The organism is Micromonospora sp. NBC_01655, assembly GCF_026339755.1.
Classification (GTDB): domain Bacteria; phylum Actinomycetota; class Actinomycetes; order Mycobacteriales; family Micromonosporaceae; genus Micromonospora.
This window is the reverse complement of the sequence record NZ_JAPEQF010000001.1, coordinates 2,015,001-2,072,671: the sequence shown is the minus strand read 5'-3', so window position 1 is coordinate 2,072,671 and position 57,671 is coordinate 2,015,001. Positions and strand designations below refer to the sequence as shown.

Sequence of the window (57,671 nt, the reverse complement as noted above, 5' to 3'; positions counted from 1 at the left end):
GACCACCTGGCCGAGGAAGGTGCGCTGCACCGACTGCACCTCGCCCCGGCCGGCGCACGCCTCGCAGGTGGCCAGGTGGGTGCCGGCGGCGGTGCCCGCGCCGGAGCAGGTGGTGCAGAGCACGGCGGTGTCGACGGTGATCGGCGCCTCGACGCCGAACGCCGTCTCGTGCAGGTCCAGCTCCAGCCGCAGGATCGCGTCGGCCCCCGGCCGGGTACGCGGGCGCGGCCCGCGCGCGCCGCCGGCCGCGCCGCCGAAGAAGGCGTCCATGATGTCCTGGAAGCCGACGAACGGGCCGGCCCCACCGGGCCCGCCCGGGCCGGCGCCCCCGCCACCCGGGGCCAGCGGGTCGCCGCCCAGATCGACGATCTGCCGTTTCCGGTCGTCCGAGAGGACCTCGTACGCGGCGTTGATGTCCTTGAACTTCTCCTGTGCCTCCGGGTCCGGATTCACGTCCGGGTGGAACTGCCGCGCCAGCTTGCGGTAGGCGCGCTTGATCTCGTCGTCGGAGGCTTCCCGGCTCACGCCGAGGATGCCGTAGTAGTCCCTGGCCACTGCGTTCCGTGTCCTCATGTTCGTCTCGCGTTGCGCCGGTCGGCGGCCGGAGCCGGCCGTCGGCCCTGACTGGTCAGTTCTGGGCCAGCAGCTCGCCCACGTAGCGTGCCACGGCCCGCACCGTGGCGATGGTGCCGGGGTAGTCCATCCGGGTGGGGCCGAGCACGCCCAGGCCGCCGAGCGCGGTCGCCCCCGGCCCGTACCCGGTGCTCACCACCGAGGCGGCGCGCAGGTTGTCGATCTCGTTCTCGTCGCCGATCAGTACCCGGGTGGTGGTCGACTCGACCTCGCCGATGAGCTTGAGCATCACCACCTCCTCCTCCAGCGCCTCCAGGATCGGCCGCAGCGAACCCTGGAAGTCCAGCAGGCCGCCCCGGGTGAGGTTGGCGGTGCCGGCCAGCGCGATGCGCTCCTCGTGCCGCTCGACCAGCGTCTCCAGCAGCACCGTGGACAGCGTGGTCATGGCTGGGCGCAGGTGCGCCGCCGACTCCTCGACCAGCGCCTGCACCAGCGGCGGGGTCTCCGACAGCCGGCTGCCGACCAGCTTCTCGTTGACCAGCCGGCGCAGGTCGGTGACGTCGGCGGCGGGGACCGGCGCGGGCAGCTCGACCAGCCGCTGCTCGACCCGGCCCGTGTCGGCGATCATCACCAGCATCAGCCGGGTGGTGGAGATCGGCACCAGCTCCAGGTGCCGCACCGAGGACCGGGCCAGCGACGGGTACTGCACCACGGCGACCTGCCGGGTGAGCTGGGCCAGCAGCCGGACGGTGCGGTGCACCACGTCGTCCAGGTCGACCGCGCCGACCAGGAAGCGCTCGATGGCCCGGCGCTCGGCGGGGCTGAGCGGCTTGACCCGGGAGAGCCGGTCGACGAAGAGCCGGTAGCCCCGGTCGGTGGGCACCCGCCCGGCGCTGGTGTGCGGCTGCCGGATGTACCCCTCCTCCTCCAGCACCGCCATGTCGTTGCGGACGGTCGCCGACGAGACGCCGAGCTGGTGGCGCTCGACCAGGGACTTGCTGCCGACCGGCTCCTGGGTGGCGACGTAGTCCTCGACGATCGCGCGGAGCACGGCGAGCTTGCGGTCGTCGAGACCCACTCCCCTTACCTCCTGTCGCACGTCGGGGCCCGGCGTCGCGGTGGCGGCACCCGGGGCCGGCCTGCCGGTCGTCGAAGCCTGGCACTCGACTGTAACGAGTGCCAGTCTACGTCGGCTGCCCCGCCGTCGGTAAGATCACCGACGGACCGTCGGCCCGGCGGCGGCAGCCGGGCGACGGGGCGGTGCGCCGGCTCCGCCAGCCGATCATCCCCTCGGACCCGACCAGTGTCGCTCTGGTGCCTCCTTGCCGACAGCACCTACCGTGACGTACATGACTGAACCACCTCGCCCTCCCGGAGGCGACTCCGGCGGCTACCCGCCCGAGGCCAACCCGCCGTCGGCACCGTACGGTTCGTCGCCGGACGAGCCGCCCACCGCGCCACTTTCCGGGGCGCCCGGGGTGGGCGGCTATCCCCCGCCCGGTGGCTATCCGCCGCCCGGTGGCTACCCGCCTCCCGGTGGCTATCCCCCGCCCGGTGGCTACCCGCCGCCCTCCGCCGGCCAGCCCTCGGCGGGCGGCTACCCGCCTCCCGGCGGCTTTCCGCCGGGTGGCGGATATCCGACCGGCGGTGCGCCCTCCGGCGGCTACGCCAACAACGAGGACAAGACCTGGATCCTGGTCGCCCACTTCGGTGGCGCGGCGGGGATGTTCATCGGCGGCGGCGTGCTCGGCTGGCTCGCGCCGCTGATCGCCCTCCTCGCCCGGGGCAACCAGTCGCCGACGGTCCGCGCCCACGCGGTGGCGGCGCTGAACTTCCAGCTCCTCTGGTCCGTCATCGCCCTGATCGGCTGGATCCTCACCTGCATCCTGGTGGGCCTGCTGATCGGGTTCGCCGCCATGATCATCGGCATCATCTTCGGCATCATCGCCGGCATCAAGGCGAACGAGGGCACCCCCTACCGCTACCCGATGACCGTCAGCCTGATCAAGTGACCCCGACCGGCCGCTCCCCCGGCCGGGCGGGTCACCCCGTCAGGGCAGCAGGTCGCGGACGACCGCGTCGGCCAACAGCCGGCCGCGCAGGGTGAGCACGGCCCGGCCGGCCGCGTACCCGGCCGGGTCGAGCAGCCCGCCCGCCACGGCCCGCTCGGCGCCGGCCCGGCCGGGCGCGTCCAGCACGTCCAGTGGCAGGCCGGAGGCGAGCCGCAGCCGCAGCATCACGTCCTCCATGTGCGCCTCGCGGGGCGTGAGCACCTCCCGGGCCAGGCCGGGGGACTCCCCCGCCGCGAGCCGCTTCGCGTACGCGCTCGGGTGCTTGACGTTCCACCAGCGCACCCCGCCGACGTGGCTGTGCGCTCCCGGGCCCAGGCCCCACCAGTCCGCGCCGGTCCAGTAGAGCAGGTTGTGCCGGCACCGGCCGGCCGGTGTGCGGGCCCAGTTGGACACCTCGTACCAGGAGAAGCCGGCCGCGCCGAGGGCGGCCTCGGCGGCCAGGTAGCGGTCCGCCGCCACGTCGTCGGAGGGGTACGGCAACTCGCCGCGCCGCATCCGCGCGGCCAGCCGGGTGCCGTCCTCCACGATCAGGGCGTACGCGCTGACGTGGTCCACCCCGGCGGCGACCACCTGGTCGAGGGAGGCGGCGAAGTCCTCGGCGCGCTCCCCCGGCGTGCCGTAGATCAGGTCCAGGTTGACGTGGTCGAACCCGGCGTCGCGGGCCTCGGCCGCGGCGGCGGTGGCCCGGCCGGTGCGGTGCCGGCGGTCCAGCACCGCCAGCACCCCGGGCGCGGCGGACTGCATGCCCAGCGAGATCCGGGTGTACCCGGCCGCCCGCAGGGTCTTCAGCGACTCCGGCGTCACCGACTCCGGATTGGCCTCGGTGGTCACCTCGGCGTCGGCGGCCAGCCCCCAGGCGCGGTCGATGCCGTCGAGGATCCGGGCCAGGTCGTCGGCGGGCAGCAGGGTGGGCGTGCCGCCGCCGACGAAGACGGTGTCGACCCTCGGCGGCGGGCTGTCGCCGAGCACCCGGCCCGCGAGGGCCAGCTCGGCCAGCACGGTGTCGGCGTACGACTCGCGGCTGCCCCCGCCGCCCAGCTCGTCGGCGGTGTACGTGTTGAAGTCGCAGTAGCCGCACCGGCTGGCGCAGAACGGCACGTGCACGTACACGCCGAAACCGCTCGCGCCGACAGCGCGGGTGGCGGTGGCGGGCAGCGAGCCGTCGACGGGGACGGCTTCGCCTTCTGGAAGGACGCCGGGCATGGCCACTAGTGTGCCCGCATGACCTCCTCCGACGCGCTCGTGCGGGTCGCCACGGCCCGTGGGGTGACCACCCTCACCCTGAACAGCCCGCACAACCGCAACGCGCTGTCCACTCCGCTGATGACCGAGCTGCTGGCCGGGCTGTCCGCCGCCGTGGCCGACGACGCGGTCCGGGTGGTCGTGCTCGACCACACCGGCCCGGTCTTCTGCTCCGGCGCCGACCTGAAGGAGACCGCCGCCGCGTACGCCAGCGGCAGCGTCCCGGCGGGGATGCTCGGCGACGTGCTCGCGGCGGTCTGGGAGTGCCCGAAGCCGGTGGTGGCCCGGGTGGCCGGGCCGGCCCGGGCCGGCGGGCTGGGCCTGATCGCGGCGGCCGACCTGGCGGTCTGCGCGCAGGAGGCGACGTTCGCCTTCACCGAGGTGCGGATCGGGGTGATCCCGGCGGTGATCTCGGCGACCGTGCTCCCCCGGTTGGCCCCCCGGGCCGCCGCCGAGCTGTACCTGACCGGCGACACCTTCGACGGCCGGCGGGCCGCCGAGATCGGCCTGGTCACCACCGCCGTGCCGGCCGACGGGCTGGACGCGGCGGTGCAGCGGCTGTGCGCGTCGCTGGTGCGGGGCGCGCCGCGCGCGCTGGCCGGGGCGAAGGAACTGCTGCGCCGACCGTCGGCCGCCGACCTGCGCGCCGAGATCGCCGAGCTGGCCGCCCTGTCGACCGGGTACTTCCTCTCCGAGGAGGGGCGCGAGGGGGTGCTGGCGTTCCGGGAGAAGCGGGACGCGAGCTGGGTGCCGACCGCCTGAGGCGTTTCCCGGCCCGGCCGGCGGGAAAGCCGGCCGCCGCGCCCGTTCCGCCGCCGGGCCGGGCGACACCGCGCGGTCGGGCCGGGCGGGAACTATCCCCACCGGGGGGCGGAATGTGGTCGACTCGCTACGGATCGGAGTGAACCGGTCGGACGAGCCGGTCGGCGGCGACGGGGACGTACTCTTGGCGGACGCCGTCGAACGGGGGGTGCGGGTGCGAAGTCGGGCAGTCGTCGCGGCCGGTGTTGTCGTCGCCGTCGTCGCCGTTCTCGGGATCTGGCTCGTGGCCCGGCAGGTGGGTGAGCGCCTACGTCTCCCCCTGGCCAGCCGCACCTGCCTCGTGCAGGCGGACGGCCAGGTACGGCTCGACGCCGACCAGATGGCCAACGCCGCCACCATCGCGGCGATCGGCACCCAGCGGAAGATGCCGGAACGTGCCGTGGTGGTGGCTCTCGCCACGGCGTACCAGGAGTCCGGGCTGCGCAACCTCGACGGTGGCGACCGCGACTCGGTGGGGCTGTTCCAGCAGCGGCCGAGCCAGGGCTGGGGCACCAAGGAGCAGATCGGCGACCCCCGGTACGCGGCCAACAAGTTCTACGCCGCGCTCAAGCGGGTGCGCGGCTGGGAGAAGATGCGGGTCACCGAGGCGGCGCAGAAGGTGCAGCGCTCGGCCTACCCGGAGGCGTACCAGAAGTGGGCCGACGAGTCGCAGGTGTTGACCCGGGCGCTGCTCGGCGAGGCGACCGGGGCCGTGGCCTGCACCGTGGGGTCGACGCCGGTGATGCGCGGCGAGGCCGCGGCGGCGGCGCTGACCCGGGGCCTGAGCCTGGACTGGGGGCTGCCGGAGACGGTGTCGCCGGCCGAGCTGACCGGGCTCGCGGTGCCGACCACCGACCAGCGCAACGGCTGGCGGTACGCGCACTGGCTCGTCTCGCACGCCTCCGACCACGGAGTGAAGCGGGTGCGCTTCGGCGGGTTGGAGTGGACCGCCGAGGGCGGCACCTGGGGCCGGGTGGCCGACGGACCGGAGACCGACCGGCGGGTCGTCGCGGAGGTCTTCGGAGACGCCTGACCGCCCCCGGATCTCCCTACCGACGGTCACCGCACAATTCGTCATATCAGGCATAAGCCCCTCAGTGGCATCGAAATGTCACCCTCCGCACCTGGTTGGCTGCCGTTCGTCGGGGATCCGACCGGTGTCGGACAGGCGCGACGTCCACCCCTCATGCCGGCGCAGTACCATCGGCTGCCTGTGCCAGAAATGGTTTCACCTCATGGGGAGGGGTACTACGCGGTGTTCGATTACGACGGCCGGACCGGCTACGAACCGATCAGCGACACCGACCGCAAGGAGTTCCACGAGCAGGGGTTCCTGCTGCTGCGGAACGTGCTGACGGAGGACCACCGGGCCGCCCTGGAGGAGGCCGTCGACCGCGTCTACGCGGAGGAGAAGGCCAAGGGCAACACCACCAAGGACGGCACCCTGCACCTGCTGGGCTTCCTGGAGCGGGACGAACTCTTCGGCGACCTGCTGACCCACCCGATCGCCTTCCCGTACATGTGGGGCCTGGCCGGGTGGAACATCTACACCCACCACAACCACCTGGACGTCACCCCGCCGGCCCTGGAGCCGGAGAAGCCGTACTGGGGCTGGCACCAGGACGGGTACCGGCAGAACTCCGACCCGGAGACGATGGACCCGAACCTGCCCCGGCCGATGTTCTCGCTGAAGGTGGCGTACGTGCTCTCCGACCTGTCGGAGACCGGCCGCGGCGCGACCAAGGTGATCCCGGGCAGCCACCTGTGGAACTCCCTGCCCCGGCCGGACGACCTGACGGTGCACAACCCGGACCCGGAGGGCACGGTGGAGATCACCGCCAACCCGGGCGACGCGTTCATCTTCGACCGCCGCCAGTGGCACTCCCGGTCGACGAACCTGTCCAACATCACCCGCAAGATGCTCTTCGTCGGCTACACCTACCGGTGGATCCGCCCCCTCGACGAGCTGCACATCAACCCCGAGGCCGAGTGGTGGGCCAACCGCACGCCGGTGCAGCGCCAGCTCTGCGGCGAGGGCACCCACACCGCGAACTACTGGGGCATCAACTGGAACGGGTACGTCGACGACGAGATCCCGCTGCGCAAGGAGCTCAAGGAGCGCGGTCTGCTGGACCGCAGCATCCCCTGGCTCCGCTGAGCCGGTAGGAAAGGGCCCCCGGTCGACGCGCCTCGCGCGGCAGGGGGCCCTTCTCCACATCCGGACGCGGTCAGGACCGCCCGGTGGCGAGGCGGCGGCGGGCCTTCTCCCGGATCGACTCCGGCAGCTCGGGGACGTCGAGCAGCCGGGGCAGCAGCTCCGGCTGCAGGGTGCCGGCCCGGAACACCTCGCCGACGGTGACCCCGTGCGCCGGCCGGTCCACCACCTCGATCGGGTCGCCCGCGCCGACCTCGCCCTCCCGCAGCACCCGCAGGTACGCCCCGGGCGCGGCCCGCGCGGTGAACCGCCTGATCAGGTCGGGCACGCCCCAGAACCCGGCGAACGTGGTGCACGGCGTGCGCGGCTTGGTCACCTGGAGCAGGGCCGAGCCGACCAGCCACTGCTCCCCGATCACCGCCCCGGTCACGTCCACGGCGTACGTGGTCAGGTTCTCGCCGAAGCCACCCGGCCGGACGTCCCGGCCCAGCTCGGCCGCCCACCAGGCCGCGTCCTCCTCGGCGTACGCGTAGACCGTCTGGTCGGGGCCGCCGTGGTGGGCCCGCTCGGCGATGAAGTCCCCGGCCACGCCGTCGGCCCGCAGCAGCACCGGCCCGTCGGCCGGCCGCTTGTCGATCCCGCTGCGACCGCTCGCGTCGCTCGCCCATTCCGCCTCGGTCACCACGCCGAGGTTCACCGTCACCAGCCTGCCCGTCATGGCGTCAGCCTACGGTCCAGGCGTCGATGACCGCCGCCCCCGGCACGGCGGCGGTCCCTCGCCGCCGGCCGGTGAGCGGGGTCCGCTCTGGACACGTGCGCGCCAGCGGGGACCGTGCCCGCAGCTCAGCCCTTGACGGCGCCCGCCACCAGGCCGGAGACCATCCGGCGCTGCACCAGCAGGAAGAAGATGATCACCGGCAGGGTGAACAGCGTGGAGGCGGCCATCACCGGGCCCCACGCGGTGTCGTCCCGGCCGAAGAAGAACGTCATCGCCACCGGCAGGGTGTACCGGTCCTGGTCGTTGACGAACGTCAACGCGAAGATCAGCTCGTTCCAGGCGGTGATGAAGGAGAAGATGCTGGTCGCCACCAGACCGGGCGCGACCAGCGGGAACAGGATGCGGCGGAAGGTCTGCAACCGGCTCGCCCCGTCGATCGCCGCGGCCTCCTCCAGCTCCTTGGGCACCGCGGCCACGAAGCCGCGCAGCATCCAGACCGCGAACGGCAGCGAGAAGCCGAGGTAGGTGAGGATCAGGCTGGGCAGGGTGTTGTAGAGGCCCAGCCGCTGGATCATCAGGAACAGCGGGATGACCAGCGCCTCCAGCGGGATCATCTGCACCACCAGCAGCATGATCAGGAAGCTGGTCCGCAGCTTGAACCGGAACCGGGCCACCGCGGTCGCCGCGAGCAGCGCCACCAGGCCGCTGAGCAGCACGGTCGAGATCGCCACCAGGGCGCTGTTGAGGAAGAAGTCCGCGAACGTCACCCCGGGGATCAGGTTCCCGGTGAGGATCTGCCGGTAGTGCTCCAGCGTCGGCTCGGCCGGCACCGGCCGGGGCGTGGCCGAGAATATCTCGCGGTTCGGCTTGAGCGACGTCGCGATCATCCAGTAGACCGGGAACGCCGCAAAGAGCGCCACCAGCAGGCCGGCGCCGTTGAGGGCGACCCGCTTCACCACCGCGCCGCGCCTCACGACTCCTCCTCCTGCTTGAGCACCATCCGCACGTAGATCCCGGTCACCAGGAGCAGGATCAGCGTCAGGACGACCGCGATCGCCGCGCCTAGGCCGTACTTCGGGGGTGGGGAGAACGCCTCGGCGTACGAGTAGATCGACAGCATGAACGTCGGCCGGTCCTGGGTGCCGCCAGCCAGCACGAACTGCTGGGTGAACACCTTGAAGTCCCAGATGGTGGAGAGCACCACCAGGATCCCGAAGACCGGGCGCAGCAGCGGGAAGGTGACCTTCCAGAAGACCTTCCACGGCCCGGCCCCGTCGACCCGGGCGGCCTCGTGCAGCTCGCTCGGCACGCTCTTGAGCCCGGCCAGCACGCTGACCGCGATGAACGGGAACGAGTGCCAGACCACCACGAGGGTGAGGATGGCGAAGAACAGCAGCGGCGAGTTGAACCAGCCGTAGCCGGTCCAGTCGGCACGGCCGAACAGCGCGTTCGAAAGCCCGTCGGGCAGGGCGTTGAACAGCCAGGTCACCAGGCCGGAGGTGTCGTCGAACATCCACTTCCAGACGATGGTGCCGGTCAGCGCCGGGGTGGCCCAGGCCAGCATCACGCAGCTCGCGACGAAGGTGGCCATCCGCTTGCCGAGCCGGTTGAGCAGCAGCCCGACCAGGGTGCCCAGGATCATCGTCAGCGCCACGTTGGCCACGGCGAACAGGACCGTGTTGCGCAGGACGGTGAGGAAGAACGGGTCGCCGAGGATCTCGGCGTAGTTGCCGAAACCGACCCAGGGCCATTCCCGGTCGCCGCGCAACTGCCGGACGTTGTTCAGCCGGAAGAAGGACATCGCCACCACCTGGCCGAGCGGCCACAGCAGCAGCACGCCGATGATCACCAGGCAGGGCAGGAGCAGCAGGTAGGGCAGGCGGTCCACCCGGCGACGCCGCCGCGCGGGGGTCTCCCGCGCGGCGGACGTCTCCGGCGCCTGGGTCAGCATGGTCACTTCGCGTTGAGGATGCTTTCCATCTCGGCGGCCGCGTCGGCGGTGGCCTTGTCGACCGTCTTCTGACCCTTCATGACCGAGCTGTTCATGGCCTGGGTCACCGTCTTGGTACGGCTGACCTCGACCCACTTCGGGGTGAGCGGGGTCAGCTTCGTGTTCTGCAGGGCGGTGGCGAACGCCGCCATGATCTTGTCGTTGGCGTACTCGCCGCCGCTGACCAGGTCGGAGTAGACCGGGAAGAAGCCGAGGCTGCTGGCGAACTCCTTGTCCTTCTGCTTGCTCAGCAGCACGGTCAGGTAGTCCCAGGCGAGATCCTGCTTCTTGCTGTCCTTCCACAGGGCGATGTCCGAGCCGCCGGCGAAGGCCGGGGCCGGCTTGCCGTCCGGGCCGGGGATGGGGAAGGTGCCCCAGACCTTCTCGATCTCGGGGTTGTCCTTCTTGATCGCGCCGCCCTGCCAGCTACCGGCGAAGGCCATCGCCGCCTTGCCGGTGGCGAACTGGGTCCGGGCGTCGATCTCGTTCCAGCCGGCCGCCGCGGGCGGAGCGACCTTGTGCACGGTGACCAACTCGGTCCAGAACTTGACCGCCTTCTGGGCCTCCGGGGTGTTGTACCCGGACTTCCAGGTGTCACCCTGCTTGGTGGCGATCTCGCCGCCCGCGCCCCAGAGGAAGGAGTAGAACGGCAGCTCCGAGTTGCCCGGCAGGGCGATGCCGTAGGTGCCCGGCTTCTTGGCCTGCACGGCCTTCGCGGCGGCGACCAACTCGTCCCAGTTCGTCGGCGGCTTCACGCCGGCCTCGGCGAACCAGTCGGTGCGGTAGTACAGCGCCCGGACGCCGGCGTACCACGGCACGCCGTACTGCTTGCCGTCGAGCTGGGCGTTCTTGACCAGGTCGGGGAGGATGTCCTTGCCCTCCGGCCAGGCGCCGAACTTGCTGGTGACGTCGGCCAGCGCCTCCTGGTCGGCCCAGCCCTGGGTCTCGGTGTTGCCGAGTTCGGTCACGTCGGGACCCTCACCGCCGGCGAGCGCCGCCTGGAACTTCTTCGGCGCCTCGAGCCAGGGGATGTACTGCACGACCACGTCGGTGTCGGGGTGCTTCTTCTTGAACTCGGTCTCGACACCGTCGAGGAACGCGGTCTGCGCCTCGCTGCCCTCGCCCATCATCCAGACCGTCAGCTTGCTGTTGTCGGCGGCCTCGTCGTCCCCCGAGCCGCCGCAACCGGCGAGCACCATCGCGGCCGACGCCACCACGGCGGTGACCGGGGCCAGCCGTTTCCACCTGTTCACGCCACATCTCCCTCGCGCCGTCCTGGCACTAACCTTCTCCGCCGCACCTTAGTAGGAAAAATTCCTTTACGACAGGGGGCGGCGCGGAAGCGAGGCGACCGTACCCCAGGCGAAGGGCTCGGGGGCAGCCCGACGACGGGACGGACCCGGGCGTACCCAAGCGAACGGGCGCCCGACCGGGGAGGGTCGGGCGCCCGTTCGTGGGACGGTGGCTGACTACCGATGGGTGACGCTGCGGCGACCGCCCACGCCGGCCACGATCGCGACCGCGATGGCGGCGACGACGACCTGGACCAGCAGCTCGCCCCAGTCGACCCCGGCGGTGTCGGTGGAGATGCCGATCGCGTTGGCCAGCACGGTGCCGAGCAGGGCGGCGCCCACGCCGACGAGCATGTGCAGCCAGATCGGCATGTTCTGCCGGCCCGGGACGACCAGGCGGCCCAGCGCGCCCACGATCAGACCGACGATGAGCGCGGTGATGATTCCGGTAACGGTCATGGTCGTTCTCCTCAGAAGCTTCACAAGTGTTGTTCGCTGTGGTGACAGCTAAGTTCCCGGCCCGCCAGAATTCCAAACCCGTCATCCGGACATCGCGCGAGAGATGTGACGGCCGGGGACATCTGCGCAGCTCAGGACCCATATCGTCGCCCCTCGGCGCAATCCCCGGAAGGCCGGGAACCCCGGAGAACCCATTCACAAAAGGCTCTCGCACACAGTTTCTGCCGCGCCTGCGGGCGGGCGCGGAAAGGGCCGGGCGACACGCGAAGGGCGCCCGACCACAGTGGTCGGGCGCCCTTTCGAGAAAGCGGTGTGCCGTTACCGGTGGGTGACGCTGCGGCGACGGCCGACACCGGCGACCAGGGCCACGGCGATGGCGGCCAGCACGACCTGCACCAGCAGCTCGGTCCAGTCGATCCCGGCCGTCTCGGTGGCGATGCCCATGGCGCGGGCGAGCACCGTGCCGAGCAGCGCGGCGCCGACCCCGATCAGCATGTGCAGCCAGATCGGCATGTTCTGCCGGCCCGGGACGACCAGGCGGCCCAGAGCGCCGACGATGAGACCAACAACGAGCGCGGTGATGATGCCCCAAACGGTGAGCTCCACGGTCGCCCTCCTCCTCAAGATGTGTCACGACGGTGTGATGTCGCTGTCGTGACCGCTAAGTTCCCGAGGGCCCGAAAATCCAAACCGGGTCGGCCGCCCATCCACTGCCACACGTCGATGTCACCGCCGGCTCCGGCCAGCCGCGAGGAGGGATAAGCCCAGGCGGGAGGGCTCCCGCCGGCCCCGCGACGCGCGCCACGGGGCCGGGAGAAATCCCTCCGGTACGACCGGACGCCCGCCCCGGGGGACGGCGTGGACGGCGTCCGTCACGGTCACCCACGGTGCCGGAAACCCCGGGGCGCGGCGGCGCGACTACTTCTTGCCGGTGGCCTTGCCGTCGCCGGAGTCGGAGGAGAGCGCGGCGATGAAGGCCTCCTGGGGCACCTCGACCCGGCCCACCATCTTCATCCGCTTCTTGCCCTCCTTCTGCTTCTCCAGCAGCTTGCGCTTGCGGCTGATGTCACCGCCGTAGCACTTGGCGAGCACGTCCTTGCGGATGGCCCGGATGGTCTCCCGGGCGATCACCCGGCTGCCGATGGCGGCCTGGATGGGCACCTCGAACTGCTGCCGGGGGATCAGGTTGCGCAGCTTCGCGGCGATCGTGACCCCGTAGTTGTACGCCTTGTCCTTGTGCACGATGGCGCTGAACGCGTCCACCGGCTCGCCGTGCAGCAGGATGTCCACCTTGACCAGGTCGGACGCCTGCTCACCCGAGGGCTCGTAGTCCAGCGAGGCGTAGCCCTTGGTGCGGCTCTTGAGCTGGTCGAAGAAGTCGAAGATGATCTCCGCGAGGGGCAGCGTGTAGCGCAGCTCCACCCGGTCGGCCGAGAGGTAGTCCATCCCGAGCAGGTTGCCCCGGCGGCCCTGGCACAGCTCCATCACCGCGCCCACGTAGTCGTTCGGGGTGAGCACGGTGGCCCGCACGACCGGCTCGTACACCTCGGCGATCTTGCCGGTGGGGTACTCGCTCGGGTTGGTCACGACGATCTCCTGGCCGTCCTCGGTGATGGCCCGGTAGACCACGTTCGGGGCGGTGGAGATCAGGTCGAGGTTGTACTCCCGCTCCAGCCGCTCCCGGATGATCTCCAGGTGCAGCAGGCCGAGGAAGCCGCACCGGAAGCCGAACCCGAGCGCGCCGGAGGTCTCCGGCTCGTAGTCGAGCGCGGCGTCGTTGAGCTTGAGCTTGTCCAGCGCCTCGCGCAGGTTGGGGTAGTCGGACCCGTCGATCGGGTAGAGGCCGGAGTAGACCATCGGCTTCGGGTCCTTGTAGCCGCCGAGCGCCTGCGTCGCCGGCTTGGCGTTGATGGTGATCGTGTCGCCGACCCGGGACTGGCGGACGTCCTTCACGCCGGTGATCAGGTAACCCACCTCGCCGACGCCGAGCGCGTCGGCCTTCACCATCTCCGGCGAGATGACGCCGATCTCCAGCAACTCGTGGACGGCGCCGGTGGACATCATCTTGATCCGGTCCCGGGCACCGATCCGGCCGTCGATCACCCGGACGTAGGTGACCACACCCCGGTAGACGTCGTACACCGAGTCGAAGATCATCGCGCGGGCGGAGACGTCGGCGTCGCCGACCGGCGGGGCGAGCTGCCGGACGATCTCGTCGAGCAGGTGCGGCACGCCGACGCCGGTCTTGCCGGAGACCCTGATGCAGTCCGCCGGATCGCCGCCGATCAGGTGGGCCAGTTCCTCGGCGTACTTCTCGGGCTGGGCGGCCGGCAGGTCGATCTTGTTGAGCACCGGGATGATCCGCATGTCGTTCTCGAGCGCCAGGTAGAGGTTCGCCAGGGTCTGCGCCTCGATGCCCTGGGCGGCGTCGACCAGCAGGACCGCCCCCTCGCAGGCGGCGAGCGACCGGGACACCTCGTAGGTGAAGTCGACGTGGCCAGGGGTGTCGATCATGTTGAGCACGGCCGGTTCGCCGGCCCGGTCGCCCTCGCGGATCGTCCACGGCATCCGGACGGCCTGACTCTTGATGGTGATGCCGCGCTCGCGCTCGATGTCCATCCGGTCGAGGTACTGCGCGCGCATCTGCCGGGGGTCGACCACGCCGGTGAGCTGCAGCATCCGGTCGGCCAGGGTCGACTTCCCGTGGTCGATGTGGGCGATGATGCAGAAGTTCCGGATGCGCGCCGGGTCGGTGGCACCGGGAGCGTTCGCGCCGGAATCGAGCGTCGGTGGCACAGCGGTCCGTTCTGGTCGGCTGACGTGAGCGGGCCGACGCGACGCCGGCCCCCTCTATGCTCCCACGTCGCCCCGGGCGCGATCGGATCACTCCTCCCGCCGCCCGGCCGGCACCCGCCGCCCCGGCCGCGGCCCACCCCTCACGGGGTCGCGTCGGCTCACTCGGGGGCGGGCGGGCGGCGCACCTCGCGCGGGCGGCGGCTCACTCCTCGGGCGGCTCGACGAAGAGCGCGGCGAGCTTCGGCAGCCGGCGGCGGGCCTCCTCCTCGTCGTCGAAGTCCCAGAACTCGCCCAGCTCCGGATAGGGCGTCTCCGGCACCGCCGGCAGCTCGCTGGCGGTCGCCTTCCGGTACGCCTCCTCGGCGACCGTGAGCATCTGCTCGGCCTCGAACTCCTCGCCCGTGAGCGCCGCCTGACGGATCTGCGGCAGCTCCGCCAGCGAGTCCGGGTCGGCCACCGCGCGGGCGAACACCTCCCGTCCCTGGGCGATCAGCCAGCCCCGGAAGTACTCGAACCCGTCGTCGGACGCGCCCCCGTTGATCAGGTACGCCGCGCCCCAGAGGTCGGCCCGGTAGGACGCCGCCATCACCCGGCGCTGGTGCCGCGCGTACCCGACGATGTCGGCGGCGTCGCGCTCGGCCAGCAGCGCGCCGGCCCGGGCGGCGACCGGGCCGGCCGCCCCGCCCCCACCGGCCCGGGCCCGGTCGATCAACTGCCAGAAGTCGTCGGTCCTCATGGCCTGGCAGTCTGACAGAGCAGCCCGCCGGCCGCCGCCACCGCGGGCGCGCGGCTGCCCCGCGCCGCCCACGGGGCGAGGTCACGGGCGGCCGGGCACAGGTGGGAACATCGCCGCCAGGCGTGGGTACCGGCGGGCGAACTCGGCCGGATCGTCCGACTCCACCGGCTCCTCCGGCTCGTCGCCGGGGTCGGACGAGTCGTCGCCCGGCTCGCCGCGCGCGAGCACCGCGTCCTCCAGGCCCTCGGCGACGCCGGTGATCCGCTCGTACGCCTCGTCCGCCACATAGTCGAGGGACTCCCAGTCCGGCCACTCCTCGTCGGACCACTCGCTGGTGGGGCGGCCGGCCAGCCGGCGCACCCGGGGAACGTCGGCGAGCGTGTCCGGGTCGGCCACCGCGCGCTCGAAGACCGACCGCCCCAGCCCGACCAGCCAGGCATGGAAGTAGTGGAACCCGTCGTCGGAGCAGAGCCCGCCGCAGATCCGCAGCGCGGCGTCCCAGAGCCGCGTGGTGTCGGCCCGGGCGTGGGCCTCGTCCAGCCGGAGCTGGAAGTCGACCACCTCAGCCGTGGGCAGGCCGGCGAGCCGGTCCGTAAGCCAGGTCAGCCGCTCGTCCGGGCCGTCGACGGCCCGGTCGGACGCCTCCACGAGCGCCCAGAACTCCTCGGTGTCCACGGCGGCATCGTCGCGCGGCGGTACGACATCCGCCGACGGACCGCAGCGCCCGGCGGGCGGCGGGGCGGGCGCGGGTGGGGCAGCATGGTCGGGTGGTCCCGATCTCGCTTCCCCCGGTGCCGTACGACGCGACCGCGCTGCGCCCCGGCTGGACGGAGCTGCCGGCCGGCCTGCGGGCGGCGGTGACCGCCCGGCTGGGCGGCCCGGTGGCGGCGGCCCGGGTGGCCGGTGCCGGATTCACCCGGGGCTTCGCCGCCGTGCTGGAGACCGCCGACGGGCGGCGGACCTTCGTCAAGGCGGCGTCGCTGACCGAGCAGCGCCACCTCGTCGACTGGTACGCCCGGGAGGCAGCCGTCCTGGACCGGCTCCCCGCCGGGCTGCCGGTCCCCCGCCCGCGCTGGGCGGTGGCGGCGGCCGGCTGGTACGCGCTCGGCCTGGACGCGATCGACGGCCGCACGCCCGCGCTGCCGTGGACCCCGACGGACCTCGACGCGGCCCTGGCCGGGTACGCCGAGGTGGCCGCCGCGCTGGCCGACCCGCCTCCCGAGCTGGTGGCGCTCGGTCTGCCCCGGCTCGCCGACCTGGCGCGGGAGGACATCCTCTGGTGGGGCGAGGTGGCCGCCGGCCGGGAGCCGGCCCCGCAGCTGCCACCCCCGGCGCGGGACCGGCTGCCCGAGCTGGTCGCGCTGGAGGCGCGCCTGCCCGGGTACGCCGAACGCTGCGGGCTGGCCCACGGCGACCTGCGGCTGGACAACGTGCTCATCGACCCGGCCGGCCGGGCGTGGTTCTGCGACTGGAACTGGATCTGCCAGGGGCCGGCCTGGTTCGACCTGGTCAGCCTGCTGATCACCGCCCACGCCAGCGGCCTGGACGCCGACGGGCTCTTCGCCGGGCACCCGGCGGCGGCCGGCGCGCCCCCGGACGCCCTGGACGTGACCCTCGCCGCGCTCTCCGGGTACCTGCTCACCTCGGCCGCGGCCGGGCCGACGAGCGCTTCCCCGCACATCCGGGCACACCAGCGGTGGAGCGGCGGGCAGGCGCTGGGCTGGCTCGCCGTCCGGCAGGGCTGGGCGGCGGCGCCGACGGGCCGGTAACCGACCGCCCCCGGGCCGTGGAAGTGAGCCGTTTTGGCTCGTCCGGGCGGACCTGGTAACCTGGCTATTCGCGCAGTGATGACGCATGTTCGTCGCGCGCGGAAGCAGACCAACCCGAGCTATCAAGACGAGGCTGTCGCGTGGCGAACATCAAGTCCCAGATCAAGCGCAACCGGCAGAACGAGAAGCGCCGGCTGCGTAACAAGTCGGTCAAGTCGTCGCTGAAGACCGCCATCCGCAAGTTCCACGAGGCTGCGGAGGCCGGCGACTCCGAGAAGGCCACCGCCCTCATGCGCGACGCCTCGCGCAAGCTGGACAAGGCTGCCAGCAAGGGCGTGATCCACTCGAACCAGGCAGCGAACCGCAAGTCGGCGATCGCCAAGCGCGTCGCCTCGTTCTCTGCCTGACCGGCGACCACAGACCTGACCGGAAGCCCCGGGTCAACCGGGGCTTCCGGCTTTCTGTCTGTCCGCACCGCTCTGTCCGCACCGCTCTGTCCGTGCCCGCGCCGGCGGGGACGGGCCGTGCGACGGCAGTGGGCCGGGCCGCCCTCCCGTGACGGCGATCCGCGCCCGGATCAGGGGCGGGGGCCGGGGGCGTGCTCCGGGAGGCCGGGCTCCGGACGGCGCAGGCCGGGGCGGGGCCGTTCGGCACGTACGGCCGGGTCGGGGTGGACGAGGACGCCCGGGACGGCCCGCGAGGCCGTCCCCGGTGCGACGCGCGGGCCGGCGCCGGGTGAGCCGGCGACACCGACCGCGCCCCACCCACCGGCTCCCCCGCCCGCGTGACCGGTCCCCGGGTGACCGGCCGCACCCCAGGCAGCGTGGCCTACCGCGCCCGGGCCGCCACCGACGCCGCGTACCACGGCGCGGCCGACCACGGGCTCCATCTGCCGGCGGAACCGGTCCCGCTCCTGCTCCGGCACGAGCGCGGCCGTCCGGACCACCATCTCGGCCACCATGTCGTTCAGCTTGACCATCGCCGCCACGGCGGTGGGCAGGACGAGCACCGCCCACCAGGTCACCAGCTCGGCCAGGGCGAGCAGGACGGCCAGCGCGACGGTCCCCTCGAAGAAGAGGAAGCAGAGCACCCCGCCTGGGTTGACGAAGCGCAGGCCGAGGGCCCGGGCGTAGAAGGGGCGGTACCGTTCCTCGGCGAAGGAGACGGTCGCCCACGACGCCCGGACCGGCCGGTTCACCGGGCACCCTGCCGGGCCGCCGCCACCGAGAACACCGCCCTTTCCAGCGCGTACGCACGGTCGTCCGAGCCGCCCTTGACCGCCGCGTTGCATTCGGCGGCGGCCCGCATCGCCTGTACCAGGCCCTCCGGCGTCCAGCCCCGGGCCCGCTGCTGCGCGCTCTTGACCTTCCAGGCCGGCATGCCGAGGGTGCCCGCCAGCTGGTACGGGTCGCCCCGCCCGGCCGCGGCGACCCGGGCGACGGTGCGGACGCCGTCGGCGAGGGCGTCCGCGATCGGGACCGGGTCGACGCCGACGTGCAGTGCCCAGCGCAGCGCCTCCAGCGCCGCCGGCACGTCGCCGACGAGGGTGGCGTCGGCGACGGTGAAGCCGCTCACCTCGACACGGCCCCGGTAGTAGCGGGCCACGGTGTCGGCCCCGATCCGCCCGTCGGTGTCGGCAATCAGCTGGGAGCACGCGGCGGCCAGCTCGCGCAGGTCGGTGCCGACCGCCGCGATGAGCGCCTCGGCCGCGTCCTCGGTGCACTTGCCGCCGGCCCGGCGGATCTCGTCGCGGACGAAGGCCACCCGCTCGCGGTGCCCCTTGAGCTTCGCGGCCGGCACCACCGTGGCGCCCGCCGCGCGCAGCCCGTCCGCGAACGCCTTGCCCTTGGCCCCCCCGAGGTGCAGCACGACGAGCTGGACGTCCGGGTCCGGGTTCTTCGCGTACGCCAGCAGGGCGGCGACCAGGTCCTTGCGGGCGTCCTGACCGGAGCGCAGCACCAGCACCCGCCGGCCGCCGAACAGCGACGGGCTGAGCATCTCGGCGATCTCACCGACGGCCAGCGCCCCGGTCTGGTACTCCCGGACGTCGACGTCGGGGTCGACGCCGCGGGCCCTGGCCACGGCCTCGGTCACCGCGCGCGTGGCGAGCAGTTCCTCGTCGCCGAGGACGAGCAGAATGGGAGCGAGATCGGCGGCGGTCACGCCGCCCATATTCGCACGCCGGCCCCGGGATCGTGCCTGCTCGTCGAGGCCGCCGACGGCAGAGCCCGCACTCAGCGCAAATCCAGACATTTATACCGCTCTCCCCGCTAATGCCGCCAATGACCGTCACTCCTCACGGCTGCCGTCGCCCCGGGTCGACGCCCCGGTTCACCACGGCCAACCCGCCGCGCCCGAGCACCACCGCCACGTCGCCGTCGGTGTCCGTACGCAGCACCCGCGCCCCGCCCCGGGCGATCCGGGCGAGCACGGCGCCGTTCGGGTGCCCGTACGAGTTGCCGACCCCCACCGGGACCAGCGCGACCCTCGGTCGGACCGCGTCCAGGAACGCCGGCTCCTGGTACGCCGACCCGTGGTGGGCGACCTTCAGCACGTCGGCGCGTACGCCGCCGGGCGGCGCCCGGTCGAGCAGCGCCCGCTGCTCCTCGGTCTCGGCGTCCCCGGCGAGCAGGATCCGCACCCCGGCCACCGTGGCGCGCAGCACGAGCGAGTTGTTGTTCGGGTCGGACCGGGTCCCCCGCAGCGGGTACGGCGGACCGAGCACGACGAGTTCCAGCCCGCCGACCCGGTACGTCCACCCCGCCGTGGCCGCGGCCGTCCCCGCCCCGCCCGCTGCGGCGGTCGCCCGCACCAGCTCCCGCCCGGCGGCGGGCTCGGGCCACTGTGGCGTGCGCACCGCCGCCACCCGCCGGCCCCGGAAGATCCCCGCCACCCCGCCGGTGTGGTCGACGTGGAAGTGGCTGAACAGCAGCAGCGGGACCGCCCGCACGCCCAGCCGGCGCAGGCAGCCGTCCACGGCCGCCGGATCCGGCCCGGCGTCGACCACCACCGCCCGGCCGGTGCCCGCCGGCAGCACCAGCGCGTCGCCCTGGCCCACCGCGCACGCCACCGCCACCCAGCCGGCCGGTGGCCAGCCGGCGGCCACCAGGCGTACGGGCAGGGTGCCGGCGATCACGGCGACCGCGACCACCGCCACCAGCCGGCGTACCAGCGGCCGGCGGGTGGCGACCAGCAGCGCCACGGTCAGCCCGGCCAGCAGCAGCGCGCCCGGCACCCCGCCCGGCCAGGGCAGCGCGCCCGCCGGCAGCCGCGCCCCGTGCCGGGCCACCGTGACCAGCCACCACGCGGGCCAGCTCGCCAGCCAGGCCGCGAACTCCGCGCCCGCCGGCCAGACCGGCGAGAGCACCGCCGCCGCCACGCCGAGCACCGTGGCGGGCGCGATCGCCGGCACCGCCAGCAGGTTCGCGGGCACGGCGACCAGGCTCACCGTGCCGGAGATCCCGGCCACCACCGGGCCGCAGGCGACCTGGGCGGCGGCCGGCACGGCCAGCGCCTCGGCGAGCCCCGACGGCACGCCCCGCCGCCGCAGGCCGTCCCGCCACCCGGGGGCGAGCAGCAGCAGGCCGCCGGTGGCCAGCACGGACAGCGCGAACCCGGGATCGCCGGCCAGCTCCGGGTCGAGCAGCACCAGCCCGGCCACCCCCGCGGCGAGCGCCGGCAGGGCCGCCCGGGGCCGGCCAGCGGCCAACGCCGCGAGGCCGATCGCGCCCATGGTGGCGGCACGCACCACGCTGGGCGAGGGACGGACCAGGATGACGAAGCCGACCAGGGCCAGCCCGCACAACCCGGCGGCCACCCGGGGGCCGGCCCGGGACCAGCGGGCCAGCAGCAGCACCGCGCCCACGACGATCGCGACGTTGGAGCCGGACACCGCGTTGAGGTGCGTCATGCCGGTGTCCCGGAAGTCCTCCTCGACCGCGGACGGCAGCCGGCTGGTGTCGCCGACCACCAGGCCGGGCAGCAGCCCGCCCCGTTCGTCGGGCAGCGGCGCGCAGGCCCGCTGCAGGCCGGCGCGCAGCACCCCGGCGGCGCGCTGGGACCACGGCGGCGGGCCGTGCCGGGCCGGCGGACCCCGCACGGTGAGCACGGCGGCGGTCAGGTTACCGCCGCGCGGCGCGCCCAACCGCCCCTCGGCCGTGAGCCGCTGCCCGGGCAGCAGGCCGCGCCAGGCCGGATCGGCGGCGAGCACCAGCACCCGGACCGGGGCGGCGACCCGGACCCCGTCCGGGCCGGTCAGGGCCACCAGGTCGGCCCGGACCAGCAGCGTGGCGGGCCGGCCGGGGACGCCCCGGACCGGGCGCGGATCGTCCCGGACGACCAGCTCGACGTCGACCGTGGCCCGGTCGTCGACGAGAGCCCGGACGGCAGGGGCGTCCCGGACGACCAGCCGGGCCGCGGTCGACGCCGCGCCGCACACCACGCCGAGCAGCACGGCCACCGCGATCCATCCGTAGCGGCGCACGGGAGCCGCCGGACGGCCCAGCACGCCGAGCAGGTGGCCCGCGGTGAGCGTGGCCAGCCCGGCGGCACCGGCCGCGAGCAGCGCCGCCGGACGGGGGCCCAGGTGCAGCCCGGCCAGCGCGGCCAGCCAGGCGGCCACCGCCAGCCCGGCCAGCCGCAGGTCGGGGAGGCTCCCGCCGTCGACGGTGGGACCGGCGTCCGGCCCCGGCGGGCCGCTCACACGGTCACCAGTTCCTTGAGCTGCTCGTACCGGGCGTCGCCGATGCCCTCCACCTGACGCAGGTCGCCCACCGAGCGGAACCCGCCGTGCTGGTCGCGGTGGGTCAGGATGCGCTGGGCGAGCACCGGGCCCACCCCGGGCAGCGCGTCGAGCTGCGCCAGGGTGGCCGTGTTCAGGTTGACCAGGCCTCCGGCGCCCGCCGGTCCCGCGCCGGCGGGCGGGCCGGCCCCGGCGGGCGCGGCGGTGGGCTGACCCGCCGGGGCGGGCACGCCAACCAGGATCAACTCCCCGTCGGTGACCTTACGGGCCGGGTTCAGCAGCGACACGTCCACGCCGGGCAACGCCCCGCCGGCCGCCCGCACCGCGTCGGCGACCCGGGCGCCCGCCGGCAGCCGGACGAGCCCCGGGCGGAGCACCTTCCCGGCGACCGCCACCACCAGCTCGCCGCCCGGCGTCGACCCGGCGACGGCCGGCGGCGTCCCCTCCGACGTCGCCTCGGCGACGGACGCGGCGGCCCCGACGGGCTCGGCCTGCGGGCGGGAGCGCCACGCCCACCAGCCCGCGCCGAGCACCACCAGCACGGCGACCACCGCCAGCGCCCGCACGCCGCGCCGCCCGGGGTCGAACGCCCCGGGACCCGGCAACCGGGACGGCCGGGGCCCGGACGCCGGCTCGTCGTCGGGCTCGTCGTCGGGCTCGTCGTCGGGCTCGGGGCGGACGGAGCCGGGGGCGTCCCGGCGGCGCGGCCCTGGGCCCGTCCGGCCCGGCCAGGGCACCGGCCGCTCGTCGGCCGGACCGCCGGCCGGAGCCCACCGGTCCTCCGGCGGGATCGGCCGCTCGACCACCCGTCCACCGTGCGTCGCCCACCGGACCTCGGGCGGCACCACCGGGTCCCGGCCCCCGGCCGGGCGCGCCGACAGGCCACCTTCGCCCGCCGGCTCGGCGGGGCCGGGCGCGACCGGGCCCGCCGACAGGCTGTCCAGGGCCGCCGGCTCGCCGGACCCGGCCGGTCCCGGCGGGGAAGCTCGGCGCGCCGTCGGCGGCGCGGCCCCGCCCCCGGCCGGCGTCGGGTCGCCGGCCGGCACCGGAGGGGCGGCCAGCCACCGCAGCCGCCGCCGTACGACCGTCTCCTCGTCGTCTGACACGGCGCGAGGCTAGGAGCACGGACGGGCCACGCGCCGTCACCTGTGGACGACGGGTTCCCCTGTGGACGACCGCCTGATCATGCACCCGGTGTGCTAAGGGCGACGGCTCGGTGGGCCTCCGGTGCGCACCCGGTCCCCGGCGGGATGCGTCCCGGTCAATCTCAGTCCGCCGTCGGCTCGCCGGGACGGATCCCGCCGGCCACCTCCGCCCGTTGGCCGGCCGGGCCGGGGCGGCGGTGCACGACCACGCAGGCCAGCCCGGGGCCGGCGTGGGCGGCGACCACGGCGCCGGCCTCCGTGACGTACGAGGAGCGCAGCCGGTCGCCGAGCCGGTCGGTGAGCGCGGCGAGGAGCTGCTCGGCGCGCTGCGGGGCGGCGAGGTGGTGCACGGCGAGGTCCACGTCGGCGTCGCCGGCCGCCTCGACCGCCAGGTCGACCAGGCGGGCCACCCCCCGGCTCGCGGTGCGCACCTTGTCCCTCAGCACGATCGCCCCGTCCGGCATGTGCATGATCGGCTTCACCGACAGGGCGGTGCCGAACAGCGCCTCGGCGGCGTTGATCCGGCCGCCCCGGCGCAGGAACTCCAGGGTGTCGACGTAGAAGAAGATGGTGGTGCGGTCGATGGCGTCGACCGTCGCCCGGCGTACCCCGGCCAGGTCGGCGCCCCCGGCGGCGGCCTCGGCGGCGGCGAGCGCCGGGAAGCCGAGGCCCATGCCGGTGGAGCGGCTGTCGACGACCGCGACCCGGTCGCCGACCTCGGCGGCGGCCAGCCGGGCCGCCTCCACGGTCCCGGACAGCTCGGCCGACAGGTGCACCGACACCACCGCGTCCGCGCCCGCGTCGAGCAGCTTCCGGTACGTCCCGGCGAACTGCTCCGGCGACGGCCGGGAGGTGCTGACCGAGACCCGGCGACCGCCCAGCGCCCGGGTGGCGTCCTCGGGGAAGGTCTCGACGCCCTCCAGCCCCTCGGCCCCGTTGAGCACCACGGTCAGTGGGACGACGGTGAGCCGGTGTGCCCGCGCCAGCTCGGGCGGGAGGTAGGCGGTGGAGTCGGTGACGACCGCGACGGGCATGCCGGCACGGTAGCCGATGTCGGCCCCGCCCGCCCGGGAGCCCGTGGTCAGACCACCTCGGCCGGGGCCGCCCGGGTGATCAGGCCGACATTGTGCGCCCGCAGGTGCCAGCCCCGGGCGTCGTTGTGCCGCAGCTCGGTCCAGTGGCAGTTCTGCAACGGGCCGATCGACCGCAGCACCCCGTGGTCCCAGCCGAGCAGGTGCCCGCAGCCCTGCCGGGCCCCGCCGCCGTGGGTGGCGACGACGACCGTGCCACCGGGCACCGCGTCGGCCGCGTCCTGGAGGGCGGTGCCGACCCGCTTGCCGAGGTCGTCGAGGCTCTCGATGTCCGCGCCCGGGTCCGGGTCGCCGGCCCGCCACCGGGCGTACTCGTCCGGGTACCGCTCGGCCGCCTCGGTGCGCGCGAGCCCCTGCCACCGCCCGAAGTGCCGCTCGCGCAGCCGGGCGTCGGCGCGCACCGGCAGCCCGGTGAGCGCGGCCAGGGCGGCGGCGGTGTCCGCGGCGCGGCTCAGGTCGCTGGCCACGATCGCGTCGGGGCGCAGCGCGGCGAGCAGCGGCGCGGCGGCTACGGCCTGCTCCCGGCCGAGGTCGTTGAGCGGTACGTCGGTCTGGCCCTGCACCCGGTCGGCGGCGTTCCAGTCGGTGTTGCCGTGCCGCCAGACGATCAGTCGGGTCATTCGCCGGCGGCGGGGCCGGCGGAGGCCTCGGCCTCGACCAGGTCCCGGTCGACGAACGGGATCTGCGGGCAGTCCTTCCACAGCCGGTCGAGGGCGTAGAACTCGCGTTCCTCGGTGTGCTGGACGTGCACCACGACATCGATGTAGTCGAGCAGCACCCACCGGCCGCCCCGCTCGCCCTCGCGCCGGACCGGCTTGGCCTTCTCCGGCAGCTCGAGCAACCGCTCCTCGATGGCGTCGACGATGGCCAGCACCTGACGCTCGTTGGGGGCGGCGGCGAGCAGGAACGCGTCGGTGATGGCGAGCTGGTCACCCACGTCGATGATGACGATGTCCTGCGCCTTCTTGTCGGCCGCGGCCTGGGCGGCGGCCATCGCCAGCTCGTGAGCGCGTTCGGAAACTGTCACCGTTCTCCTTCGATCAACCGTGCGACTCTCCAAGCGTCTCACACCCGCCGGCGCGACGACTTGGCAGTTCTGGCCGATTTCCCGGACAAGATGGCATGTATCCGGCGCGATCAGCCGAGATAGAGTCGCCGTTTCGCGATGTACTGCACCACACCGTCGGGCACGAGGTACCACACCGGCTCCCCCCGGGCCACCCGGTCCCGACAGTCGGTCGACGAGATCGCCATCGCGGGCACCTGCACCAGGCTGAGGGTATCGGCGGGGAGGTGCTTGGCGGACAGCTCGAACCCGGGGCGGGTGACCCCGATGAAGTGGGCCAGCTCGAAGATCTCGTCCAGGTCTTTCCAGGACAGGATGCGCTCCAGCGCGTCCGCCCCGGTGATGAAGTAGAGCTGCACCTTCGGGCCGTACTGGGCGTGCAGGTCGCGCAGCGTGTCGACGGTGTACGTCGGCCCGCCCCGGTCGATGTCCACCCGGCTGACCTGGAACCGGGGGTTGGAGGCGGTGGCGATCACCGTCATCAGGTAGCGGTCCTCGGCCGGGGTGACCGGCTGGTCCGCCTTCTGCCACGGCTGCCCGGTCGGCACGAAGACGACCTCGTCCAGCCCGAACCGGTCCGCCACCTCGCTGGCGGCGACCAGGTGGCCGTGGTGGATCGGGTCGAAGGTGCCGCCCATGATCCCGACCCGGCGGGTGTCTTCCTCCATCCGGAGATCGTATGCCGGCCCCGACCGGCCCGAACCGGGCCCCGCGACAGCGCCGCGCCCGCCGACCAGGGCGGGTCCCGACCCGGGGCGGACCGGGCGGGCGGCCCCGGGTCGGGCGGGCGGGCCCGGCCCCGCTCAGGCAGCGGCGGCGGCCACGGCCGTGCGGGCGACCAGTGCCCGGCGCAGGTCGTCGTCCAGGTCGGTGACCACCCGACGCAGGCCGGCGGGAAGGTCGTCGCGGGCCAGCAACGCCGCCGCCAGGTCCCGGGTGGGCTGCGCCACGGCGTACCGGGGGAAGGCCAGGTGCGCGACGGACTCGGCGACCCAGGCGGTACGCCGGGGCCACGCCACCGGCATCTCGGCGAAGTACCGCGCCACGTACGGGCCGGTCAGCTCGGCCTGGTCGGGCTGCCAGAAGCCCTCCGCGACGGCCCCGACCAGCCGACCGGACAGCTCGGTGTTGCGCACCACGATCTCCCACGCCGCCGCCTTGGCAGCCGGGTCGGGCAGCGCGGCCCGGCACCGGGCGGCCCGCTCGGCGCCGGCGGCGCTCAGGTCGGCCGCCGCCTCGGCGGCGATCTCGGCCTCCCCGGCCGCACCGAGCACCACCAGCCGGCCGAGCAGCGACCAGCGCAGCTCCGTGTCCACGGCCAGCCCGTCGGGCACGCCCCGGCCGGCCAGCCAGCCGGTCAGCAGGTCGACGTCGGTGGTCGCGTCGATCAGGGCCCGCGCGGCGGCCAACTGCCGGGACCCGCCCGCCCCGGCGGTGGCGAGCATCCGCTCGCCGGCCCCGGCGAGCCGGAGCAGCGCCGCCTCCCGGGCCAGCGGGTCGAGGTAGCGGTCGACCAGCGGCCGGACCGACCGCAGCACGTCCTCGACGATGACCACCTCGGTCTCGCCCGGCAGCGCGGCGTCGACCAGCCCCACCAGCCCGGCGACCGGCCGCTCGCCGTCGGTGGCGGCGTCCAGCGCCTCGCCCCAGAGCAGGGCCCGGGCCAACGGGTCGGTCACGGTCGGCAGCACCAGCGGTACGGCGTCCGCCGAGGCGGGGTCGAGACGGATCTTGGCGAAGGTGAGGTCCCCGGCGTTGGGCAGCAGCAGCCGGGCGGCCGGCTGGCCGACCAGCCCGGCGAGGACCGTCCGGCCCCCGTCGGCGTCCGGATCGAGGTCGACCTCGACCCGGGTGACGGTGCCGTCGGCGTCGTACCGGTCGACGCCGATCCGGTGCGGGCGCAGCACCGGGTGGGTGGCCGGGGCGGTCTGCACGATCGCCGCCTGCGCGTACCGGCCGTCGGCGTCGACGGCGACCTCGGCGCGCAGGGTGTTCACCTGGGCCCGACGCAGCCAGCGCCCGGCCCAGCCGGACAGGTCCCGGCCGCTGGCTGCGGAGAGGGCGCCGAGCAGGTCGGCGAGGGTGGCGTTGCCGAACCGGTGCGCCGCGAAGTGCGCGTTCAGCCCGGCCAGGAAAGCCTCGTCGCCCACCCACGCCACGAGCTGACGCAGCACGCTGGCGCCCTTGGCGTACGAGATGCCGTCGAAGTTGAGCAACGCCAGGGCCGAGTCGGCGACCTCCTCGGGCGCGACGGGATGGGTGGACGGACGCTGGTCGGCCGCGTACCCCCAGCCCTTGCGGCGCAGCGCGAAGGTGGTCCACGCCCGGCCGAACCGGGACGCCTCGGCGGTGACCCGGGTACCCAGGTACTCGGCGAACGACTCGTTCAGCCACAGGTCGTCCCACCAGCGCATGGTGACCAGGTCGCCGAACCACATGTGCGCCATCTCGTGGGCGATCGTGGTGGCCCGCTGCTCGCGCTGGGTGTCGGTGACCGCCGAGCGGAAGACGAGGTCGTCGCGGAAGGTCACCAGGCCGGGGTTCTCCATCGCGCCGGCGTTGAACTCCGGCACGAACGCCTGGTCGTACTTGCCGAACGGGTAGCGCTCGGCGAACAGCTCGTGGAACCGGTCCAGGCACTGCCGGGTGACGGTGAGGATCTCCTCGGCGTCGGCGTCCAGGTGCTCCGCCAGCGACCGCCGGCACCAGAGGCCCAGCGGGACGCCGTCGTGCTCGGCCCGGCGCACGTGCCACGGCCCGGCGATCAGCGTGACCAGGTACGGCGCCAGCGGGGCCGTCGGGGCGAACTCCCAACGCCCCGGCCGGGGGTTGGCGGCCAGCTCGCCGTTGGCCGCGACCGCCCACTCCGCAGGGGCGGTGACGGCGAGGGTGACCGGGGCCTTCAGGTCCGGCTGGTCGAAGGCGGCGAAGACGCGCTGGGCGTTGTCCAGGAAGGACGTGGCGTACAGGTACGTCTCGCCGTCGGCGGGGTCGACGAACCGGTGCAGCCCCTCGCCGGTGTTCGAGTACGCCATCTCGGCCTCGACGACAAGCGTGTTGGCCTCGGCCAGCCCGGCCAGCGCAAGCCGGTTGTCCACGAGGGTCCCGGGATCGAGGTCCCGGCCGTTCAGGCGTACGGCCCGCAGTCTCGCGGGGCTGACCTCGACGAACGTCTCCGCCCCGGGGGTCGCCCGGAAGCTGATCGTGGTGTGCGAGCGGAACCGCTCGTCGCTTCCCGTCACGTCGAGGTCCACCTGGTAGGACTCGACGGTAATCAACGCGCCACGCGCGGTCGCCTCTACATGGCTCAGGCTCGGCATCCGCTTATCCTGCCCGATGGGGAACCACACTTGCTTCCCGATACGCTCTGCAATGGAGGAATCAACAATGGGTCAGCACCCCAAGGGCGACTTCGACCTGTCCCGGGCGGTCTGGCAACGGGCCGAGGGCGACACCTCGGACAGCGCGGTCGAGGTGGCCTTCGTCGATGATCTGATCGGCATGCGCAACTCCGCCGAGCCGGACGGCCCCGTGCTCGTCTTCACCCAGGCCGAGTGGGACGCCTTCGTCGCCGGCGCCCAGGACGGCGAGTTCGACCTGGACTGAGCCGATCGAGACAGGCCAGTCGAGACAGGCCGGTCGGCGCGACGGCCGGTCGGGACAGGCCAGTCGATGTGACGGCTGGTCACCCGCGACGTCGACCTCCCGTCGGCGGCGGGGTGGCGCACCCCGATCGGGTCGCCACACCGCCGCCGACGGGGCAGGCGACGGTCAGCCCGGGCAGGTTGCCGACCGCCTCGACGCAGTAGCCGCACCTCGCCTGGCCCCGCTCAGTCGCCATCCCCCCAGCCCAGGCCGCCCGGGCCCGGCGCGTGGTGGAAGCCGGGATGGCCGGCCACGTCGGCACACCGCTCGCGGTCCGGGCCGACCGCCCCGCAGAACAGCCGCTCGGCCCGGTGCCAGGCGTCGGCCGGGGACAACGCGGCGGCCCCGAGGGCCAGCTCGGGGCGGAGCACGCTCAGCCCCTCCGCGTACGCGACGGCCAGCTCGCGGGCCCGGTCGGCGCCGTCGGCCGCGAACCCGAGGTGCACCGTGAAGTGGCGCGGCGGCGCCTGCCGCCGGGGCGGGGCGAGCAGCGGGCGGTCCGGTACGCCGATCCCGCCGCCCGCCGGGCCGACCCCCAACCCGTCGACCGCCCGCCGCTCCCGCCAGCGCCGCGACCCGTTCTCCCGCATGCGGTCCTCCCCGTCCTCGCCGACCGCGGGCCGCCCGTCGGCCCGTGCGATCCAGCGAACCAGGTTTCCGCCGCCCGGGGAGGGGCCAGCCGGGCGCGGATCCGCTGGCCCCTCCCCGGGCCGGCGACGTGCGGGATGCTGAAGGTCCGGCCGCCACAGCGACATGTTCCGGCCGAGCGCCGGGCGTTTGGCCAGCCGAGATGCGGGCATCCACTGCGGCCCCGGCCGATCGACACCACGGGAGGCACCGGTGCCCTTCGACGTCAGCGCGGCCGGCCGGCGGGCCGCCGTCCCCGACGGGGCGGACGCGGCACGGGCGGTGGGCCGGCCGGGGGGCCTCGCGGACGCCGCCCCGGTCCGCCGCCGGCTCCCCGTCGAGTACGTCCTGCCGCTGCGCTGGTCCGGCGACGCCGGGCTGGCCGAGCTGACCGGCTACCTGCGCGGACTGGGCCGCCTCGTCGACGTGACCGTGGTCGACGGCTCCGCCCCCGACGTCTTCGCCCGGCACGCCGCCGCGTGGCGGGGCCTGGTACGCCACCTCGCCCCCGACCCGGCGGTGCGCGGCGGCAACGGCAAGGTCGTCGGGGTGCTGACCGGGGTGGCGGCGGCCCGGCACGAGCATGTGGTCATCGCCGACGACGACGTCCGCTACGACGAGGCGGGGCTGCGCGCCGCGCACCGGCTGCTCGACGGCGTCGACCTGGTCCGCCCGCAGAACCACTTCGACCCGGTGCCCTGGCACGCCTGGTGGGACACCGGCCGGATCCTGCTCAACCGCGCCCTCGGCGCGGACTGGCCGGGCACCCTGGCCGTGCGCCGGAGCACCTTCGTCGCGATGGGCGGGTACGACCCGGACGTGCTCTTCGAGAACCTGGAGCTGGTCCGCACCGTGCGGGCGTACGGGGGCACCGAGGCGGCCCCGCCCGGGCTGTACGTCCGCCGACTCCCGCCGAACGGCGCGCACTTCCGCGGGCAGCGGGTCCGCCAGGCGTACGACGACCTGGCCCAGCCGGCGCGGCTGGCGACCTCGCTGGCGGTGCTGCCCGCCGTGCTGGCCGCACTGGCGGCCCGCCGGCCCGGCCTGCTGCTCGGCGCGGCGGTGGCCGTGGTGGCGCTCGCCGAGGTGGGTCGCCGCCGGGCCGGCGGGGCGAGGGTCTTCCCCCACACGGCGGCGCTGGCCGCCCCGCTGTGGCTGGTTGAGCGCGGCGTCTGCTCGTGGCTCGCCGTCGCCCACCGGGGGCTGGGCGGCGTGCCCTACGCCGGTGCCCGCATCACCCGCGCCGCCAACTCCCCCGGCGCCCTGCGGGCGAGGCGGAACGCCCGGTCGACGCCCGAGGCGTAGCGGGGCCCACGCACCCGCACCCGTACCCGACAGCTCGCGGCCGTTGACCCGGTCGGCGGCCTGGTGGGCCAGCTCGGTCACCGGGCCGGCCTGACCGCCCTGCTGTGCCATCGAGCGCATCTCGTCGGCCAGCGAGCGCAGCCCGCCGGCGGCCCGGCGCTGCTGCTTACCCGGTCTGGCCGACAAGCTGGTCGCGTGCCTGACCGTAGAGGTTGATACCGCCGGCGTCTTTTTGACCTACCCCCGGTCCGGCCCTCCATGCCTGATTCCTGATTTCTCTGCGGAGTGTGTGAGTGCGCACACAGAATGGAGGATCGTCGGGAGCTGCCGATCCACGGAGGTGACAGCGATGGCGCACGGGACCCCCAAGCCCCGGGTGCGGCAGGCCGCCGCCGCGGTGGCCGCGCTGTTCATCCTGCTCGGCGTGCTCGGCTTCGTCCCCCGCGTCACCACCGGGTACGACGATCTGACCTTCGCCGGGCACACCTCCGGCGCGAAGCTGTTCGACCTGTTCCAGGTGTCGATCCTGCACAACGCCCTGCACCTGATCTTCGGGCTGGCGGGGCTGGTCCTGGCCCGCAGCGTCGGCGGCGCGCGGCTCTTCCTGGCCGGCGGCGGGGCGATCTACCTCGGGCTCTGGCTCTACGGGTTCGCCATCGAGTTCTCCGCCGAGCACAGCGCGGCCAACTTCGTCCCGCTCAACGGCGCGGACAACTGGCTGCACCTGGCGCTCGGCTTCGGCATGCTCGTCCTGGGCCTGCTGCTGTCCGAGCGGGCCGGCACGGGCGGCCGGCTGGACAACCCGATCGACCGTCCCTGACCGCCCCCGGGCGGTCCGACGCCACCGCGGGTACGGGCCTCAGGCCGCGACCGGAAGGCGCTTGGCGAAGCAACGGCTGTACGGGTTGGCGACGTACTCGCCGTACACCGGGATCGGGGCGTACCCGCCGGAGGTGTAGAGGCCGATGGCGGCCGGCAGGTAGCTGCCGGTCTCCAGCCGGATCTCGGCGTACCCCTGTTGGAAGGCCAGCTCCTCCAGGGCGGCCAGCAACTGCCGGGCGATCCCCCGCCCCCGGTACGCGGGTCGGACGTACATCCGCTTCAGCTCCCCGGTGCGCGGGTCGAGCTCCTGGATGCCGCCGCAGGCGACGGCCCGGCCGGCGGCCACGACCGCGAGGTAGCGGATGTCGTCGTGGGTGACGGTCACCTGCCCGTCCAGGCCGCCGTCGGCCTCCCGCAGTTCCCGCTGCTGGGCCGTGACCAGAGCGGCGATCTCCGGGTCGGTGGTGGGCCGCGATTCGATCAGCATCCCGAGACCGTAGGCCGGCCGGATTTCCTCCAGGTTTCCGGCGGGCGACCCGGCGGCGGAGCCCAGCGAGCGGTTCGTCGTCAGGCCGCCTGCCCGGACCGCCGGGGCTATTCGTCGAGGTCGGCGTCGGACTCGTCGTCCGCCGCGCCGGTGGCCAACTCGTCGGCCGGTCGCTGCCGGCGGGCCTTGCGCGCGGCGAGCCGGTCGGCGGCCGAGGCCCGGGACGACTTCTCCTCCAGCCGCACGTCGGTTCCCCGGTTGCCCGGGACGAAGTCGACCCCCGCGTAGAGGGTGGGCTGCCAGTCGAACTCGCGCTCGCCGATCCGCACCAGGTCGCCGGGGTTCGCCCCGGCCCGGGCCAGCTTGTCCTCGACGCCGAGGCGGGCCAGCCGGTCGGCCAGGTACCCCACGGCCTCGTCGTTGTCGAAGTTCGTCTGCCGCACCCAGCGCTCCGGCCGGACGCCCCGGACGGTGAACGAGCCGTCCGGCTCCGCCTCGATGGTGAAGCCGGTGTCGTCGACCGCCTTCGGGCGGATGACGATCCGGGTCGGCTCGGCCGGCGGCGCGGCGGCGCGGCCCTGCTCGACCAGCTCCGCCATGGCGAACATCAGCTCCTTGAGGCCCTCGCGGGTGGCCGCGGAAACCTCAAAGACCCGCAGGCCGCGGGCCTCCAGGTCGGGGCGGACGATCTCGGCGAGGTCCCGGCCGTCCGGCACGTCGACCTTGTTGAGGGCGACCAGGCGGGGCCGGTCGGCGAGCCCGCCGTACTCGGCGAGCTCGGCCTCGATGGAGTCGATGTCGGCCAGCGGGTCCCGGCCGGGCTCCAGGGTGGCGGTGTCGATCACGTGCACCAGCACCGCGCAGCGCTCGACGTGCCGGAGGAACTCCAGCCCGAGGCCCTTGCCGGTGGCCGCCCCGGGGATCAGGCCGGGCACGTCGGCGACGGTGAAGGTGTGGTTGTCGACCCGGACCACGCCCAGGTTGGGCACCAGCGTGGTGAACGGGTAGTCGGCGATCTTCGGCCTGGCCGCCGAGATGACCGAGATCAGCGACGACTTGCCTGCCGACGGGAAGCCGACCAGGCCCACGTCGGCGACGCTCTTGAGCTCCAGCACCACGTCGAGCTGGTCGCCGGGCTCGCCCAGCTCGGCGAAGCCGGGGGCCTTGCGCCGGGCGTTGGCCAGCGAGGCGTTGCCCCGGCCACCCCGGCCGCCCCGGGCCACCTCGAAGGTGGTGCCGGCGCCGACCAGGTCGGCCAGCACCTTGCCGTCCGGGGTCTGCACGACGGTGCCGTTGGGCACCTTGAGCACCAGCTGACGCCCGTTCGCGCCGTCCCGGTTCGAGCCCGCGCCGCCCTTGCCGTTCTCGGCCTTGACGTGCGGGTGGAAGTGGAAGTCGAGCAGGGTGTGCACCTGCGGGTCGACGACCATGGTCACGCTGGCGCCGTGCCCGCCGTTGCCGCCGTCCGGGCCGCCGAAAGGCTTGAACTTCTCCCGGTGGATCGAGACACAGCCGTGCCCGCCGTCGCCGGCCTGCAGGTGCAGGACGACCCGGTCCACGAACATCGTCACGTCGTCAATCCTTCCGGCGGGATGCGCCCCGCGCGTACGAGAAAAAGGCAAAGCGGGCCGGGACCTACCGGTCCGCGGCCCGCGACGCCTTCGAGCTACTGCTGCGGCACGATGCTGACGGTCTTGCGACCGCGCCTGGTGCCGAACTGGACCGAGCCGGCGGCCAGCGCGAAGAGCGTGTCGTCGCCACCACGGCCGACCAGGTCACCGGGGTGGAACTTGGTGCCACGCTGCCGGATGAGGATCTCACCCGCGCTGACGACCTGACCACCGAAGCGCTTCACGCCGAGCCGCTGGGCCGCGGAATCACGGCCGTTGCGCGAGCTGGACGCACCCTTTTTGTGAGCCATCTGAGGACGACCTACTTCCCGCTGGAGATGCCGGTCACCTTGACCTGGGTCAGCGGCTGACGGTGACCCTGGCGCTTGTGGTAGCCGGTCTTGTTCTTGAACTTGTGGATCTTGATCTTCGGGCCCTTGGTGTGCGCGGCGATCTCGCCGGACACCGCGACATCGGCAAGCTTCGTCGCGTCGGTCACCAGGTCGTCACCGTCGACGAGGAGCACCGCGGTGAGCTTCACCGCGTCGCCGGGGGCACCGGCGAGCTTCTCGACCTCGATCACGTCGCCCTCGGCGACCTTGTACTGCTTGCCGCCGGTCTTGACGATCGCGTACATCGGAGGCGGACTCCCTGTCGTTGAGGCTGCTGGCGGTCGTTCCCTCGGCGGCTCGCCGGGTAGCAGAGGCACGGCGGCGCGGGCACGGGGGAACTCGGCACACCAAAGTGCGCCGCAAGATAGCCTACGCCATCGGCGGGCCCACGCCCAAACGGGGCTCCCCGTTCCCGGCGTTCCCGCCGGTCACCGGGACCAGGACGGACGCGGGCGGCCACCGGGACCGGGCGGGCGCGGGCGGCCACCGGGACCGGGCGGCCCCTCCCCGGGCGGTGCGGAAGAAGCTCCGCCCCTCAGCGGGCGCAGAGCTGGTCGAGGCGCTGCTGGAGCTCGTCCAGCTCCTCCTCGTCGATCGCGTCCACGTCGGTGCCCAGGGTGCCGACCTCGCTGGCCAGGTCGGCCAGCAGCGTCCTGAGCTGCGGGTCGGTGGCCCGGGCGGACTGCTGCCGCAGCGCGGTGCGCCAGCCGGCCAACGCGGCCTCGGCCCGCTTCCGGGCGGCCTCCGCCGTCGCGCTGTCGTTCGCCCCGACCGCGCCGATCATCCGGCCCAGCTCCGCCACGTACGTGCGGACCGCCGCGCCGCTGGCCTGCTGGGCGGTGGCGCAGACCTCCGGGCCGTTCCCGCCGGCCGGCCCGCTCGGCCCGGGCGACCCACCGGCCGCGCCCGGCCCGGCTCCCGCCGCCCCCGGGGTGGCCCCGGCCGCCGGCGGTGAACCGCTCGGTCCGGGCTCGGAACCGGAGCGCTCGGCGGAGCAGGCCGCCCCGGCGGACAGGACCGCCACGGCGACGGTGAGGGCGAGCAGACGACGCATTCTTCTTCTCCTGACCGGGGGGTGGCCGATCCTAACCGGGGCCGGGAAGACCGACAGGGCCCCGCCCACCGGTGCTGTTGCCGGGGGAGGGGCCCTGCGGGACGCGCGGGAGGTCAGCCGGTCACGGGCGGGTGCGCCGCCGGGTACCGCCCCGGCGGGACCGGCGCCGGCCGACACCGCCCTCGTTGTCGCCGTCGGCCTCGTCGCCCAGGGCGTCCGGGTCGTCGGCCCCGGCCAGCCGGGCGGACTCGCCCTGCTGGCTGTCCAGCACGGCCGGCGCGGCAGCCGTGTCCGCCTCGTACCGGGACAGGTCGTAGCCCATGGTGTCGTGGTACTCGGCGTCCGCGCTCGCACCCGGCACCTCGGGAGCCTCGGTCACCTCGGCCACCTCGACCACCGCGCGCTCCGGCGTGGCGCTCTTGCGGGCCCGCCGCCGCGACGGTGCCCCACCGACCTGCTCGGCCGGGGCGGGGGCGGTGACGGCCGAGGCGACCGCCTTGACCTTCTCCCCCGCGCCCCCGGAACGCGGCTTCTCCGGCACCGGCTCGGTGTGGATGACCACGCCACGGCCCTTGCAGCAGTCGCAGGTCTCGCTGAACGCCTCCAGCAGCCCCGCGCCGATCCGCTTGCGGGTCATCTGCACCAGGCCCAGCGAGGTGATCTCGGTGACCTGGTGCTTGGTGCGGTCCCGGCCCAGGCACTCGGTGAGCCGGCGCAGCACCAGCTCGCGGTTCGACTCCAGCACCATGTCGATGAAGTCGATCACCACGATGCCGCCGATGTCCCGCAGCCGGAGCTGGCGGACGATCTCCTCCGCCGCCTCCAGGTTGTTGCGGGTGACCGTCTCCTCCAGGTTGCCGCCCGCGCCGGTGTACTTGCCGGTGTTGACGTCGACCACGGTCATCGCCTCGGTCCGGTCGATCACCAGGTGACCGCCGGAGGGCAGGAAGACCTTCCGGTCCAGACCCTTGAGGATCTGCTCGTCGATCCGGTACTCGGCGAACACGTCGCTGGTGCCGACGTACCGGCGCACCCGGTCGACCAGGTCCGGCGAGACGTGCGAGAGGTACGAATCGACCATCCCGTACGACTCGTCGCCCTCGATCACCAGCTCGCGGAAGTCCTCGTTGAACAGGTCCCGCACGACCCGGATGACCAGGTCCGGCTCCTCGTAGAGCAGCACCGGGGCGCCGCCCTCGGCCGCCTTGGCCTGGATGTCCTCCCACTGGGCCTGGAGCCGCTTGACGTCGCGGGCCAGTTCGTCCTCGCTCGCCCCCTCGGCGGCGGTCCGGACGATCACGCCCGCGCCGTCGGGGACCAGCTTCTTGAGCACGTCGCGCAGCCGCTTGCGCTCGGTGTCGGGCAGCTTGCGGCTGATGCCGGAGGCGTTGCCGTTCGGCACGTACACCAGGTGCCGGCCGGACAGGGCGATGTGGCTGGTCAGCCGGGCGCCCTTGTGCCCGATCGGGTCCTTGGTGACCTGCACCAGCACCGAGTCGCCGGACTTGAGGGCGTGCTCGATCGAGCGGGCCCGGCCCTCCAGGCCCGTGGTGTCCCAGTTCACCTCGCCCGCGTACAGCACGGCGTTGCGACCCCGGCCCACGTCGACGAAGGCCGCCTCCATGCTCGGCAGGACGTTCTGCACCTTGCCGAGGTAGACGTTGCCGGCCATCGTGCCGGAGGAGTTGCGGGTGACGTAGTGCTCGACCAGCACGCCGTCCTCCAGGACGGCGATCTGGGTGCGGTCGCCGCGCTGGCGCACCGCCATCACCCGGTCGACCGCCTCGCGGCGGGCCAGGAACTCCGACTCGCTGAGGATCGGCGGACGGGTCCGCCGCTGCTCCCGGCCGTCGCGGCGGCGCTGCCGCTTCGCCTCCAGCCGGGTCGACCCGGAGACGCCCTGCACCTCGTCGACGGCCTTGCGCGGCTCGCGGATCTTCACGACGGTGGGCACGCCGTCGTCGGCCCCTCCGTCGTTCTCCCCGGCGCCCCGCCGCCGACGACGGCGGCGGCGCCGGGTCAGCCCGTCCCCGTCCCCGTTCTCCTCGCCCTCGTCCTCGTCCCCCTCGGCCTCAGCCTCGGCGGCCTCCTCCTCGGCCTGGGCCGCCTCCTCGGCGTCCTCGTCGTCGGAGTCTTCCGCGCCACCCTTGCCCCGGCCCCGGCCCCGGCGGCCACGCCGGCGGCGCCGACGGCCGGCGGCGGTCTCGTCCTCGTCCTCGTCCTCTTCGCCCTCGGCGGCCTCGTCGGCCTCCTCGACGGCGGGCTCCTCGACGGCCTCCGCCACCTCGACGGCCTCGGCCGGCTCGGCCTCGCGGCGACCGCGGCGACGCCGGCGGGTCGGCTCGGCGGGCTCCTCGGCCGGCTCCTCCTCGGTCACGACGGGCACCACGACCCGGACGACCGGGGTCTCCTCCGGCTGGGGGGCCATGAAGAGCACGGTCGGCGCGGAGAGCGCGGCCCGACGCCGCCGGGTCTTCGGCTCTGCCGGCTCGGCTGCCTCGCCCGGCTCGGCCGCCTCGACGGGCTCGGCCGTCCTGGCCGGCGGCCCGGCGGGCACGGCCACGCCGGGCGGGACCTCCCCGGCACGCCTCTGCGCGCCCCTGGACCGGGTGCCGGCGGTGGCCGGGCGGTCGGCCTGCGCCTCGGCGGCCCGGGCGGCCTCGTCGGCCTCCTCCTCGGCCGGCGCCGCGCCGTCGACCGGCGCCTCGGCCGGCTCGGGCGCGGACGTGGTCCGGTCGGCGGCGGGCGCGGACGACGCCTCCGCCGGGGCGGTGGCCGGCGCGGCGGCCGCCTCCACGGTGGGCTCGGCCGGGGCCTCCGCCGCGGGCGCGGTGGCCTTGCGGCGGCGGGTCCGGGTCACCTTCACCGGGGGTACGACCTCGGCGGACGCCTCCACCGCGCCGGCCGCGACGACCGGTTCCTCCGCTGCCTCCGCCGCCTTCGCCGGGGTCGCCTTGCGGCGGCGGCGCGGCGTCTTCGGGGCCTCCTCCAGCTCACCGGCGATCGGGGCGAAGACCTCGGCCTGGGGGGCCTCGCCGCTGGTCGAGCCGGCGGAGGTGGACGCCTCCACCGGCGCGTCGGTCCGCTCCGGCTGGTTCAGCGGGGCGGCCCGCCGCCGGGTGGCCCGCTTACGGGGCGGGGTGGCCGGCGCCTCGGTGGCCGGTTCCCCACCGGGCGCCTGCTGGGCGGCGGTGGGGCCGCCGACCGGGGCGGCACCCTCGGCGGCGCCGGTGACGGTGCCACCGGCGTCGGTGACGGTGCGGTCAGCGGTCTCGCCGGCCGGCTGTGAACCGGTCCGTTCGCCGCCCTCGGGCTCGTTCTCGAGCATGGACGTTCTCCAGTTCTGGCTGCCCCGGGCGCGGTTGAGCGCTGCCACGCAGGGTCGCCGCAAAAGTGTTTCCGCCGGGCGCGCGAGGTGCGCGACCGCCGAAGTCTGCCTGCCTGAACGTTGACCGACGGTCAACGCTCATACGATGGCTGCCCCGTCGCGATCCGCGTCCAACGGATCCACGATCGCGCCCTGCGCGGTCAACGTGCCCTGCGCCAGCCGGATCACCCTCGGTGACACCGGCGGCTCCAGGTCGGCCACCGCGCGGAGGCCGGAAAGGACGTCATCGGGTCGTACGGACGGGGTGACCTGCCGGACGACCAGTTCGAGTATCGCACACGGTACGGCCGCAGCCCCGGAAGGCGTCCGCAGAGGGGCGATCACATCGATACTGATGACTGCCGCACGGGCGTCGAAGGTACGCCGTCCCTGTTTGGTCAGCCGCTCGACCTGGACCTCCTCGGCGGCGGTGAAGGCGGCCACCGCGCGTCCCAGCACGGCCGGGTCGACCTCCGGCAACTCGATACGCCAGTGCGACGCCTCGATCCGGTCGGCAAGACCGCCGCCGGAGGCGACGACGGCGTCCAGGACGTCGAGGCCGGGCGAGAGGGCGGCGTCCAGCGCGGCCCGTAGCCGCTCCGGGTCGACCGGCTCGCGGAGCCCGATCTCGAGGTACTCCGCCTCGCTGGCCACGCCGGTCGGGGCGGCACTGGCGTAGGAGATCTTGGGATGTGGGGTGAAGCCCTGCGAGAAGGCGATCGGTACGCCCGCCCGGCGCAGCGCCCGCTCGAAGGCACGGGCGAAGTCGCGGTGCGAGGTGAACCGCAGCGGTCCACGCTTGGCGTACCGGATCCGGACACGCTGGACGACCGGGGCCTGGCCGCCCTCCGGCTGTGGTTTCCTGCTGATCGTCGTGCTCCTCGGACTCAGAACCGGTTGGTCGGGCGGGTGCCGTCGCCGACACGCCGTGACCGTGACGACACCTACCTGGTCAACGCAGCGGGCGACAGGGCCGGCCGTGGGTCAGGGGTGGGTGGGGGTGGGCACCTTCATGCCGGCGCCGTTGATCGGGGTGAGCGGGAGCAGCTTCTTGCCCGTCGGGCCGATCTGGATCTCGGTGTCCATGGACGGGCAGACCCCGCAGTCGAAGCACGGGGTCCACCGGCAGTCGTCCTGCTCGTACTCGGACAGCGAGTCCTGCCAGTCCTGCCAGAGCCAGTCCTTGTCCAGGCCCGAGTCCAGGTGGTCCCAGGGCAGGACCTCCAGCTCGTCGCGCTCCCGGGTGGTGTACCAGTCCAGGTCCACGCCGAAGGCCGGCAGCACCTCGGCGGCGGCGTCCACCCAGCGCTGGTACGAGAAGTGCTCGCTCCAGCCGTCGAACCGGCCGCCGTTCTCCCAGACCCGGCGGATCACCGCGCCGACCCGGCGGTCGCCGCGGCTGAGCAGGCCCTCGATCAGCGACGGCTCGCCGTCGTGGTAGCGGAAGCCGATCGCCCGGCCGAGCGAGCGGTCCGAGTTGATCTCCTGCTTGAGCAGCTTCAGCCGGTGGTCGATGACCTCCGGCCGCTCCATCGCCGCCCACTGGAACGGGGTGTGCGGCTTCGGCACGAACCCGCCGATGGAGACCGTGCAGCGGATGTCCTTCGAGCCGGTGGCGGCCCGGCCCGCCTTGATGACCTCGTGGGCCATCCGGGCGATCTGGAGCACGTCGGAGTCCGTCTCGGTGGGCAGGCCGCACATGAAGTAGAGCTTCACCTGCCGCCAGCCGTTGGTGTACGCGGTGACGACGGTGCGGATGAGGTCCTCCTCCGACACCATCTTGTTGATCACCTTGCGGATCCGCTCCGACCCGCCCTCGGGGGCGAAGGTCAGGCCGGTGCGCCGCCCGTTGCGGGACAACTCCTGGGCCAGGTCGATGTTGAACGCGTCCACCCGGGTCGACGGCAGCGACAGCGACACGTTGGTGCCCGCGTACTGCTCGGCCAGGCCGGAGCACATGTCGCCGATCTCGGAGTGGTCGGCCGAGGACAGCGACAGCAGGCCCACCTCGTGGAAGCCGGAGAACTCCAGCCCCTGCTGCACCATCTGCCCCACCGTGGTGATCGACCGTTCCCGGACCGGCCGGGTGATCATGCCGGCCTGGCAGAACCGGCAGCCCCGGGTGCAGCCCCGGAAGATCTCCACCGCGTACCGCTCGTGCACGGTCTCGGCGAGCGGGACCAGGGGCTTCTTCGGGTACGGCCAGGCGTCCAGGTCCATCGTCGTGCGCTTGTGCACCCGGAACGGCACGTCCGCCCGGTTCGGCACGACCCGCTGGATCCGCCCGTCGGGCAGGTAGTCCACGTCGTAGAAGCGCGGCACGTAGACGCTCTCGGTGCGGGCCAGCCGCAGCAGCAGCTCGTCGCGCCCGCCCGGAGAGCCCTCGGCCTTCCACTCCCGGACGATCGTGGTGATCTCCAGGACCGCCTCCTCGCCGTCGCCGAGCACGGCGGCGTCGACGAAGTCGGCGATCGGCTCCGGGTTGAACGCGGCGTGCCCCCCGGCCACGATCACCGGGTCGGCGTCGGTGCGGTCCGCCGCGAACAGCGGGATGCCGGCCAGGTCGATCGCGGTGAGCAGGTTGGTGTAGCCCAGCTCGGTGGAGAAGGAGACACCGAACACGTCGAAGTCGCGCACCGCGCGGTGGGCGTCGACGGTGAACTGCGGCACGCCGTGCGCGCGCATCAGCTTCTCCAGGTCGGGCCAGACCGCGTACGTCCGCTCGGCGAGCACGTCGGGCAGCTCGTTGAGGACCTCGTACAGGATCTGCACGCCCTGGTTGGGCAGCCCGACCTCGTACGCGTCGGGGTACATCAACGCCCAGCGGACGGTCGCCGCGTCCCAGTCCTTGACCACCGCGCCCAGCTCGCCACCGACGTACTGGATGGGCTTGGTCACCTGGGGCAGCAGCGGCTCCAGCCGGGGCCAGACGGAGTTGGCCGCGGCGGGGCGCGGGGTGGTGGACGGGACGCTCATGATGCCCAAGGGTACGCGTCCGTCCACCGGCCGCCGCGTCGCATCCGCCGCGCGTCCGGTCCCGCCCCCGGGGAGGACCGGGCCCGCCGCCCGGGACGCGGGCGGATCGCCGTCGGTGGCACGCCGGTACTAACCTCGGACCGGCGCGAGAGGAGATTGCCGCGATGCCGCACCCGCAGCCGGGAGCAGATCGACCGGCCGACGGGGGCACCCCGGCCGCCGACCGGGACCAGGATCCGACCGTCGCCGGCGAGTCGCCCCCCTCCCCCGAACCGTCGCCCGCCGCGCCGGACCCGCGCGGCGCCGCCGCGCCGCCCGCCGACGCGGAGGTGCCGTTCGCAGCCCCGCAGGGCACGTCCGCCGCGACGGCGGTGCCCGTCGCAGACCCGACGGAGGCCGCCACCCCGGCGGGTGACGCCCCCGAGACGGCCGGTTCCGCCGGCGCCCCGGTCGGCGACGCTCCCGACGCGACCACCCCGGTCGGCGACTCCCGGCCGACGGCCGAGGCGCCGGCCCCGCCGGAGCCCACCCGCGTCGACCCCGACCCGGCCCCGGGAACCCGGCCCGAGCCGGTCATCCCGGCCCCGCCGGCCGACACCGCCCCGCGGCCGACCGGCCCGGACCCCACCGCGGTCGAGGCCACCCCGCCACGGACCGGCCCGGACCCGACCCGGATCGACGCCACCCCGCCACGGACCGGCCCGGACCCGACCCGGATCGACGCCACCCCGGGACGGGCCGGCCCGGACCCGGCGCGGGGCGGCGGTGGGCCGGCCCGGGCGGTCGCCCCCGACCCGACGAAGGTCGACGCCCGGCCGGACCGGACCACCGTCGACCCCGCCGCCGCACCGCCGTCGCCAAGGTGGAGCGGCTCCGCGCCGGTCCCACCACCGCCGCACCGCAAACGGAGCTGGGGCGAGTCGGCGGAGCCCACCCCGCCGCCACCCGCCCCGGTCGGGCACGGCCCGCTGCCGCCCCCGGAGAGCCAGGTGCCGGTGGACCCGTGGGCCGGCGTGGACACCGGCAGTTGGGACCTGCACTCCGCCGAGTTGCCACCGCTGCCGCCGACGCTGTCGTACCCGACGCCGCCGGCCACCGGGCGGTACCCCGGGCCGGCCGCCGGCTCGGCGCCCGTCGTCGGGCCCGCGACCCCGCCGCCGTCGGCCCATCCGGCCACCCCACCGCAGGGGGCCTGGCCGGTGTCGCCCGCGGCCCGGCCCGTCAGCCCGCCGCCGCCCGTGGCCCGGCCACTGACGCCGACCCGTCAGATGTCGCCGCCGGCCCCGCCGCGTCAGGTGTCGCCGCCGACCCCGCCGCGTCAGGTGTCGCCGCCGGCCCCGCCGCGCCACCTGCCGCCGGCCCGGCCGGTCGCGTTGCCCCAGCCTCCGCCGAGCCGGCCGGCCCCACCGCCGACGCCGCCGATCGCGCCGAGGGCCCCCCGCCGGCGCCGTCGGCGCTGGCCGTGGGTGCTGCTGCTCAGCATCGCCTGCTGCTGCGGCTGCCCGGCCTACTGGGTGAAGCCGATGTGGGAGCAGTACCCGGCGAAGGCCGCGCTGCCGCAACAGATCTCCGACCTGTCGCTGCGGGACGACGCCCGCAGCCAGGCCGTCGCGAGGGAACTGGAGAACGGGGTACGCCAGGCGCACGTGCTGACCGAGGACACCTTCGCCGGCGTGTACACCTCATCGGCGGGCAAGCCGGTGGCGGTGTTCGGCGGCACCGGGTTCCGGCTGACCCCGGAGAGCGACGCGGACGACGAGCTGACCCGGCTGACGCAGCCCTACCAGCTCCGGGAGAAGCAGGTGGTGGAGACCGGCGTCCGGGGCCGGTTCGAGCGCTGCGCCGTCGGCGCGCTCGACGGTACCGACGTGGTGGTCTGCACCTCGGTCGACCACGGCAGCCTCACCACCGGCGTGTTCACCCAGCTCTCCGTCGACGACAGCGCCCGACTGCTGGACACCATGCGCGAGCAGATCGTCACGCCCCACCAGGGCACCGGCGCGGCGGGCTGAGCCCCCGGCGGTCCGCAGCCGCGACGATGCCCGGACGGCCCGCGTCAGGAAGCGGCTCGACCGGCTCGCCGACATCGACGCGGTCGGCGCCCGGGAGAGGCGGCGCGGCAACGACCCACCGTGGCCGCGCGGGGTGGTGGGCCGGTCAGGCCCGGGCCGGCGGCTCGCCCTCGGCCGACGGATGCGCGCGGGGCGGGGTGTGGCGCGGCACGTACTCCTGGCCGGTGAGCTTCTGGATCTCGCTCATCACCTCGTCGGTCATCTCCCGCAGCGAGGTCCGGTCGTCCGGGCGGCCGGTGAAGTCCAGCGGCTTGCCGAACCGCACGACGATGTCCGCCCGGCCCGGCCGGGGCACCCTGGCGCCGATCGGCTGCGCCTTGTCGGTGCCGATCATGCCGACCGGGATGATCGGGACACCGGCAGCGACCGCCAGCCGGGCGGCCCCGGTGCGGCCACGGTAGAGCCGGCCGTCGGGCGAGCGGGTCCCCTCCGGGTAGACGGCGACCAGGTCACCGGCCTTCAGCACCGGGATCGCCGCGTCGAACGCGGACAGCGCGGCCCGGCCGCCGGCCCGCTCGACCGGGATGGCCCCCAGCCCGGTGAGCACGAACTTCGAGAACGCGCCCTTCGGGCCGGTGCCCTTGAAGTACTCCGACTTGGCCCAGAACGCCAGGTGTCGGGGCACGACCGTGCCGAGGAACAGCTCGTCGGCGACGGAGAGGTGGTTGCCGGCGAAGATGGCACCGCCGGCCTCCGGGATGTGCTCCAAACCCTCCACGGTCGGTCGGAAGGCCAACCGGAGCGCGGGCGCCACGGTGAGCCTGCCGATGGTGTAGAGCAGCGGCACTGGTCCTCCGGCGGTCGTACTGAACGGGGCGGTGTCACGGTAGCCGACGCGGTCACGCCGGACCGAACGGGTGGCCGGCCGTCCGCCGCGTGGCGGAGGTCGGCCGGGGAGGGGCCGGCACGGAACCGGGCCCCTCCCCCACATCTCACACCCGGCGGACGGCCACCGTCACCGGTTCGCCCTCGCCGACCTCGCCGGTGAAGCCGGTGACCCCGTCGGTCACGTCGACGGTGTCGGCGAGCACCTCCCGGGCCACGAAGTCGGTGTACGCCGACACGGCCGCCCGGACCTCCGCCGACGCCGACAGCGTCAGCGCGATCCGGTCGGAGACGTCCAGGCCGGCGTCCCGACGGGCCTGCTGCACCACCCGGACCACGTCCCGGGCCAGCCCTTCGGCGGCCAGCTCCGGAGTGACCCCGGTGTCCAGCACGACCACGCCCTCGCCGCCGGGCAGCGGCGCGGAGTGCTCCACGTCGGCGGCGACCAGGCGCAGCTCGTACTCGCCCTCGGCGAGGGTGACCCCGGCGGCGACCGGGGCGCCGTCGACCAGCTCCCACTCCCCCGCCTTGACCGCCTTGATCACCTGCTGGATCTGCTTGCCGACCCGGGGCCCCAGCGCCCGGGGCACCACGGTCAGCACCTGCTGGCAGTACGCGGACACCTCCTCGGAGAACTCCACGACCTTCACGTTGACCTCGTCGGCGACCAGGTCGGCGAACGGGCGCAGCTGCGCCGCCGCCGACGAGGCCACGGTCAGCCGCGCCAGCGGCAGCCGCACCCGCAGGCCCTTGGCCTTGCGCAGCGACAGCGCCGCCGAGCAGACGTCCCGGACGGCGTCCATGGCGGCGACGAGGTCGTGGTCGGCCGGGAACCCGTCCGCGGCCGGCCAGTCCGTCAGGTGCACCGACCGCTCCCCGGTGAGGCCGCGCCAGATCTCCTCGGCGGTCAGCGGCGCCAGCGGCGCCACCACCCGGCAGAGCGTCTCCAGCACCGTCCACAGCGTGTCGAACGCCTCGGCGTCACCGGACCAGAACCGGTCCCGGGACCGGCGGACGTACCAGTTGGTCAGCGCGTCCAGGAAGGACCGGACGGTGGCGCAGGCGCCGGAGATGTCGTACGCGTCGAGCTGCCCCTGCGCCGTGGCGACCAGCTCGTTCGTCTTCGCCAGCACGTACCGGTCGAGCAGGTGCGTCGAGTCGGTCCTGCGCCGCGCGGTGTGGCCGTCGGCGTTGGCGTAGAGCGAGAAGAAGTACCAGACGTTCCACAGCGGCAGCAGCACCTGCCGGACGGCGTCCCGGATGCCCGCCTCGGTGACCGGCATGTCCCCGCCGCGCAGCACCGGCGAGGACATCAGCATCCAGCGCATCGCGTCCGAGCCGTACGCGTCGAAGACGTGGTACACGTCCGGGTAGTTGCGCAGGCTCTTGGACATCTTGCGCCCGTCGGAGCCGAGCAGGATGCCGTGGCTGAGGCAGTTGCGGAACGCCGGCCGGTCGAACAGCGCGGTGGCCAGCACGTGCATGGTGTAGAACCAGCCCCGGGTCTGCCCGATGTACTCGACGATGAAGTCGCCCGGGTAGTGGTGCTCGAACCAGTCGGCGTTCTCGAACGGGTAGTGCACCTGGGCGAACGGCATCGAGCCGGACTCGAACCAGCAGTCCAGCACCTCCGGCACCCGGCGCATCACCGACTTCCCGGTGGGGTCGTCCGGGTTGGGGCGGACCAGGTCGTCCACCGCCGGCCGGTGCAGGTCGGTCAGCCGTACGCCGAAGTCCCGCTCGATCTCCTCCAGCGAGCCGTACACGTCCGTCCGGGGGTAGCTCGGGTCGTCGGAGCGCCACACCGGGATCGGCGAGCCCCAGAACCGGTTCCGGCTGATCGACCAGTCCCGGGCGTTGGCCAGCCACTTGCCGAACGAGCCGTCCTTGATGTGCCCCGGGGTCCAGTTGATCTGCTGGTTCAGCTCGACCATCCGGTCCTTGAACCTGGTCACCGCGACGAACCAGGACGACACCGCCTTGTAGACCAGCGGGGTGTCGCAGCGCCAGCAGTGCGGGTACGAGTGGGTGTAGGTGTCCTGCTTGAGCACCACCCCCCGCTCCTTCAACTCCCGGATCACCGGCTTGTTGACGTCGAACACCTGCTCGCCCTGGTACGGCGGGACCAGCGCGGTGAACCGGGTGTGGTCGTCCACCGTGACCACGGTCGGGATGCCGGCCGCATTGCACACGTTCTGGTCGTCCTCGCCGAAGGCGGGGGCCAGGTGGACGATCCCGGTGCCGTCCTCGGTGGTGACGAACTCCGCGCCGAGCACCTGGTAGGCGTTCTCGCCGGCCCGCTCGACGAGGAAGTCGTACAGCGGGGTGTACCGGCGCCCGACCAGGTCCGCGCCGCGCACGGTGCCGACCTGCTCGTAGCCGTCCAGCTCCTTGGCGTACGCGCCGAGCCGCGCCGCGCCCACCACGTACCGCTGGCCGTCGCGCTCCAGCACCGCGTAGTCGATGTCGGGGCCGACGGCGAGCGCCAGGTTCGACGGCAGGGTCCACGGCGTGGTGGTCCACACGCCGAGACGCACCGGCCCCCGCACCAGCTCCGGCGCGTTCCCGTCGGCGGTCAGCTCGAACCAGACCGACAGGGTCGGGTCGTGCCGGTCCCGGTAGACGTCGTCCATCCGGGTCTCGGTGTTCGACAGCGGGGTCTCGCACCGCCAGCAGTACGCCAGCACCCGGAAGCCCTCGTACACCAGACCCTTGTCGTGCAGGGTCTTGAAGGCCCACATGACGCTTTCCATGTAGTCCAGGTCGAGGGTCTTGTAGTCGTTGGCGAAGTCGACCCAGCGGGCCTGCCGGGTGACGTACCGCTCCCAGTCCTGGGTGAACTCCAGCACCGAGCTGCGGCACGCCTCGTTGAACCGGGCCACGCCGAGGTCGAGGATCTCCGCCTTGCTGGTGATGCCGAGCTGCTTCTCGGCCACCACCTCGGCGGGCAGGCCGTGGCAGTCCCAGCCGAAGCGCCGCTCCACCCGACGCCCGCGCATGGTCTGGTAGCGCGGCACCGCGTCCTTGACGTACCCCGTGAAGAGGTGGCCGTAGTGCGGCAGGCCGTTGGCGAACGGCGGGCCGTCGTAGAAGACGTACTCGTTGTCCCCGTCGCGGCCGGCGCCCCGGGCCTCCACCGAGGCCTCGAAGGTCTTGTCGGCCGCCCAGTGCTCCAGGACCCGGCGCTCGACCGCGGGCAGGTCCGGGCTCGCCGGGACGCCGGCGGCGGTCGGGTCGTGCAACGGATAGGCCATCGGGAGTCGCTCTCCTCGCGTCGCGACAACTCCGGCTCGGCGCGGCTGACGCCGCGTGACGGCCCGGAGCCGTCGACCTCACTGGTCGTGTGGTCTGCGAGGACGAGCCCCTCCGGTACGCCGTCGCCGGCGCCCGGGGCGGGCCCGCGGTACCACCCCGCTTGGCGGTCAGGATCGACCGCCCGCTCGTTGGCCGGCTGTGACGGGCCGGACCCGTCCGGTTCTACTGGGCCGGGGTGAGCCGGCTGTTCTTCCGGAGGCTCGCCGGTGATGGCCGGGTCGTCGCCTGGTCCCCCAACAATACGCGACCCGCCCCGGCGCCCGCCTCCGACTATTCACCGCCCCGGCGGCGGCGGGATGACCGGCGGCCGGAGAAGCTCACCCGGCTGGCCGGGTGAGCCGGCGGCCGGGCCCACCCCGCCGCGCCCGGCGTCGGAAAGCCGTCAGCCCAGTTCGGGGAACCAGAGCGCGATCTCGCGCTTGGCGCTGTCGGTCGAGTCGGAGGCGTGCACCAGGTTCTCCCGGTTGGACAGGGAGAGGTCGCCGCGGATGGTGCCGGCGGCGGCCCTGCGGCCGTCCGTGCTGCCGATCATGCCGCGCACCACCTCGATGACCTGGTCGCCGGAGAGCACCACGGCCACCAGCGGACCGCTGGTCATGAATCCCTTCAGCGGCGGGTAGAAGGCCTTCTCGACGTGCTCGGCGTAGTGCTGGTCGGCGAAGTCGCCGTCCATCGTCCGGGACACCATGGCGTCGATCCGCAGGCCCTTGCGCTCGAAGCGGGAGAGGATCTCACCGACCAGGCCACGGCGGACCGCGTCGGGCTTGATCAGGACGAGGGTGCGCTCGTCCGGGCTGCTGCTGGACACGCTGGGTTCCTCCTGTGCGCGGAAGGCGGCTCGGCTGGGTACGGTCAGCCTAGCGACCCGGTGCGGGCGCCGGCGCGGCGGCTGCGCTATTCCCTGGGTCGCCGATCCGGCCTAGCCTGGCCCTTGACCCCTGGGAGGTCCACAGTGGCGAATGGCGGGAACCGACCCATCGCGCCGGTACGCAAGCTCATCGCGGCGGTGCTGGGCACCGTGGCGACCTTCGTGGTCCTGTTCGGGCTGGGCATGACCAGCTGGGCGATCGTGGCGCTCGGGGTGGCCCTGCTGGTGCTGGCGATCGCGCTGGCCACGGTGCGCGGCGGCGGCCGGACCTGGGTGGTCGGCGTCGGCCACGTGCACAGCGCCTCCGAGCCGCCCAGCGCGTACGCGTTCGGCCGGTGCGAGTTGCAGCTCGTCATCGACGCGCCCGGTCTGCCGCCCCGGTCGAAGAAGATCATCGAGCCGCGGGTCCCGGTGGCGAAGTGGCCCTCGATCGGGCAGGCCCTGCCGATCCGGGTGGCCCTGGACGACCAGCGGCACGTCCGCGTCCTCTGGGACGAGGTGCCCACGCACGCCGAGACCGCCGCGGCGACGATGGCCGACCTCCCGCCCGAGTACGCCGGCGCCGACCCGGTCGACGAGGTGCTGATCCAGCAGGAGGCGCCGCCGTGGGCCGGCCGCAATCCGGACGACGACTTCCGCGACGATCTCCGCGACCCGCCCGGCTTCCCCGACGACCTGCGTGACCCGCTTGGGCCCGACCCGCTGCGCGACGACGACCTCGGCCCGCTGCCGGAGGGCCGGGAGCCGGTCGTGATGCACCAGCGTCCGGGCGGCCCGGTCGTGCTGGAGGGGACGGTGGTGGAGCCGGCCCCCGGCCCGCTGCCCCGGCGGGCCACCCCGGCCCCCCGCCCGCCGGCCGACGAACGCTTCGAGCCGACCGTCGCCGTCGAGACCATCGACGCGGGCGCCCCGGCCGACCCCATCGACGTGCCGCTGGACGACCCGGCCCCGCGCCCCGGGCCGGCCCCCGACCAGCACGAGCTGGACGAGGCGATCTTCGGCTACGACCCGGAGGCCGAGGCCGTCGACGCGGCGGCCCCGATCAGCGGGGTCGGCATCACCCTGCTGGTCACCGTCCTGGACCGGTCGCTGGAGTTCTACCGGGACACCCTCGGCTTCGAGGAGGTCGACCGGGGCACCGGCAACGCCGTGCTCGCCTCCGGGGCGACCCGGCTGGTGCTGCGCGAGGTCACCGGCGCCGCCCCGATGAGCCGCCGCCTGGTCCACGTCAACCTGGAGGTCGACGACATCCAGGGCGCGTACGAGCGACTGCGCGACTCCGGCGTCCGCTTCACGTACGCCCCCCGGGTGGTGAACCGGGGCACCAAGCTGGAGGTCTGGGCGGCGGCCTTCCGCGACCCGGACGGCCACGGCGTCGCCCTCACCCAGTGGCGCACCCGCGCCGACGCCTGAGCGGCGGGACGGGACCAGGCCGCCCGGCACCGGATCCCGCGCCGCAGGCCCGCCCTGACCACCGCCCCGCTGCCGCCACGCCCACCCCGGCGGGCGGTGGCTCAGCGGCCGAGGATCACCCGGCGCACGTGCAGGGCGTATCCCCAGACCAGGGCGAAGATGATCCCCAGCACCAGCAGCGACCAGTGCAACAGCCCGGCGAGCAGCAGCGCCCCCTGGAGCACCGTGCCGGCGTGCCAGGCCCACCGCCGGCGCATCATCCCGGCGAGCACCACCGCCGTCACGGCCAGCCCCACGATCACCGCGACGGCCGCGCCGCTGAGTTCCCCGCCGACCACCCGGATCGGCTGGATCGCGAGCAGCAGCACCAGCGCCTCCAGGCCGAGTGTCCCGGCGCCCAGGCCGCGCACCGCCCCCTCGGGGTTGCGTAGCCCGGAGCGCCGCTGACCCGACCCGTCGACGGCGTCCTCCGCCGGGCGGTCGGGGTCCGCCGGGGCGGTCATCGCTTCAGCAGCCGGCGGGCGTCGGCCACGGTCACCACCGACCCGGTGATCAGCACGCCGACCCCGGACAGCTCGCCGGGGACGTCGGACTCGGCCTCGGCCACCGCCGCCTCGATCGCCTCGGGCATCTCCTCGGCCACCTCCACCCGGTCCGCCCCGAAGACCTCCCGGGCCAGCGCGGCCAGTTCGTCGGCCGGCATCGCCCGCGGCGAGCTGTTGCGGGTGACCACCAGCGAGTCGAGCACCGGCTCCAGCAGTTCCAGCAGGCTCGCCGCGTCCTTGTCGCCGAGCACGGCGAGCACACCGACCAGCTTGCTGAACGCGAACTCCTCCTGGACGGCGCTCACCGTGGCCGCCATCCCGTGCGGGTTGTGCGCCCCTTCGAGCAGGATCGTCGGCGCGGTGCGCACCTTCTCCAGCCGGCCGGGCGAGCTGGCGGTGGCGAAGCCCTCCCGGACGGCCTCCACGTCGAGCTGCCGGTTCGCCCCGGCCCCGAGGAACGCCTCCACGGCGGCGAGCGCCACCGCCGCGTTCTGCGCCTGGTGCGCGCCGTGCAGCGGGACGAAGACCTCCTCGTACACCCCGCCGAGGCCCTGGATGCTGAGCACCTGGCCGCCGACCGCCACCGAACGGCGCAGCACGCCGAACTCCGACCCCTCGCGGGCGACCGTCGCGCCGACCTCGGCGCAGCGCTCCAGGATCGGCCGGGCCGCCTCCTCCTCCTGCGCCGCGCAGACGACCGTGGCCCCCTTGTGGATGATCCCGGCCTTGTGCAGGGCGATGTCCTGGAGGGTGTCGCCCAGCCACTCGGTGTGGTCCAGCCCGATCGGGGTGAGCACCGCGACGCCGGCCTGGATCACGTTGGTGGCGTCCTCCGCCCCGCCGAGGCCCACCTCGACCACCGCGACGTCGACCGGGGCGTCCGCGAAGGTGGCGAACGCCAGCGCGGTGGTCAGGTCGAAGTAGGTCAGCGGCTCGGCGGAACGCTGGTCGACCAGCTCGGCCAACGGCACCACCTCGCGGTACGTGGCCACGAAGCGTTCCTCGCTGACCGGCTCCCCGTCCAGGCTGATCCGCTCCCGGACGGTCTCCAGGTGCGGGCTGGTGTACCGGCCGGTGTGCAGCCCGAACGCCCGCAGCAGCGAGTCGATCATCCGGGCGGTCGAGGTCTTGCCGTTGGTCCCGGTCAGGTGGATCGACGGGTACGCCCGCTGCGGGCTGCCGAGCAGGTCGAGCAGCGTCTCGATCCGGTCCAGCTCGAAGTGCATGCGGGTGAACCCGCGCGCGGCCAGCTCGGCGTCGACGGCGGCGAACTCGCCGCGGTCGCCGCCGCCGTCGCGAGCGGCGCGGTGGGTGCGATCGTTACGGTCGGTCACGAGGGCAGCGCCTCCAGAGCGGCGTCGATGCGGACCAGGTCGGCCTCGGCGGTGGCGAGCCGACCACGGATCTTGGCGACCACCGGCTCCGGGGCCTTCCCCACGAACGCCGGGTTGTCCAGCTTCGCGCGGGCCTGCGCCACCTCCTTCTCGGCGGCGGCGCGGTCCTTGGTCAGCCGGGCCCGCTCGGCGGCCACGTCGATCGAGCCCCGGGTGTCCAGCGCGACGCTCACCTCGCCGGGCATGGCCAGGGTCGCGCTGGCCTGGAAGTCGTCGCCGGCCGGGTCGAGCCGGACCAGCGAGCGGACCAGCCGCTCGTGGGCGGCGATGCCCGCGCCGGCCAGGCCGTCGAGCCGGGCGACCACCCGCTGGGTGGGCCGCAGGCCCTGGTCCGAGCGGAACCGCCGGATCTCGGTCACCACCCGCTGGACGGTGCCGACCTCGCCCTCCGCGGCGTCGTCGATCCCGGTACGGTCGGCGACCGGCCACGCGGCGGTCAGCACCGTCTCCCCGCCGGTCAGCGCGATCCACAGCTCCTCGGTGACGAACGGGATCACCGGGTGCAGCAGCCGCAGGAGCTGGTCCAGCACGTGCCCGAGCACCCGCCGGGTGGCGTCGGCCGCCGCCCCGCCCTCGGCGAGCACCGGCTTGCTCAACTCCACGTACCAGTCGCAGACGTCGTCCCAGGCGAAGTGGTACAGCAGGTCGCAGACCTTCGCGAACTCGTACGCCTCGAACTGCTCGTCCACCTCGGCGGTGACGTGTGCCAGCCGGGACAGGATCCACCGGTCGACGGTGGAGAGCTGCTCGGCCGGGGGCAGCGGACCGCCGGTGTTGGCGCCGTTCATCAGCGCGAACCGGGTGGCGTTCCACAGCTTGTTGCAGAAGTTGCGGGAGCCCTGGCACCAGTCCTCGCTGACCGGGACGTCCTGGCCGGGGTTGGCGCCCCGGGCGAGGGTGAACCGGGTGGCGTCCGCGCCGAACCGGTCGATCCAGTCCAGCGGGTCGACCACGTTGCCGAACGACTTCGACATCTTCTTGCCGTGCTCGTCGCGCACCATCCCGTGCAGGGCGACCACGTCGAACGGCTGCCGGCCGTCCATCGCGTAGAGGCCGAACATCATCATCCGGGCGACCCAGAAGAACAGGATGTCGTACCCGGTGACCAGGACGCTGGTCGGGTAGAACTTCGCCAGGTCCGGGGTCTGCTCCGGCCAGCCGAGGGTGGAGAACGGCCACAGGCCGCTGGAGAACCAGGTGTCCAGGACGTCCTCGTCCTGGTGCCAGCCCTCGCCGGCCGGCGGCTCCTCGTCCGGGCCGACGCAGACGATCTCGCCGTCCGGGCCGTACCAGACCGGGATGCGGTGGCCCCACCAGAGCTGGCGGGAGATGCACCAGTCGTGCATGTTGTCGACCCAGGCGAAGTAGCGCTTGGCCAGCTCGGCCGGCTCGACCTTCACCCGGCCGTCGCGCACCGCGTCCCCGGCCGCCTTGGCCAGCGGCGTGGTGTTGACGAACCACTGCAACGACAGCCGCGGCTCGACCGTGGTCCTGCACCGCGAGCAGTGGCCCACCGCGTGCACGTACGGCCGCTTCTCGGCCACGATCAGGCCCTGCTCGCGCAGCGCGGCGACGATCGCCGGGCGGGCCTCGTACCGGTCCAGGCCCTCGAACGGGCCCGGCGCCGTGATGATGCCGCGCTCGTCCATGATCGTCAGGGCCGGCAGGTCGTGCCGCTGGCCGATCTCGAAGTCGTTCGGGTCGTGCGCGGGGGTCACCTTCACCATGCCGGTGCCGAAGCTCGGGTCGACGTGCTCGTCGGCGACGATCGGGATGCGCCGGTCCGTCAGCGGCAGGGCGACCTCGGTGCCGATCAGGTGCCGGTACCGCTCGTCGTCGGGGTGCACCGCCACCGCGGTGTCGCCGAGCATCGTCTCGGCGCGGGTGGTGGCCACCACGACCTCGTCGCCGTACCGGATCGAGATCAGCTCACCGTCGTCGTCGGTGTGCTCCACCTCGATGTCGGACAGGGCGGTCAGGCAGCGCGGGCACCAGTTGATGATCCGGTTGGCCCGGTAGATCAACCCGTCGTCGAAGAGCTTCTTGAACATGGTCTGCACGGCCCGGGACAGCCCCGCGTCCATGGTGAAGCGCTCGCGGTCCCAGTCGACCCCGTCGCCGAGGCGGCGCATCTGGCCCAGGATCGCGCCGCCGGACTCGGCCTTCCACTGCCACACCCGCTCGACGAACTTCTCCCGGCCCAGGTTGTGGCGGGACAGGCCCTCGCCAGCAAGCTGCCGCTCGACCAGGTTCTGGGTGGCGATACCGGCGTGGTCCATGCCCGGCAGCCAGAGCGCCTCGAAGCCCTGCATCCGCTTGCGCCGGGTCAGGGCGTCCATCAGGGTGTGCTCGAACGCGTGGCCCATGTGCAGCGAGCCGGTCACGTTGGGCGGCGGGATGACGATGGCGAAGGGCGGCTTGTCGCTGCGGGCCGACGCCCGGAAGTGCCCGGCGGCTACCCACTGCTCGTACCGTCGCTGCTCTACCTCGCCGGGCTGGTACTGGGCGGGCAGGGTCGGGGCGTCGGGGCGTCGGGCATCCAGTCTCTCGGTCACCCTGAAAGTCTACGGAGCGCTTCCGCGGACCCGACGTGCGCCACCTGCCCTTCGCGTACGGTGTCGGCTATGTCCGACGCACATCTCACCGAGCGACCGCTCGCCGACGAGCCAGAGCCGATCAACCTCACCGAGGAACCGATCCGGCTCAGCAACCGGGACCCGGAGGACGCCGCCGGGCGGCGCGGTCCCCGGTCCCGGCGCCGACGGATCGCCCTCACGGTGGTCCTGGCGGCGGGCCTCGCCGGCATCGGGGCGCTGGGCGTCGCCGGCTGGCGGGTGGCGCAGCAGAAGGACGCCCGGCTGGCCGCCCCGGCCACCGTCGCCGGGCTGCAACGCGACGACAGCGAGCGGGCCCGCAGCACCGCCGACTACCTGCGCGCCGGGCTGGCCGCCGACATCGACCTGGATCGCAGCCTCGGTGCCGTGTACCGCGACCCGGCGGACGACAAGCGCTCGGTGCTGATCTTCGGCGGCACCACCCTGCTGTGGCAGCCCGAACGTGACCTGGACACCCTCTTCGGCCTGATGGCCGACGAGACCGGGAAGGTCACCGGGCTGCGCGAGGTGCCGGCGGGCGGGCTCGGTGGGGTGATGAAGTGCGGCACCACCAGCGGCGACGGCGGCGACTTCGCCGTCTGCGGCTGGGCGGACCACGGCAGCGTCGCGATGGCCATGTTCCCGGGGCGCACGGTGGACGCCGCCGGTGACCTGATGCGGCGGATCCGCGAGGACGTGCAGACCCGCTCCTGAGCGGGTGCCCCCGGGGGCCGCGCTGGGGCGGTCACGCCGGAGCGGCACCGGTCGCGATCCGGGCACGGAAACGCGTCAGGGCCACCCCCGAAGGGGTGGCCCTGACCGAAAGAATGTCCGGCGGTGTCCTACTCTCCCACACCCTCCCGAGTGCAGTACCATCGGCGCTGGAGGGCTTAGCTTCCGGGTTCGGAATGTAACCGGGCGTTTCCCCTCCGCCATGACCGCCGTAACTCTATCGACATATCAAACAACACCAACACAACTGGTCTGTTGTTCATTTGCCGAGAGTTGCACAGTGGACGCGTAGCAGCTTAGTAATCAAGTCCTCGGCCTATTAGTACCGGTCAACTCAACCCGTTACCGAGCTTACATCTCCGGCCTATCAACCCAGTCGTCTAGCTGGGGGCCTTACCCCCTCAAAGAGGGGTGGGATACCTCATCTTGAAGCAGGCTTCCCGCTTAGATGCTTTCAGCGGTTATCCCTTCCGAACGTAGCCAACCAGCCGTGCCCCTGGCGGGACAACTGGCACACCAGAGGTTCGTCCGTCCCGGTCCTCTCGTACTAGGGACAGCCCTTCTCAAGTATCCTACGCGCACGGCGGATAGGGACCGAACTGTCTCACGACGTTCTAAACCCAGCTCGCGTACCGCTTTAATGGGCGAACAGCCCAACCCTTGGGACCTGCTACAGCCCCAGGATGCGACGAGCCGACATCGAGGTGCCAAACCATCCCGTCGATATGGACTCTTGGGGAAGATCAGCCTGTTATCCCCGGGGTACCTTTTATCCGTTGAGCGACACCGCTTCCACTCGCAAGTGCCGGATCACTAGTCCCGACTTTCGTCCCTGCTCGACCTGTCAGTCTCACAGTCAAGCTCCCTTGTGTACTTGCACTCAACACCTGATTGCCAACCAGGCTGAGGGAACCTTTGGGCGCCTCCGTTACCCTTTAGGAGGCAACCGCCCCAGTTAAACTACCCACCAGACACTGTCCCTGAACCGGATAACGGCCCGAAGTTAGATACCCAAATCAACCAGAGTGGTATTTCAAGATTGCCTCCACCCATACTGGCGTATGGACTTCACCGGCTCCCACCTATCCTACACAAGCTAATTCGGATACCAATGTCAAGCTATAGTAAAGGTCCCGGGGTCTTTCCGTCCTGCCGCGCGTAACGAGCATCTTTACTCGTAATGCAATTTCGCCGGGCCTGTGGTTGAGACAGTGGGGAAGTCGTTACGCCATTCGTGCAGGTCGGAACTTACCCGACAAGGAATTTCGCTACCTTAGGATGGTTATAGTTACCACCGCCGTTTACTGGCGCTTAAGTTCTCCGCTTCGCCCCGAAGAGCTAACAGGTCCCCTTAACGTTCCAGCACCGGGCAGGCGTCAGTCCATATACATCGAATTACTTCTTCGCATGGACCTGTGTTTTTAGTAAACAGTCGCTTCCCCCTGCTCTCTGCGGCCATACAACGCTCCACCCGCAAGGGGCTTCACGTCTCCGGCCCCCCTTCTCCCTAAGTTACGGGGGCAATTTGCCGAGTTCCTTAACCACAGTTCGCCCGATCGCCTCGGTATTCTCTACCTGACCACCTGTGTCGGTTTGGGGTACGGGCCGCTAAGAACTCGCTAGAGGCTTTTCTCGGCAGCATAGGATCACTGACTTCACCTGAATCGGCTCGGCATCACGTCTCAGCCACATGTGTTGCGGATTTGCCTACAACACGGCCTACACGCTTACCCCGGCACAACCACCGGCCGGGATCAGCTACCTTCCTGCGTCACCCCATCGCTTGACTACTACCCGCCAGGTTCCCACGCTCCCCCAGATCAGTCCGAAGACCTCACCAAGATCGGATGGTTAGCACAACGAAGTTCATCAGGGACGCTCTTTCGCGGGTACGGGAATATCAACCCGTTGTCCATCGACTACGCCTCTCGGCCTCGCCTTAGGTCCCGACTCACCCAGGGCGGATTAGCCTGGCCCTGGAACCCTTGGTCATCCGGCGGAAGGGTTTCTCACCCTTCTTTCGCTACTCATGCCTGCATTCTCACTCGTGCCGCGTCCACAACTGGGTCACCCCGCTGCTTCACCCCCGGCACGACGCTCCCCTACCCATCCACACACCTGCACGCACCATCAAGGGCACGCGAGATTAAAATGTGAATGCCACAGCTTCGGCGGTGTGCTTGAGCCCCGCTACATTGTCGGCGCGGAACCACTTGACCAGTGAGCTATTACGCACTCTTTAAAGGGTGGCTGCTTCTAAGCCAACCTCCTGGTTGTCTATGCGACCCCACATCCTTTTCCACTTAGCACACGCTTAGGGGCCTTAGCTGGTGATCTGGGCTGTTTCCCTCTCGACTACGAAGCTTATCCCCCGCAGTCTCACTGCCGCGCTCTCACTTACCGGCATTCGGAGTTTGGCTGATTTCGGTAAGCTTGTGGGCCCCCTAGACCATCCAGTGCTCTACCTCCGGCAAGAAACACGCGACGCTGCACCTAAATGCATTTCGGGGAGAACCAGCTATCACGGAGTTTGATTGGCCTTTCACCCCTAACCACAGGTCATCCCCCAACTTTTCAACGTTGGTGGGTTCGGCCCTCCACGCGGTCTTACCCGCGCTTCAGCCTGCCCATGGCTAGATCACTCCGCTTCGGGTCTAGGACACGCGACTGAACGCCCTATTCAGACTCGCTTTCGCTACGGCTCCCCCACACGGGTTAACCTCGCCACATGCCACTAACTCGCAGGCTCATTCTTCAAAAGGCACGCCGTCACCCCGCAAGGCTCCGACGGATTGTAGGCGAACGGTTTCAGGTACTATTTCACTCCCCTCCCGGGGTACTTTTCACCATTCCCTCACGGTACTCGTCCGCTATCGGTCACCAGGAAGTATTTAGGCTTACCAGGTGGTCCTGGCAGATTCACGGCAGATTACAGGGGTCCGCCGCTACTCGGGAACACCCACAGAAGACCAGCCACTTTCA

General features: G+C 73.3%; 47 protein-coding genes, 2 rRNA genes and 1 pseudogene (2 of these 50 cut by a window edge). 12 read left to right on the top strand and 38 right to left on the bottom strand.

Translation table 11 applies throughout. The annotated features are described in order from the left end of the window. Both dnaJ and hrcA read right to left on the bottom strand, forming a co-directional pair. Positions 1–555 carry the 5' portion of a molecular chaperone DnaJ gene (gene dnaJ / locus OOK41_RS09915; RefSeq protein WP_207892900.1) on the bottom strand. It extends 588 nt beyond the left edge of the window, so the window shows 555 of its 1,143 coding nt (coding positions 1–555); the start codon lies at positions 553–555; its stop codon lies off the left edge, out of view. Positions 556–628: 73 nt separating this feature from the next. Then, complete coding sequence (hrcA, locus tag OOK41_RS09910; protein WP_117672412.1) at positions 629–1,651, bottom strand: heat-inducible transcriptional repressor HrcA; 1,023 nt, start codon at positions 1,649–1,651, stop codon at positions 629–631. Positions 1,652–1,922: 271 nt separating this feature from the next. On the opposite strand from hrcA, the gene OOK41_RS09905 reads away from it, so the two are divergent. Next, on the top strand, positions 1,923–2,585 hold the full coding sequence (locus OOK41_RS09905; protein ID WP_266264115.1) for a DUF4870 domain-containing protein: 663 nt from the start codon (positions 1,923–1,925) through the stop codon (positions 2,583–2,585). Positions 2,586–2,624: 39 nt separating this feature from the next. On the opposite strand, the gene hemW is transcribed toward OOK41_RS09905, so the two are convergent. Beyond that, on the bottom strand, positions 2,625–3,848 hold the full coding sequence (gene hemW / locus OOK41_RS09900; protein WP_266264114.1) for a radical SAM family heme chaperone HemW: 1,224 nt from the start codon (positions 3,846–3,848) through the stop codon (positions 2,625–2,627). A gap of 18 nt (positions 3,849–3,866) precedes the next feature. Here hemW and OOK41_RS09895 point away from each other — a divergent pair, with 18 nt between their 5' ends. The 3 genes from OOK41_RS09895 to OOK41_RS09885 all read left to right on the top strand — a co-directional run bounded on the left by OOK41_RS09895 (position 3,867) and on the right by OOK41_RS09885 (position 6,846). Further along, positions 3,867–4,649, top strand: a complete 783-nt coding sequence (locus OOK41_RS09895; RefSeq protein WP_117672410.1) for an enoyl-CoA hydratase family protein — start codon at positions 3,867–3,869, stop codon at positions 4,647–4,649. A gap of 208 nt (positions 4,650–4,857) precedes the next feature. Beyond that, the gene (locus tag OOK41_RS09890; protein WP_266267766.1) at positions 4,858–5,721 is read left to right on the top strand and encodes a hypothetical protein; all 864 of its coding nucleotides are present in this window, start codon (positions 4,858–4,860) and stop codon (positions 5,719–5,721) included. A gap of 222 nt (positions 5,722–5,943) precedes the next feature. Next, entirely contained in the window at positions 5,944–6,846 is a 903-nt protein-coding gene (locus OOK41_RS09885) for a phytanoyl-CoA dioxygenase family protein (RefSeq protein WP_243640114.1), read from the top strand. A gap of 70 nt (positions 6,847–6,916) precedes the next feature. On the opposite strand, the gene OOK41_RS09880 is transcribed toward OOK41_RS09885, so the two are convergent. The 9 genes from OOK41_RS09880 to OOK41_RS09840 form a co-directional block, all read right to left on the bottom strand. Further along, positions 6,917–7,561, bottom strand: a complete 645-nt coding sequence (locus tag OOK41_RS09880) for an MOSC domain-containing protein (RefSeq protein WP_266264113.1) — start codon at positions 7,559–7,561, stop codon at positions 6,917–6,919. Positions 7,562–7,686: 125 nt separating this feature from the next. After that, entirely contained in the window at positions 7,687–8,520 is an 834-nt protein-coding gene (locus OOK41_RS09875; protein WP_117672485.1) for a carbohydrate ABC transporter permease, read from the bottom strand. 11 nt (positions 8,521–8,531) lie between these two features. Next, positions 8,532–9,518, bottom strand: coding sequence for a sugar ABC transporter permease (locus tag OOK41_RS09870; RefSeq protein ID WP_323136157.1), 987 nt, complete (start codon positions 9,516–9,518; stop codon positions 8,532–8,534). After that, positions 9,515–10,804, bottom strand: a complete 1,290-nt coding sequence (locus tag OOK41_RS09865; RefSeq protein ID WP_266264112.1) for a sugar ABC transporter substrate-binding protein — start codon at positions 10,802–10,804, stop codon at positions 9,515–9,517. Before OOK41_RS09865 ends, OOK41_RS09870 begins: the two co-directional genes overlap by 4 nt. Positions 10,805–11,020: 216 nt before the next feature. Next, complete coding sequence (locus tag OOK41_RS09860) at positions 11,021–11,302, bottom strand: GlsB/YeaQ/YmgE family stress response membrane protein (RefSeq protein ID WP_117672400.1); 282 nt, start codon at positions 11,300–11,302, stop codon at positions 11,021–11,023. Between the two features lie 318 nt (positions 11,303–11,620). Beyond that, positions 11,621–11,908, bottom strand: coding sequence for a GlsB/YeaQ/YmgE family stress response membrane protein (locus OOK41_RS09855; protein WP_117672398.1), 288 nt, complete (start codon positions 11,906–11,908; stop codon positions 11,621–11,623). 312 nt (positions 11,909–12,220) lie between these two features. After that, a complete protein-coding gene (lepA, locus tag OOK41_RS09850) occupies positions 12,221–14,098 on the bottom strand; it encodes a translation elongation factor 4 (RefSeq protein WP_266264111.1) in 1,878 nt (625 codons plus the stop codon). 202 nt (positions 14,099–14,300) lie between these two features. After that, a complete protein-coding gene (locus tag OOK41_RS09845) occupies positions 14,301–14,834 on the bottom strand; it encodes a DUF4240 domain-containing protein (protein WP_117672393.1) in 534 nt (177 codons plus the stop codon). 81 nt (positions 14,835–14,915) lie between these two features. Next, positions 14,916–15,509 (bottom strand): DUF4240 domain-containing protein, encoded by a 594-nt coding sequence (locus OOK41_RS09840; RefSeq protein WP_266264110.1) that lies wholly within the window; start codon positions 15,507–15,509, stop codon positions 14,916–14,918. A 92-nt stretch (positions 15,510–15,601) separates the two neighbouring features. Here OOK41_RS09840 and OOK41_RS09835 point away from each other — a divergent pair, with 92 nt between their 5' ends. Both OOK41_RS09835 and rpsT read left to right on the top strand, forming a co-directional pair. Further along, a complete protein-coding gene (locus tag OOK41_RS09835; RefSeq protein ID WP_266264109.1) occupies positions 15,602–16,603 on the top strand; it encodes a phosphotransferase family protein in 1,002 nt (333 codons plus the stop codon). Positions 16,604–16,743: 140 nt separating this feature from the next. Then, a complete protein-coding gene (rpsT, locus tag OOK41_RS09830) occupies positions 16,744–17,010 on the top strand; it encodes a 30S ribosomal protein S20 (RefSeq protein ID WP_117672387.1) in 267 nt (88 codons plus the stop codon). Positions 17,011–17,468: 458 nt separating this feature from the next. On the opposite strand, the pseudogene OOK41_RS09825 reads toward rpsT, so the two are convergent. The 9 genes and pseudogenes from OOK41_RS09825 to pepN all read right to left on the bottom strand — a co-directional run. Next, positions 17,469–17,801 (bottom strand): annotated as a pseudogene (locus OOK41_RS09825) (hypothetical protein); the annotation flags it as partial. Continuing rightward, entirely contained in the window at positions 17,798–18,775 is a 978-nt protein-coding gene (holA, locus tag OOK41_RS09820; protein ID WP_266264106.1) for a DNA polymerase III subunit delta, read from the bottom strand. The gene holA and the pseudogene OOK41_RS09825, both read right to left, overlap by 4 nt. A 124-nt stretch (positions 18,776–18,899) precedes the next feature. Further along, the gene (locus tag OOK41_RS09815) at positions 18,900–21,305 is read right to left on the bottom strand and encodes a ComEC/Rec2 family competence protein (RefSeq protein ID WP_266264104.1); all 2,406 of its coding nucleotides are present in this window, start codon (positions 21,303–21,305) and stop codon (positions 18,900–18,902) included. Then, on the bottom strand, positions 21,302–22,081 hold the full coding sequence (locus OOK41_RS09810; RefSeq protein WP_266267764.1) for a ComEA family DNA-binding protein: 780 nt from the start codon (positions 22,079–22,081) through the stop codon (positions 21,302–21,304). The genes OOK41_RS09815 and OOK41_RS09810 overlap by 4 nt, the downstream gene beginning before the upstream one ends. Positions 22,082–22,611: 530 nt before the next feature. Further along, on the bottom strand, positions 22,612–23,523 hold the full coding sequence (locus OOK41_RS09805) for a DegV family protein (protein WP_266264102.1): 912 nt from the start codon (positions 23,521–23,523) through the stop codon (positions 22,612–22,614). A 47-nt stretch (positions 23,524–23,570) separates the two neighbouring features. Continuing rightward, the gene (locus OOK41_RS09800; RefSeq protein WP_266264100.1) at positions 23,571–24,200 is read right to left on the bottom strand and encodes a histidine phosphatase family protein; all 630 of its coding nucleotides are present in this window, start codon (positions 24,198–24,200) and stop codon (positions 23,571–23,573) included. After that, positions 24,197–24,607 (bottom strand): ribosome silencing factor, encoded by a 411-nt coding sequence (rsfS, locus tag OOK41_RS09795; RefSeq protein WP_117672377.1) that lies wholly within the window; start codon positions 24,605–24,607, stop codon positions 24,197–24,199. The genes OOK41_RS09800 and rsfS overlap by 4 nt, the downstream gene beginning before the upstream one ends. A 110-nt stretch (positions 24,608–24,717) precedes the next feature. Further along, positions 24,718–25,314 carry a nicotinate-nucleotide adenylyltransferase gene (gene nadD / locus OOK41_RS09790; protein ID WP_117672374.1) on the bottom strand — a complete coding sequence of 199 codons (597 nt, stop codon included), beginning with the start codon at positions 25,312–25,314 and terminating at the stop codon, positions 24,718–24,720. A gap of 135 nt (positions 25,315–25,449) precedes the next feature. Then, a complete protein-coding gene (gene pepN, locus OOK41_RS09785; RefSeq protein ID WP_266264096.1) occupies positions 25,450–27,966 on the bottom strand; it encodes an aminopeptidase N in 2,517 nt (838 codons plus the stop codon). 67 nt (positions 27,967–28,033) lie between these two features. Here pepN and OOK41_RS09780 point away from each other — a divergent pair, with 67 nt between their 5' ends. After that, entirely contained in the window at positions 28,034–28,252 is a 219-nt protein-coding gene (locus OOK41_RS09780) for a DUF397 domain-containing protein (RefSeq protein ID WP_067312494.1), read from the top strand. Between the two features lie 224 nt (positions 28,253–28,476). Here OOK41_RS09780 and OOK41_RS09775 read toward each other — a convergent pair whose 3' ends face one another. After that, positions 28,477–28,881 (bottom strand): hypothetical protein, encoded by a 405-nt coding sequence (locus tag OOK41_RS09775; protein WP_266264086.1) that lies wholly within the window; start codon positions 28,879–28,881, stop codon positions 28,477–28,479. A gap of 250 nt (positions 28,882–29,131) precedes the next feature. Here OOK41_RS09775 and OOK41_RS09770 point away from each other — a divergent pair, with 250 nt between their 5' ends. Next, the gene (locus OOK41_RS09770) at positions 29,132–30,223 is read left to right on the top strand and encodes a glycosyltransferase family 2 protein (RefSeq protein WP_266264084.1); all 1,092 of its coding nucleotides are present in this window, start codon (positions 29,132–29,134) and stop codon (positions 30,221–30,223) included. A 349-nt stretch (positions 30,224–30,572) separates the two neighbouring features. Next, entirely contained in the window at positions 30,573–31,043 is a 471-nt protein-coding gene (locus OOK41_RS09765; RefSeq protein WP_117672366.1) for a DUF4383 domain-containing protein, read from the top strand. Positions 31,044–31,082: 39 nt separating this feature from the next. Here OOK41_RS09765 and OOK41_RS09760 read toward each other — a convergent pair whose 3' ends face one another. The 8 genes from OOK41_RS09760 to OOK41_RS09725 form a co-directional block, all read right to left on the bottom strand. Further along, positions 31,083–31,532: a GNAT family N-acetyltransferase gene (locus tag OOK41_RS09760; RefSeq protein ID WP_117672364.1), complete on the bottom strand. Its 450-nt coding sequence runs from the start codon at positions 31,530–31,532 to the stop codon at positions 31,083–31,085. A gap of 107 nt (positions 31,533–31,639) precedes the next feature. Continuing rightward, positions 31,640–33,103, bottom strand: a complete 1,464-nt coding sequence (gene obgE / locus OOK41_RS09755; RefSeq protein WP_266264082.1) for a GTPase ObgE — start codon at positions 33,101–33,103, stop codon at positions 31,640–31,642. Positions 33,104–33,198: 95 nt separating this feature from the next. Then, positions 33,199–33,453, bottom strand: coding sequence for a 50S ribosomal protein L27 (gene rpmA, locus OOK41_RS09750; protein ID WP_101412393.1), 255 nt, complete (start codon positions 33,451–33,453; stop codon positions 33,199–33,201). An 11-nt stretch (positions 33,454–33,464) separates the two neighbouring features. Continuing rightward, positions 33,465–33,779, bottom strand: coding sequence for a 50S ribosomal protein L21 (gene rplU / locus OOK41_RS09745; protein WP_117672360.1), 315 nt, complete (start codon positions 33,777–33,779; stop codon positions 33,465–33,467). Positions 33,780–34,069: 290 nt separating this feature from the next. Next, on the bottom strand, positions 34,070–34,588 hold the full coding sequence (locus OOK41_RS09740; protein ID WP_266264075.1) for a hypothetical protein: 519 nt from the start codon (positions 34,586–34,588) through the stop codon (positions 34,070–34,072). Positions 34,589–34,709: 121 nt separating this feature from the next. Then, positions 34,710–37,916 carry an Rne/Rng family ribonuclease gene (locus tag OOK41_RS09735; protein ID WP_266264073.1) on the bottom strand — a complete coding sequence of 1,069 codons (3,207 nt, stop codon included), beginning with the start codon at positions 37,914–37,916 and terminating at the stop codon, positions 34,710–34,712. Positions 37,917–38,054: 138 nt separating this feature from the next. After that, positions 38,055–38,768 carry a TIGR03936 family radical SAM-associated protein gene (locus OOK41_RS09730; RefSeq protein WP_117672353.1) on the bottom strand — a complete coding sequence of 238 codons (714 nt, stop codon included), beginning with the start codon at positions 38,766–38,768 and terminating at the stop codon, positions 38,055–38,057. A gap of 171 nt (positions 38,769–38,939) precedes the next feature. After that, positions 38,940–40,931: a TIGR03960 family B12-binding radical SAM protein gene (locus OOK41_RS09725; RefSeq protein WP_117672351.1), complete on the bottom strand. Its 1,992-nt coding sequence runs from the start codon at positions 40,929–40,931 to the stop codon at positions 38,940–38,942. 164 nt (positions 40,932–41,095) lie between these two features. Between OOK41_RS09725 and OOK41_RS09720 the strand changes: the two genes are divergently transcribed. Further along, a complete protein-coding gene (locus OOK41_RS09720; protein WP_266264070.1) occupies positions 41,096–42,943 on the top strand; it encodes a hypothetical protein in 1,848 nt (615 codons plus the stop codon). A gap of 145 nt (positions 42,944–43,088) precedes the next feature. On the opposite strand, the gene OOK41_RS09715 is transcribed toward OOK41_RS09720, so the two are convergent. The 3 genes from OOK41_RS09715 to ndk form a co-directional block, all read right to left on the bottom strand. Continuing rightward, entirely contained in the window at positions 43,089–43,790 is a 702-nt protein-coding gene (locus OOK41_RS09715; protein WP_266264068.1) for a 1-acyl-sn-glycerol-3-phosphate acyltransferase, read from the bottom strand. Positions 43,791–43,935: 145 nt separating this feature from the next. Continuing rightward, a complete protein-coding gene (gene ileS, locus OOK41_RS09710; RefSeq protein WP_266264066.1) occupies positions 43,936–47,082 on the bottom strand; it encodes an isoleucine--tRNA ligase in 3,147 nt (1,048 codons plus the stop codon). A gap of 443 nt (positions 47,083–47,525) precedes the next feature. After that, entirely contained in the window at positions 47,526–47,951 is a 426-nt protein-coding gene (ndk, locus tag OOK41_RS09705) for a nucleoside-diphosphate kinase (protein ID WP_117672343.1), read from the bottom strand. A gap of 144 nt (positions 47,952–48,095) precedes the next feature. Here ndk and OOK41_RS09700 point away from each other — a divergent pair, with 144 nt between their 5' ends. Then, a complete protein-coding gene (locus tag OOK41_RS09700) occupies positions 48,096–49,424 on the top strand; it encodes a VOC family protein (protein WP_117672341.1) in 1,329 nt (442 codons plus the stop codon). Between the two features lie 101 nt (positions 49,425–49,525). Here the strand turns inward: OOK41_RS09700 and OOK41_RS09695 are convergent, their stop codons facing one another. The 3 genes from OOK41_RS09695 to OOK41_RS09685 all read right to left on the bottom strand — a co-directional run bounded on the left by OOK41_RS09695 (position 49,526) and on the right by OOK41_RS09685 (position 53,918). Further along, positions 49,526–49,927, bottom strand: coding sequence for a DUF4233 domain-containing protein (locus OOK41_RS09695; protein ID WP_266264063.1), 402 nt, complete (start codon positions 49,925–49,927; stop codon positions 49,526–49,528). Then, positions 49,924–51,195, bottom strand: coding sequence for a folylpolyglutamate synthase/dihydrofolate synthase family protein (locus OOK41_RS09690; protein ID WP_266267763.1), 1,272 nt, complete (start codon positions 51,193–51,195; stop codon positions 49,924–49,926). Before OOK41_RS09690 ends, OOK41_RS09695 begins: the two co-directional genes overlap by 4 nt. Before the next feature lie 104 nt (positions 51,196–51,299). Continuing rightward, on the bottom strand, positions 51,300–53,918 hold the full coding sequence (locus OOK41_RS09685; protein WP_117672335.1) for a valine--tRNA ligase: 2,619 nt from the start codon (positions 53,916–53,918) through the stop codon (positions 51,300–51,302). 69 nt (positions 53,919–53,987) lie between these two features. Between OOK41_RS09685 and OOK41_RS09680 the strand changes: the two genes are divergently transcribed. Beyond that, the gene (locus OOK41_RS09680; protein WP_266264060.1) at positions 53,988–54,671 is read left to right on the top strand and encodes a hypothetical protein; all 684 of its coding nucleotides are present in this window, start codon (positions 53,988–53,990) and stop codon (positions 54,669–54,671) included. A 115-nt stretch (positions 54,672–54,786) separates the two neighbouring features. Here the strand turns inward: OOK41_RS09680 and rrf are convergent. Both rrf and OOK41_RS09670 read right to left on the bottom strand, forming a co-directional pair. Further along, positions 54,787–54,903 (bottom strand): 5S ribosomal RNA (rrf, locus tag OOK41_RS09675). A gap of 85 nt (positions 54,904–54,988) precedes the next feature. Continuing rightward, a 23S ribosomal RNA gene (locus OOK41_RS09670) occupies positions 54,989–57,671 on the bottom strand (it continues 424 nt past the right edge of the window).

Bases quoted from the DNA above. Each gene is read 5' to 3' on its own strand.
- OOK41_RS09880 (WP_266264113.1), bottom strand. From the start codon at position 7,561: ATGACGGGCAGGCTGGTGACGGTGAACCTCGGCGTGGTGACCGAGGCG.
- rplU (WP_117672360.1), bottom strand. From the start codon at position 33,779: ATGTACGCGATCGTCAAGACCGGCGGCAAGCAGTACAAGGTCGCCGAG.
- OOK41_RS09760 (WP_117672364.1), bottom strand. From the start codon at position 31,532: ATGCTGATCGAATCGCGGCCCACCACCGACCCGGAGATCGCCGCTCTG.
- OOK41_RS09690 (WP_266267763.1), bottom strand. From the start codon at position 51,195: ATGCACTTCGAGCTGGACCGGATCGAGACGCTGCTCGACCTGCTCGGC.
- nadD (WP_117672374.1), bottom strand. From the start codon at position 25,314: ATGGAGGAAGACACCCGCCGGGTCGGGATCATGGGCGGCACCTTCGAC.
- OOK41_RS09735 (WP_266264073.1), bottom strand. From the start codon at position 37,916: ATGCTCGAGAACGAGCCCGAGGGCGGCGAACGGACCGGTTCACAGCCG.
- OOK41_RS09895 (WP_117672410.1), top strand. From the start codon at position 3,867: ATGACCTCCTCCGACGCGCTCGTGCGGGTCGCCACGGCCCGTGGGGTG.
- OOK41_RS09695 (WP_266264063.1), bottom strand. From the start codon at position 49,927: ATGACCGCCCCGGCGGACCCCGACCGCCCGGCGGAGGACGCCGTCGAC.
- OOK41_RS09765 (WP_117672366.1), top strand. From the start codon at position 30,573: ATGGCGCACGGGACCCCCAAGCCCCGGGTGCGGCAGGCCGCCGCCGCG.
- rpmA (WP_101412393.1), bottom strand. From the start codon at position 33,453: ATGGCTCACAAAAAGGGTGCGTCCAGCTCGCGCAACGGCCGTGATTCC.
- OOK41_RS09775 (WP_266264086.1), bottom strand. From the start codon at position 28,881: ATGCGGGAGAACGGGTCGCGGCGCTGGCGGGAGCGGCGGGCGGTCGAC.
- holA (WP_266264106.1), bottom strand. From the start codon at position 18,775: ATGGGCGGCGTGACCGCCGCCGATCTCGCTCCCATTCTGCTCGTCCTC.
- OOK41_RS09725 (WP_117672351.1), bottom strand. From the start codon at position 40,931: ATGAGCGTCCCGTCCACCACCCCGCGCCCCGCCGCGGCCAACTCCGTC.
- OOK41_RS09720 (WP_266264070.1), top strand. From the start codon at position 41,096: ATGCCGCACCCGCAGCCGGGAGCAGATCGACCGGCCGACGGGGGCACC.
- OOK41_RS09905 (WP_266264115.1), top strand. From the start codon at position 1,923: ATGACTGAACCACCTCGCCCTCCCGGAGGCGACTCCGGCGGCTACCCG.
- OOK41_RS09680 (WP_266264060.1), top strand. From the start codon at position 53,988: ATGTCCGACGCACATCTCACCGAGCGACCGCTCGCCGACGAGCCAGAG.
- ileS (WP_266264066.1), bottom strand. From the start codon at position 47,082: ATGGCCTATCCGTTGCACGACCCGACCGCCGCCGGCGTCCCGGCGAGC.
- hemW (WP_266264114.1), bottom strand. From the start codon at position 3,848: ATGCCCGGCGTCCTTCCAGAAGGCGAAGCCGTCCCCGTCGACGGCTCG.
- OOK41_RS09860 (WP_117672400.1), bottom strand. From the start codon at position 11,302: ATGACCGTTACCGGAATCATCACCGCGCTCATCGTCGGTCTGATCGTG.
- OOK41_RS09800 (WP_266264100.1), bottom strand. From the start codon at position 24,200: ATGACCCGACTGATCGTCTGGCGGCACGGCAACACCGACTGGAACGCC.
- OOK41_RS09780 (WP_067312494.1), top strand. From the start codon at position 28,034: ATGGGTCAGCACCCCAAGGGCGACTTCGACCTGTCCCGGGCGGTCTGG.
- OOK41_RS09845 (WP_117672393.1), bottom strand. From the start codon at position 14,834: ATGAGGACCGACGACTTCTGGCAGTTGATCGACCGGGCCCGGGCCGGT.
- pepN (WP_266264096.1), bottom strand. From the start codon at position 27,966: ATGCCGAGCCTGAGCCATGTAGAGGCGACCGCGCGTGGCGCGTTGATT.
- OOK41_RS09805 (WP_266264102.1), bottom strand. From the start codon at position 23,523: ATGCCCGTCGCGGTCGTCACCGACTCCACCGCCTACCTCCCGCCCGAG.
- OOK41_RS09740 (WP_266264075.1), bottom strand. From the start codon at position 34,588: ATGCGTCGTCTGCTCGCCCTCACCGTCGCCGTGGCGGTCCTGTCCGCC.